We start from the raw sequence: 57,671 nt of genomic DNA, 5'->3' as shown, positions 1-57,671 counted from the left end.
TGCTGTTCGAGCGGTTCCTCGCCCCCGAGCGCGACGGTCCGCCCGACATCGACGTCGACATCGAGTCGGATCGCCGAGAGGAGGTGATCCAGTACGTCTTCCAGCGGTTCGGCCGCATCAACGCCGCGATGGTCGCGAACGTCATCCAGTACCGGCCACGCTCGGCCGTGCGCGATGCCGCCAAGGCGCTGGGATTCGACGTGGGCCAGCAGGACGCGTGGTCCAAGAGCATCGACCGATGGGGATCGCTCCGCGTGCCGCAGGCGCAGATGGAGGAGTGGGCGGCCAAGCAGCGGGACGCGATGTGGCCCGAGCCGCCTCCCACCCACGACCTCGACCACATCCCGGAGCCGGTGCTCGACCTCGCGGACCGGTTCATGCGCCTGCCGCGACACCTCGGCATCCACCCCGGCGGCATGGTGCTGTGCGACCGGCCCGTCATCGACGTGTGCCCCGTGGAGTGGGCGCGCATGCCTGGGCGCACGGTGCTGCAGTGGGACAAGGACGACTGCGCGGACGCGGGGCTGGTGAAGTTCGACCTGCTCGGGCTGGGGATGCTCTCCGCGCTGCGGTATGCCTTCGGGTTCGTGCGCGACACCGAGTCGGAGGACATCGGCCTGCACTCGCTCCCGCAGGAGGACCCAGAGGTCTATGACCTGCTGTGCGCCGCCGACACGGTGGGCGTGTTCCAGGTCGAGTCGCGCGCGCAGATGGCGACCCTGCCCCGTCTGCGCCCGCGCCGCTTCTACGACATCGTGATCGAGGTCGCGCTCATCCGCCCCGGACCCATCCAGGGCGGCTCGGTGCACCCGTACATCAACCGTGCCAGGGGCCGCGAGCCGGTGACCTTCCTGCACCCGTTGCTGGAGAAGTCGCTGGGGAAGACCCTCGGCGTGCCGCTGTTCCAGGAGCAGCTGATGCAGATGGCGATGGACGTCGCGGGCTTCGACGGCGCACTCGCGGACCAGCTGCGCCGCGCGATGGGCTCCAAGCGATCGCCGGAGCGCATGGAGGCACTGCGCGCGCGGTTCATGGTGGGAGCCCACGAGCGCGGCGTCACTGCGGACGTCGCCGATCAGATCTTCGACAAGCTCAAGGCCTTCAGCGACTTCGGCTTCCCGGAGTCGCACTCGTACTCCTTCGCCTACCTGGTGTACGCCTCGAGCTGGCTCAAGGTCCACAAGCCCGCCGCCTTCTACGCGGGGCTGCTCGCGGCACAGCCCATGGGCTTCTACAGCCCGCAGTCGCTCACGGCCGATGCCCGCAGGCACGGCCAGGTGGTGCTGCGACCGTGCGTGGCGCGCTCCGCCGCACTCGCCCGGGTCGAGCGGTTGGCGGAGCCGTTCGCGACGCCGGACGAGGCGCGCGCAGACATGACCGTCCTCACGCGGGTGGACCGCACCCTGGCGGTGCGCATGGGGCTCGCGGCGGTGCGCGGGCTCGGCGAGGATGCCGCGCAGGCGATCGTCGACGCGCGCGCCGCTGGACCCTTCGTGTCGGTGACGGACATGGCCCGGCGCGTGCGAGTGCGGCCCTCTGGAGTGACGGGGGAGTCGGGACTGGCTCCTGAGAAGGGGCTCACGACGGCCCAGTGGGAGGCTCTCGCGACGGCGGGAGCGCTCGAGTCGCTGGGCGTGACGCGGCGCGAGGGGCTGTGGGCCTCGGGCGCGCTGGCGAGGGAGGGGCCGGACACGCTCCCCGATCTGTCGACCGACGTCGCCGCGCCGATGCTGCCGGGCATGAGCGCGGTGGAGGAGGCTGTGGCCGATGTGTGGGCCTCCGGGGTCTCGACCGACAGCTATCCCACGGTGTTCGTGCGCGAGGGACTCGACCAGCAGGGAGTGCTCACCGTGGCCGGGGTGCTCGCCCACGAGGCGGAGAGGCGCGTCACCGTGGCGGGCGTGGTGACCCACCGTCAGCGACCCGGCACGGCCAAGGGGGTCACCTTCATCTCGCTCGAGGACGAGACCGGCTTCCTCAACGTCGTCTGCTCGGTGGGGGTGTGGCGGCGCTTCCAGGCGGTGGCGCGCAGGTCGGCTGCGCTGGTCATCCGCGGGCGCATCGAGCGGGCAGACGGGGCCACCAACATGGTCGCCGAGCACATGTCCCCGCTGTCGCTGAAGGTGCCGGCCAAGAGCAGGGACTTCCAGTGAACGCCGCGGTGCTCAGGTCGCGTGTCGCGAGCACCGGTGGTGGCATCGGGCCCTCCGCCTCATGCTACGATTGCCGTCGCGCTGAAGCGCCGATGAGGCACTTCAGACACCCTGTCCGGGTGGCGGAAATGGCAGACGCGCTAGCTTGAGGTGCTAGTGCCCTAACGGGCGTGGGGGTTCAAGTCCCCCCTCGGACACGATCAGGGCCGGAAGCTTATTGCTTCCGGCCCTTCTCCTTTCTCCCGGGCGCTTCTTGCGTGCACCATGGCAGCCCCCGCCATTCATTCCCCACTATGGGAATAGTTGGACTGGCTCGCATTCTCGTCACTCCCCCCACCGCGCCCATCACGAAACGATCACGAACCGGGAATGTGCAGGGCTGATGCCTGGTTGTCGATGGCGTCCGAAGTACGAGAATTACCCCAAAGAAGGAGGCCACGCCATGTGGGATACCATCCTGTGGATCGCGGCAGTGATCATCGGAATCATCGGCATCGTCCGCTTGATTCAGCGTGACTTCGTCATGGGCGCCGTGCTCATCGTCGTCGCCCTGCTCGTCGGACCTGGAGGCGTCAGCCTCTTCACCTGACGATGGAGAGGCAGTGACCTCTCCGTCTGACACGCGCCGCCCGCGTGCGCCCCGCTCGTGACCCCCCTTCGAGCGGAAGGCGCCGCGGGCGGCGGCGTGTCCGGGGCGCATCGAGGACCGGCCGAGTGCACCAAGGCCCTCCCTGCCTGGTCTCGACGGCCGATGCGGGCGATAGCCTGAGTGCATGACCGCACCCATCGACGTCGTCCAGATCTGTCGCGACCTCATTCGCATCGATACCTCGAACTACGGCGACGAGCCGGGCCCCGGCGAGCGCGTCGCCGCCGAGTACGTGGCGGCCTTCCTGTCCGACCTGGGCCTGGACCCCGTCATTCGGGAGTCCGAGCCGGGTCGCGCCAGTGTCACCTGCCTGTGGGAGGGATCCGACCGCGACCGGGATCCCCTCGTGGTTCACGGCCACCTCGACGTGGTCCCCGCCTTCGCGGAGGACTGGTCGGTGGACCCGTTCGCCGCCGAGATCCGCGACGGGATGATCTATGGCCGCGGCGCGGTCGACATGAAGAACATGGACGCGATGATCCTCGCCTCCGTCGCCAGCATGATCCGCGCAGGCGCCAGGCCGCCTCGTGACATCGTGCTCGCGTTCTTCGCCGACGAAGAGCACGGCGGCGCACGCGGAGCGAAGTGGATGGTCGAGCACCACCCGGAGGACTTCCGTGGGGCCACCGAGGCGATCAGCGAGGTCGGCGGATTCAGCGCCTACGTCAACGGGCGCCGCGCCTACCTGATCCAGACGGCGGAGAAGGGCATCCAGTGGCTCAAGCTCATCTCCCACGGCAAGCAGGGTCACGGCTCGCTGGTGCACCGTGACAATGCCGTCGCCCACCTCGCCGGGGCTCTCGCGCGCATCGGCGCTCACGAGTGGCCGGTCGAGCTCACCCCCACCGCCGAGCGACTGCTCCAGGGCGTCGCCGAACTCGAAGGCATCGAGTACGAGCCCACACCCGAGTGCATCAATCGGCTCGTCGAGGGACTCGGGGCCATGGCGCCGATGATCGAGGCCTCCGTGCGCAACACGTCGAACCCGACCATGCTCGAGGCCGGCTACAAGACGAATGTGATCCCCGACACCGCCATCGGATACGTGGACAGCCGCTATCTTCACGGCCAACAGGAGCAGGTGCTGCGGCAGATCGAGGAACTGGCCGGCACCCACGTCAAGGTCGAGCCGTACATCAGCGAGCGGAGCCTCGAGTTTCCCTTTGAGGGGGCGCTCGTGGACAAGATGATCGCCGCACTCGGTGCCGAGGACCCGGACGCACCGGTGCTGCCGTACTCCCTGATGGGCGGCACGGACAACAAGCACCTGGCCGCGCTCGGGATCACCGGCTATGGGTTCGCGCCGCTGCAGCTGCCGCCGGATCTGGACTTCCCGTCGCTCTTCCACGGCATCGACGAACGCATCCCCGTCGACAGCCTCCACTTCGGCACTCGCGTGCTCGAGAGGTTCCTGCGCGACTGCTGAGCGCGCGAGGGGTCAGCCACAGCCGGAGAGGACGCCGGGACAGCCTGTAGCCGACAATGACTGCCGGACAGGGGAGAGGGGCTAGGCCGCGTCCGTACGCTGGACGCGCATGACGCGTCGACGCAGCCAGACCCGTCGGGCGCCTCCGTAGAGGATCTGGGAGCGAGCGAGCTCCCACCGTCCGTACTCGGCCTGTTCCGTCAGCAGCGACCGCGTGTCCGCGCGGGGGACGTCGCGCGGAATCTCGATCACGCGCCACTCGAGGCGGCTCGAACTTGAGGGCCGGCCGCGCGTGGAGGTGACCACGTGGGTGGCGTCGGATGCGATTTCCTTCATGATCTCTCCCATTCAATACGATCCGCGAGTACCGTCATGACCATGAGCGCAGAGGCGACCGAAGCACTGAGGCGACTGATGGCCGCCCTTGAGGAGCACCTCGAGGCGATCGCGATGCGACGCGGGGACGCGGACGCCGCGGTGGACGACGCGTACGAGGCGGTCGCCACGGAGTTCGAGAGATACGAGGACGCCCTCGACTCTGAGTACGGGGAGACGCTCCCGATCGTCCTCGACGACTCCGAGGGCGACGAGTACGAGGGCGACGACGACGCAGACGACGGCGAGGACGAGGACGAGGACACGGATGGGTCGAGCGATGATCCGGACGGCGACGAGACCCTGGACCCCCACGCCGTCGAGGACGACGACGACATGGACGACGACATCGACGAGTTCGATCTGCGATAGCGCCTGGGGCGCAGACGCCTCATCGCGCTACCGGCGCTCGGGGTAGCCGATGGAGGGGGCAGAGATCTCGTCGAGCGCCTCGGCGATCGCGGGCGGAAGATCGAGGTCAGCGGCCGTCAACGACGGCGAGAGCTGCGCCGCCGTGCGCGCCCCCACGATCGCTGCACTGACGCCGGGACGCCCGAGCACCCATGCCAGCGCCACGGCAAGCGGAGCCTCGTCGAGCCCCTCTGCTGCCGTCGTGAGCGCGTCGACGATGCCGGCGGACCTGTCATCGAGGTAGGGAGCCACGAACCCCGCCAGGTGTTCGGATGCCGCCCGCGAGTCCGCGGGGATGGCGTCGCGGTACTTGCCTGTCAGCACCCCGCGACCCAGGGGAGACCACGCGAGCGCTCCCATGCCGAGCGCATCGGCCGCGGGAAGCACCTCCCGCTCGACGCCGCGCTGCAGCAGCGAGTACTCGACCTGCGTCGCAGTGATCGTCGGTCGAGTGGCCAGCGCCGAGATCTGGGCCGTCGCCCAGCCGGGGTAGTTCGACACGCCCACGTAGCGCGCGCGGCCGGAGTTCACGGCGATCTCCAGCGCGTGCAGCGTCTCCTCGACCGGCGCAACCGGATCGTACGCATGCACAAGCCACAGATCCACGTGGTCGGTGCCCATGCGTTCCAGGGAGGCATCGAGAGTGTCGAGCAGGGTGTCCCGGGACGCGTCGATGAGCCCTCCGTCCGCCGTCCGCCGGATGCCCGCCTTGGTGCAGATCTGCACGTCGCGCCGGGAGACGGTTCCGCCCAGCATCGTGCCGATGAGGGACTCCGCGCCCCCGCCGGCATACGAGGCCGCGGTGTCGAGAAGCGTGCCACCCGCGTTCAGGAAGGCGTCGAGCTGGGCGCCAGCCTCATCCGGGCCGGTGTCGCGGCTCCACGTCATGGTGCCGAGCGCGAGCGACGACACCGTCAATCCACTCGTGCCGACCCGTCTGCGCTGCATGCACGCGACGCTACCGGGCGGGACGTCGAGTCCGAAGGCGCGACGCGCTGACGCTAGCCTTGCCGTCATGAACTGGTGGGAAGCCGTCGTGCTCGGAGTGGTGCAGGGACTCACGGAGTTCCTGCCGATCTCGTCGAGTGCGCACGTCCGTGTCGTGGGACCGCTGCTGCCGAGCGGGGGAGATCCCGGCGCGGCGTTCACGGCGATCATCCAGATCGGCACCGAGGCGGCAGTCCTCCTGTACTTCTGGAAGGACATCGTCCGCATCGTGACGTCGTGGGTGAGTGCACTCGCCGGCAAGGACGGTCGGGATCGCGCGGCGCGGCTGGGCGCTCACAATGCCGATGCGCGCATGGGCTGGTGGGTGATCCTCGGCACCATCCCCATCGTGGTCTTGGGCGTGCTCTTCCAGGACGCCATCGAGGGCCACCTGCGCAATCTCTATCTCACTGCGGTCGTGCTGGCGGTGTTCGCGCTCGTCCTGGGATTCGCGGATCGCGTCGGAGCCAAGAACCGTGAGCTCTCGGAACTGCGTGGCAAGGACGCCATCCTGCTCGGACTTGCGCAGGCGATGGCCCTGATCCCTGGTGTGTCGCGGTCCGGTGGCACCATCTCGATCGGGCTTTTCCTCGGGCTCACACGCGAGGCCGCGGCGCGCTACTCGTTCCTGCTGGCGATCCCCGCAGTGCTGGGCTCAGGTCTGTTCCAGGCACTCACGAACCTCGACGAGATCACCTCAGCCGGCGGCCCCGGCATCGCCAACACCGTCATCGCCGCGGTGGCCGCGTTCGCGGTGGGCTACGTGGTGATCGTGTGGTTCCTCAAGCTCATCACGAGGCACACGTTCTGGCCGTTCGTCTGGTACCGGATCGCGCTCGCCATCGCCATCGTGGTGCTGCTGGTCGCCGGCGTGATCCCCGCGATGTCGTAGCGGGGAGACCGCCTGCCGGCCCCGGATCTCCGCCCCAGCGCGGGTGTGCCCGTGGGAGAATGGCGCATGGCGCCGCCACTGGAGCACCTGTCACCGCAGCCGAGCCGACCTCCCGACTTCGACGACGACTTCGCGTCCGGACTGAGCCCGACGAGGTGGGTGCCGCACTACCTTCCGCACTGGACCACGCCGGAGCGGTCCGCGGCCCGCTACGGGGTCGTCCCCGGGGGTCTCGAGCTGCGGATCGACGACGACCAGCCGGACTGGCGGCCGGAGGACGCGCCGCTGCGCGTCTCCAACCTCCAGACGGGGACCTTCTCCGGCCCCGTCGGCTCGACACGAGGCACGCATCGTCACCGCGATGACGGGCTCGTCGTGCGGACCGAGACGCCGTCGCAGCTGCTGTTCGCGCCGTCTCGCGGCCGCATCGACCTCACTCTCGCCGCCTCCCGTGCCGACGGCTGCATGGTCGCGGCATGGCTGGTCGGAACCGAGCACCTGTCCGACGAGCACTCGGGAGAGATCTGCATCGTCGAGATCGATGCCGCAGGAATCGACGAGGTCACGACGGCGAGGTGCGGAGTCAAGGCCCACCACGATCCCCGCATGGTGACCGACATGGAGGAGGTCACGATTCCCCTCGACGCCAGTGAGCGGCACACGTGGACCGTGATCTGGGGCGAAGGCGAGACCGTGATCGGCTGCGAAGGGCGCGTGGTGCGTCGGGTGGCGCAGGCGCCGGACTATCCGCTGTTCCTCATGGTCGACCTGTTCGAGATCGGAGCAGCCGAGGGGCCGTATCCCAAGGCCGCGACCGTCGGCCGCGTCACCGCGTGGGCGGAGTGACGCCTCCTCGTCCGTCGCGCGAGGGAAGGGGTCAGGGGGCCTTCGGGCCGCCGCCGTCGCGACGGCGCAGGAACTTCTCGAACTCCTCGGCAATGGCGTCGCCGGAGGCCTCCGGGAGGCTCGTCTCATCCATGAGGGACTCGAGCTGCTCGACGTGGGCAGCGATCTCCTCGTCATCCTCCGTCAACTCGTCGGCTCCCCGCTGCCAGGCCTCCGCCTCGTCGGGCAGGTCGCCCAGGTCGATCGGCGCCCCGAGCAGTCGCTCGAGCTGACCGAGCAGCGTGACCGTCGCCTTGGGGCTCGGAGGGTGCGCGATGTAGTGCGGCACGCCCACCCACAGGCTCAGCACCGTGATACCTCGCAGCCGGGCCTCGTGGCCGAGCACTCCGACGATTCCGGTGGGGCCCTCATAGTCCGAGGACTCCAGTCCGTACTGGGCGCGAGCCACAGCATCGTCGCTGGTCACGAAGGTCGGAAGGGGGCGGGTGTGCGGCACGTCGAGCAGCAGCGCACCGCAGGTCACGAGCGTGGTGACGCCCAGATCCTCGGCCGCGTCGAGCACCTCGGCGCAGAACCGGCGCCAGCGCATCGAGGGCTCGATCCCTCGGGCGAGTACCACCCGGGCGGCCTGCGACGGGCCGGGCGTGGTCGACACGATGGTCCCTGGCCACGACACCACGCGGTCGCCCGACGGCAGGATCGCGATCGACGGCCGCGCCACCTGGAAGTCGTGGTACTCCTCGGGGTCGAGCGTCGTGTGCTCCGTCGAGCCCCAGGTCTGCGCGATGTGGTCCAGCGCCGCCGACGCGGACGAGCCTGCGTCGTTCCACCCCTCGAACGCGGCGACCATGACGGTCTCGTCCGCGGGGATCGCCGCGTCGTTCTCGTCCATGTCCATCACGCCAGCCTAGACTCCTGACACGTGAATGCACATACGCCCGCCCCGGCCGCGATCCTGTGGGACATGGACGGCACCCTGATCGATTCCGAGCCCTACTGGATCGCTGCTGAGACCGCCCTCGCGGAGCGTTTCGGCGTCACGTGGACGCACGAGGACGGGCTGTCGCTGGTGGGCAGGCCGCTGGTGGACAGCGGTCGGATCCTGCAGGAGCGCGGGGTCGCTCTCGACGTGGAGGAGATCATCGCGTCCATGGTCGCCACCGTGGCGGACCGCGTGCGCGCTCACGTCCCGTGGCAGGCGGACGCTCGACTCCTGCTGGAGCGAGTCGTGGCGGCGGGCATCCCGTGCGCGCTCGTCACGATGTCGTACACGCGGCTCGCCGACGCATTCCTCGCGCAGGTCCCTGATGCCTTCGCGGTGGTGGTGACAGGCGACGAGGTCGAGCGCGGCAAGCCCGATCCCGAGTCGTATCTCACCGCAGCGGCACGGCTGGGCGTCGACCCGACGCGGTGCGTCGCGATCGAGGACTCTCCGGCCGGCATCGGCTCGGCACTCGCCTCCGGCGCGCACACGATCGGGGTGCGCAGGCTCGTGCCCGTGGAGCCCCGCCCTGGGCTGTCCCGGGTGCGCTCGCTGGAGAACGTCACCGTCGAGACTCTCGGGGAGATCGCCGCGGGGCGTCGGCTCGATGATCTTGGACTCGATGACTTGGGTTTCGACGACCTGGGCCCCGACGGACAGGGGTCAGCGGGCGTCTGACGGGGGTGCGGACCCGCTGTCCGTATCCGCACTGTCCGAGGTCGTCGTCTCGCCCGTCGCCGCAGTGGCCGCGGCCTGAGGCGCAGCCGAGCCCGGCGTCACCCCGAAGGCGCGTTCGACGCTCGCGGCCACCAGTGGCGGCGGCTCACCTCCGAACTCGGGGCACAGCGACTGAAAGCTGCACCACGCGCACAACTTGGACGGCGATGGCCGGAAGTGGCCCGACCTCGCTGCGTGCAGGATGTCGTTCCACAGTTCCCTGATCTCGTACTCGACCTGTTCGAGGTCCTGAGCGGTGGGGTGCATCACCACGGTCCCGCCGTCGCGCAGGTACAGCAGCTGCAGCAGCGCGGGTCGCCGTCCGCGCAGCCGCTCGACCAGCAGCGCGTAGAACCTCATCTGGAACTTCGCGGCCTGGCCGTACTGCGGGCGGGGCGCCTTGCCCGACTTGTAGTCCACGATGCGGATGGATCCGTCGGGGGCGATGTCCACACGATCGATCACGCCACGCAGTGACGGTCCGTCCTCGAGCTGCAGCTCGACGTACTCCTCGCGCGCCGCGGGCTCGAGACGCTGCGGATTCTCGAGCCTGAAGTAGCGGTCCACACGATCGCGAGCGTCGTCGAGCCACAGGCGTTCGGCGGTGGCGCCGTCGTGGAGCAACGCGAGACTCTGATCCTTGTCGAGCATCACGCGCCACTCGGGCTCCACCATGGCCGCTGCGGCGCTCGGCGTGCGCTCCGGAGCAGGCAGGTCGTACAGGTGCTCGAGCACGGCGTGCACCAGCGTGCCGAGCGTCGCAGCGGGGGAGGGCGGCTCCGGGATGCGGTCGACCACGCGCAGGCGGAACATCAACGGGCACTGACGGAAGTCCGATGCGCGGGAGGGTGAGATGCCGGGGGCAGAGGCCATGCCCACCAGGGTAGGGGCGGGCCCGGACACCGGCCGCCGCAGGGGGATCGCGTGACCTGTCGACCCGTCGCGCGCATCGGCCCGTCGAACGGTGCGTCCCGGACGCCGCGACCGTCTACCGTGGAGCCATGACTGACGTCCCGCGCCCCACCCGGGGACTGTCCTTGGGTCGCGCGTTCGGTGGGCGCATCGTCGTTCAGCCCTCCACGCTCGTGATGCTCGCGATCCTCGCATTCGTGTTCGCGACGAATGGCGGGGGCGCGCTGGACCGCCGGTCGTTCACCGTGGGACTCGTGCTCGCGGTGCTGCTGTTCGCTTCGGTGCTCGTCCACGAGATCGCGCACGCCGCGGCCGCGCGGGCCTTCAAGCGCCAGGTGCATGAGGTGGTCCTCACGCTGTGGGGCGGGCACACCACCTTCGATGCCCGCGGCATGACGCCCACGGTGAGCGGGGTGACCGCGCTCGCGGGCCCGCTCGCTAACGTGGCCCTGGCCGGCATCGGAGCACTCGCGCTGGCCTCGGGAGCGCTCGACTTCACCTTCGTGGAGATGCTCGAGGGCGATCTGACAGCCGCGGGCATCGTGCGCTACCTCGTCTACGTCAACCTGGTCCTCGCCGCCTTCAACGCCCTGCCGGGCATCCCGATGGACGGCGGACGGGTGCTCGAGGCGATCGTGTGGGGCGTCACCGGCGACAGGTACCGCGGCGTCAGGGTCGCCGCCTGGGCGGGCCGCGTCATCGCCGTGGGCGTCGTCCTGGTCGCGCTGGCGCTGCCGTTGACCCAGGGACGCGTCCCCGGGCTGTTCGACGTCATGTGGGCGGTGCTGGTCTTCGTGATCCTGTGGCCGGCGGCGTCCAGCGCGCTGCGGGCCGCACAGGCGCTGGGCCGTCGCCAGGGGGTGTTCGCTGGCACCGTGATGGTGCCCGCGATCGCGGTGCGCTTCGACGCGACGGTCGAGGACGCCCGCACCCAGGCGCACCAGGCGGGCGCGCAGGAGGTCGTCGTGATCTCCGCTGACGGGGCTCCGGCGGGCCACTTCCCGGTGACGCTGACGGACGCGGTGCCACCGGAGCAGCGCGGCGCGGCGAGCCTGCAGAGCGTCACGATGCCGCTCCCACGGGGAGCGGCGGTCCCGGCCGACCTCACGGGGGAGGGGCTCCAGGTCGCGCTGCGCGAGTGGTGGGGCAGGACGGACGTGTGGACCGTCGCCGAAGCGGGCCGCATCGTGGGCGTCGTCCGGCTCGAGGACGTCATGAAGGCGCTGCAGTAGCGCGCCCTAGACTGGAGGCATGACTGCCCCCACCCCTCCTGCCGGCGCCGACGCGCGCCGCGGCCCCCTGCGCGCAGGCGACAGAATCCAGCTCACCGACGCGAAGGGACGCCACCACACGATCGTGCTGGAGGCGGGCAAGACGTTCCACACCCACCGTGGCCAGTTCTCGCACGACGAGATCATCGGCCGTCCCGAGGGCGTAGTGGTGACCAACACCGCTGGCTACGACTACCTGGTGCTGCGGCCCCTGCTGAGCGACTTCGTGATGTCGATGCCACGGGGCGCGGCGGTCATCTACCCCAAGGACTCGGGTCAGATCATCCAGATGGCGGACATCTACCCGGGCGCGACCGTGGTCGAGGCTGGCGTCGGCTCGGGCGCGCTGACCATGTCGCTGCTGCGCGCGGTGGGCGACCACGGCCGCCTGGTCTCCATCGAGCGGCGCGAGGACTTCGCGGACATCGCGCGCGCCAACGTCGAGAGCCACTTTGGTGGCCCGCACCCCGCGTGGAGCGTCGAGATCGGCGACTTCGCGGACCGCGTGCGCGAGCTGGAGCCCGGAACCGTGGACCGCGTGGTGCTGGACATGCTCGCGCCATGGGAGAACCTCGAGGCGGCGGCCGATGCGCTCGCTCCCGGCGGCGTCTTCCTCGCCTACGTCGCGACGGCGACTCAGCTGTCGCGCGTCGCCGAGGAGCTGCGCTCCCACGGCGGCTACACCGAGCCGCAGGCGTGGGAGTCGATGGTGCGCACGTGGCATCTCGAGGGACTCGCGGTGCGCCCGGACCATCGCATGATCGGCCACACGGGATTCCTCATCACGTCGCGCCGCCTGGCGCCCGGACAGACGGCTCCCGTGCGCACGCGTCGCCCGTCCAAGGGCGCGTATCCCACGGATGCCGACTGGACGCCGGAGGAGCTGGGCGAACGCTCCGTGAGCGACAAGAAGGTGCGCCGCGTGCGCAGGGATGCCGAGCGCACCCGCGACGTGGAGATGGGCCTGATGCCAGGCACCACCGAAGACATCGAGACCGGCGCACCTGTCGACAGCGACACGGGCGCCGAGGACGGAGGCCGCTGATGGTCGTCGACGGACAGGACAAGGTGGCCGCGCTGCAGGCGCGCAACACCGAACTGCAGCGCCTCCTCGAGGCGGCCCGCGAATCGCTGGGCGACATGCGCGACAAGCTCGCCCAGGCGCAGCAGCCGCCCCACACGTTCGCGACGTTCGTGAAGCGCGAGGGGGCGCTCGCCGACGTGGTGAGCAACGGGCGTCGCATGCGCGTCGCGATGCTGCCCGAGGTCGGACCCGAGCTCGCCTCGGGAGACGAGGTGCTCCTCAACGCGATGAGCGTCGTGGTGGGCGTGGCCGAGCCCGAGCGCTCCGGCCAGGGCGCCATCGTGCGCGAGGTCCTCGACGACGAGCGCGTGCTGGTCGTCGCGCGCGGCGAGGACGAGCGCATCGTGGTCCTGGTCGGCGGCGACGCCTACGAGCGCCTCCACGAGGGCGACACGGTCATCATCGATCCCCGCACCGGTTTCGCGACCGAGCGCGTCGAGCGCACTGGAGTCGAGGCGCTGCTGCTCGAGGAGGTGCCGGACGTCGACTACGCGTCGATCGGTGGACTGGCCGCGCAGATCGAGCGCATCCGGGACGCGATCGAGCTGCCGCTGCGGCACCCGGACCTGTACCGCGAGCACGCGCTGACGCCACCGCGCGGGCTGCTGCTGTACGGCCCTCCCGGCTGTGGCAAGACGCTGATCGCGAAGGCCGTGGCACACTCGCTCGCCGATGCGGTCGGCGCCGACCGCTCGTACTTCCTGTCGGTCAAGGGTCCCGAGCTGCTCAACAAGTACGTGGGCGAGACCGAGCGGTACATCCGCACCATCTTCGAGCGCGCCCGCGCCAAGGCTTCCGAGGGCTCGCCTGTGGTCGTGTTCTTCGACGAGATGGAGGCCCTTTTCCGCTCGCGAGGATCCGGCGTCAGCTCCGACATGGAGACCACCATCGTGCCGCAGCTGCTGACGGAGCTGGACGGCATCGAGCAGCTGGGCAACGTGATCGTCATCGGTGCCTCGAACCGCGAGGACATGCTCGACCCCGCGATCCTGCGCCCGGGGCGCCTGGACGTCAAGATCGAGATCAGCCGGCCCGATGCGGCCTCGGCGCGCGACATCTTCTCCAAGTACCTCACCGCCGACCTGCCGCTCGCCGACTCCGCCCTCGAGGCGGCCGGAGGCGACCGGGCGGCGGCCATCACGGATCTCATCGAGCGCGGCGTCGACCGCCTCTACGCCGACCCGTCGAACGGCAAGTACATGTCGGGTGCGCTGGTGCGCAACGCAGTCGACCGTGCCAAGACGCGGGCCATCAAGTCGGTGATCGCGGGCGGGGAGCGCGGGATCTCCGCGCAGCACGTCGACGCGGCCTGCGACCAGGAGCTCTCGGAGGCCAAGGCCGTCGCGTCCAGCTCGCTGCGCGAGGGATAGGCATGCGCGTCGCCGGCATCGAGACCGAGTACGGCATCGTGGATCCCGCTCGGGACCAGGCGAACCCGATCCTGCTCTCGTCGCGACTCGTGAACGCGTGCCGGCTGTGGGCGGACGGTCGCAGCGCCCCGTGGGACTACGGCGGCGAGGATCCCCTCCAGGATCAGCGCGGACATCGCCGTGAGCGAGCGACGGCCGGAGCCGACATGCTCACGGACGCCCACGAGTGGAATCCCCAGCACGGCCTGATCTCTCTGCGACGGCGCCGTGGCTCGTGGGAGGATCCCGCCCACCTGAACGCGGTGCTGGGCAACGGCGCGCGCTTCTACGTCGACCACGCCCATCCCGAGTACTCGGGACCCGAAGTGGCGACGGCACGCGAGGCCGTCGTCTGGGACCGCGCCGGAGACGCGATCGCGCTCGCAGCCGCCGCGCGATACGCGGAGGAAGAGGACTCCACCGTCGCGCTGTACAAGAACAATGTGGACGGCAAGGGCGCGAGCTACGGCACGCATGAGAACTTCCTGGTGCGGCGTGACGTCGACTTCGATCGGCTGGCGCGCCTCGTCACCAGCCACCTCGTGACCCGTCCCGTGGTCACCGGCGCGGGGCGGGTGGGGATCGGACAGCGCGGGGAGCAGGCCGGCTTCCAGATCTCGCAGCGGGCGGACTACATCGAGACCGAGATCGGCCTCGAGACCACCCTGCGCCGGCCGATCGTCAACACTCGTGACGAGCCGCATGCGGATCGCCGCCGGTGGCGCCGACTCCACGTGATCGTGGGCGACGCGAACTGCTTCGACGTCCCCGTCTACCTGAAGGTCGGTGCGACGTCGCTGGTGCTCTCGGCCATCGAGGCCGACGACGAGCGCCTCGACGCGCTCGTGCTCGCGGAACCGGTGGCCGCGGTGCGCACCGTGTCCCGCGACCTGACCCTGGCCGCCACGCTGCCGCTCGCGACGGGAGAGAGCGCGACCGCTCTCGAGATCCAGCGCGCGCTGCTCGAGATCAGCCGGGACTATGTGGCCGATGCTGACGACGCGCAGGTGATCGCGCGCTGGGAAGCCGTGCTGGACGCGCTCGGCCGGGACATCTTCGAGGCCGCGCGCGACGTGGAGTGGGTCGCGAAGCTGCAGCTGCTGGGTCGGATTCGCGACAAGCACACCCAGCTGGGCGCCGACGGGCTGGCGATGCCGATGCCGTGGTCGGATCCGCGCCTGGCCGCACTCGACCTGCAGTGGGGGCGGCTCGGGGACGGTTGGGCCGCCCGGCTGACCGACGCCGGAGCGGTGACGCGCGTGACCGACGATGCGGAGGTCGAGCGCGCGATGCGCCAGCCCCCGGCGTCGACTCGGGCCGCCGTCCGCGGGGCGTTCGTCGGCACCTATCCTCACCTCGTGGATGCCGCGGGGTGGGCATCGGTGGTGCTCGATCGCGAGACCGCCCACGGCAAGCTGGAGGTGCTGCACCTCGACGACCCGCTCGCCACCACGCACCCCCTCCTCGACGAGCTGGCACAGGGATAGGATCGACAGATGCCTCAGCACCAGACCTCAGGAAGCTCCTTCGAAGACGACGCGCCCACCCCCGAGCCCGGTCCTCCTGCCGCCAAGGCGGAGAGCACCGATGCCGTGGACAGCCTTCTCGACGAGATCGACGGCTCGCTGCAGACCAACGCGGAGCAGTTCGTGCGCTCGTTCGTCCAGAAGGGCGGGCAGTAGCCGCGGGCGCGTTCCCTGACGGCGTCTCCGCCGAGGTTCCGCCGCCGCTGGAGGTTCCGGCCGAGCGTCGCATCTTCGGCCTCGAGACAGAGTTCGGGCTTCACCTGGACGCGCCGAACGCGCGTGCCGTCACCCCCGAGGAGGTTGCGGGCCACCTGTTCCACTCCGTGGTGAAGTGGGGGCGCTCCTCGAACGTGTTCCTGCCGAACGCGTCTCGTCTGTACATCGACGTGGGCGCCCACCCCGAGTACGCGACCGCCGAATGCGATTCGCTCACTGATCTCATCGCCTCCGACAAGGCGGGCGAGCGGATCGTGCACGATCTCGTCGCCGAAGGCGAGAGCCGGCTGGCCGATGCCGGGGTCGAGGGCACCATTCACCTGTACAAGAACAACACCGATTCGGCCGGCAACTCATACGGCTGCCACGAGAACTACCTCGTGAGGCGTCGGGCGGACTTCCGTGCGTTCGCATCGGCCCTCCTGCCGTTCCTCGTGACCCGGCAGATCGTGACCGGGGCGGGCTCCATCACCCGCACGTCGGGTGGAGCGGCGTACAGCTTCTCTCCGCGCGCCGACCACATGTGGGAGGGGATGAGCTCGGCGACGACCCGCTCCAGGCCCATGATCAACACGCGCGATGAGCCGCACGCCAACGCCGAGCTCTATCGCCGCATGCATGTCATCGTGGGCGACTCGTCGATGTCGGAGACCACGACACTGCTGAAGATGGGGGCCACGGATCTCCTCCTTCGCCTCATGGAGGCGCATGTCGCGCTGCCTGACCTGACCCTCGCCAATGAGATGCAGGCCATCCGGGACGTCGCGCACGACATGACGGGCGCGGCGACGGTGGAGCTCGTGGACGGCCGTCGCCTGACCGCGGTCCAGATCCAGCAGGAGTACCTCGACGCCGTCCGTTCCCATGTGGGGACCGCGATCGTCGAGACCGATGAGGTCGCGCGCATCCTCGACCTGTGGGAGCGCGGCATCCGGGCGGTGCGCGAGCAGAATCCGGGTCTCGTGGACACCGAGATCGATTGGGCCATCAAGCTGCGACTGCTCGAGCGCTACCGCGACCGCCTGGCGTGCGCGTGGGACGACCCGCGGCTCGCCAGGCTCGAGCTCGCGTACCACGACATCTCCCCCTCGACGGGGCTGTTCACCCGTCTGGTCCGCGACGGGCTGGCAGCCACGGTGGTGGACGATGCGCGCATCGAGCACGCCAAGACGGTGGCACCGTCCACGACCCGCGCCCATCTGCGTGGCCAGTTCGTGACCGCGGCCCTCGCCGCAGGCCAGGACTTCACCGTGGACTGGGTGCACCTCAAGATCGCCGGCGGCGCGAGGAGCACAGTGCTGCTGAAGGACCCGTTCAGGAACGCCGACGGCCGCGTCGACGTTCTGCTCGAGGCGCTCCACACTGCTTCCGCGCCGGTAGAATGACGTCCTCCCACCTCGTCCTGAAAGGGGCCACCCATGCGCTCGATCGCCGTGACCGGAGCCGCGTGCGCCCTCGCGCTCGTGCTGTCGGCCTGCTCGGCGACCGAGGACGGGGCTGAGGCGAGCGCATCGGCCTCGGGCGACATCGACCTGGTGACGGTGGTGCAGTCCGACACGCTCGCGCCTGACATCGAGTTCCAGCCCGGCCTGGACTACCTCGAGGAGCAGACCAGCGTGCTGTGGGAGGGCGACGGGGAGGCGCTTCAGGAGGGCCAGCCGCTGCTGCTGGACATCTATGGCGAATCGCTCGTCGACGGCACCGTGATGATGAACACGTTCGACGGGTCGCCCGAGTCGTTCCTGATGGCCCCTGAGATCGTCGGCGAAGGCATCTATGAGGCCCTGCAGACCGTGCGGGTCGGCGGACGCGTGCTGGTGGTGTCTCCTCCCGGGCAGGGCGAGGACGAGCACGAGCCCGTCGCGCTGGTGGTGGACGTGCTGCCGACCCACGCCCAGGGCGAGGACCAGCAGCCGGTGGCAGGCATGCCGGAGGTGACGCTGGGCGTCGAGGGCGAGCCCATCGTCGAGATCGATCCGGATCGCGAGGCGAGCCCCGACCTCGAGGTGGCGACCCTGATCAACGGCGGCGGCACGCAGGTGCGATCCACCTCGCACGTGCTCGTCAACTACACGATGGTGCACCACGACGACAGCACCGCAGACGCGGATGAGGAGTGGAAGGCGGGCGACGTCTTCGACTCGTCGTGGGACTCCGAGCGCGAGCCGCTGCTGGTCGAGATGGACGAGGTGTCCGCCGTTCCCGGGTTCCAGCAGGGACTGCTCGACCAGCGTGCGGGGTCGCGCGTCCTCATGGTGGTGCCCCCCACCCTCGGCTATCCCGAGCGCGGCAGCATGATCATCGTCGTGGACATCCTCGACGTGTGGAACCCGGAGGAATAGTGGGCACAGCGGTGCGTGTGATTCCGTGTCTCGACGTCGACGCGGGACGAGTGGTGAAGGGCGTCAACTTCGTGGACCTGCGGGATGCGGGCGACCCCGTCGAGTTGGCGCGCGCCTACGGAGCCGCGGGCGCGGACGAGGTCACCTTCCTCGACGTCACCGCGTCGTCCGCGAACCGCGACACGACCTTCGACGTCGTCGGCCGCACCGCCGATGAGGTGTTCGTCCCGCTCACCGTCGGCGGGGGAGTCCGCTCGACCGATGACGTCGACCGACTGCTGCGCGCAGGAGCCGACAAGGTGGGCGTCAACACCGCGGCCATCGCGCGGCCCGAGCTGGTGTCGGAGATCGCGGCACGGTTCGGGAGCCAGGTGCTGGTCCTCTCCGTCGATGCCCGCCGCTGTCAGGGCGAGACCACCACACCGTCGGGCTTCGAGGTCACCACGCACGGTGGCCGCCAGGGAACCGGAATCGACGCCGTGGACTGGGCACGGCGCGGCGCGGCGCTGGGCGCCGGAGAGATCCTGCTGAACTCGATGGATGCCGATGGCACGACCGCGGGCTTCGACCTCGAGATGATCCGTGCGGTCCGTGAGGTCGTCTCCATCCCGCTGATCGCCTCAGGAGGGGCCGGCACGGTCGAGCACTTCGTCGAGGCGGCGCGAGCCGGAGCCGATGCAGTGCTCGCCGCCAGCGTGTTCCACTTCGGCACGCTCGCGATCGCCGACGTCAAGGACGCCATGCGCGCCGCAGGGATCGAGGTCCGGTGACCGCCGCAGGCCAGCACGCGGCCGACTACCGGCTGTCGGGAACGTTCAACCGCAAGGCGATGCAGCTGCTGCGTCACGGCATTCGCACCGAACCGAAGCGCTTCGCCTTCGCGATCTCCGCCGCGGCGGCGTTCTCGCTGCTCACGGTTGCGTTCGGCACCCTGCTGGGCCAGATCACCGACGAGGTGGTGATCCCCGGCGTCGAGGGCGAACCGATCGGCGGCCCGTGGGGCGAGATCACCCAGGACCCGATCGAGGCGATCTGGCTCGCGGGCGCGGTGTTCCTCGTCATTGGCATCCTCAACGCTGTGCTCGTGGGCCTGCGACGTGGCGTGCAGGGCATCGCCGTGGCAGGCGTCGGCGCGCGTCACCGCCGCGTGGTCGCCGATGCGCTGGCGAGCCTGCCGCTCGGCTGGCACCGCGCCAACCCCTCCGGCCGCATGCTGTCGGCCATGTCCTCGGACTCCGAGAGCGCGACGAACACTCTGCATCCGTTCGCCTTCACCGTCGGATCGTTCGTGATGATGTTCGCCGCGGGCTACTCGATGTGGCGCATGGATCCGTGGCTCGCCGTGACGGGCCTCGCGGTGGTGCCGGTGATCTTCGCGATCAACCTCGCGTACGAGAAGGTCATCACTCCTCGCTGGGACCTCGGGCAGACTCTTCGCGCGGACGTCTCGACCATCGCTCACGAGAGCTTCGAGGGCGGCACCGTGGTGAAGGCGCTCGGCGCGGAGGAGCGCGAGACGGAGCGCTTCGCGGCCGCGGCACGCGGGCTTCAGGACGCGGACATCAAGGTGGGCCGGACGAGCGCGTGGTTCGAGCCCCTGATGGACCTCATCGTCCCGCTGGGATCGGTGGCGCTCATGATCGTCGGTGCGATCCGGGCCGATGCGGGCGCGGTGTCCGTGGGCAACGTCGTCTCTGCGATCTACCTCGTGACGCTGATGGCCGTGCCGATCCGCGGGCTCGGATGGGTGCTCGGCCAGATGCCGCAGGCGCTGGTCGCGTTCCGTCGCGTGGGCGAGATCGCACAGGCTGCCACCGAAGTCGACGATCCCGGCCACTCCCCGCTCGCGAAGTCGGGTGCAGGATCGATGCGCTTCGATGGGGCCGACATCGGCGCGGACGACGGAGACGGCAACCTCGCCGTGATCCTGCGGGACGTGTCCCTCGAGCTGGCGCCGGGAACCGTGACGGCCCTGGTCGGTGCCACCGGCTCCGGCAAGTCGACGGTCGCCCTCGCGGCGGCCAGGCTCGCCCGCCCGCTCGATGGCACGGTGACGCTCGACGAGGTGGACCTGAGCACGATCGCCGGCCTGGGGGAGCACGTGGCCCTCGCTCCCCAGACGGCGTTCGTGTTCGCTGGCACGGTGCGCGAGAACGTGACGCTCGGGGAGGCGTTCTCCGACGATCAGGTGTGGGATGCGCTGCGCCGCGCGAACGTCATCGACGTGGTCGAGCTGCTCGGCGCCGGGGAGCACGCCGGCCTCGATGCGCGCCTCGCCGAGCGTGGGATGAACCTCTCCGGAGGCCAGCGGCAGCGCCTCGCGCTCGCGCGTGCACTGGTGCGCCACCCCCGCGTGCTCGTGCTCGACGACGCCACGTCGGCGGTCGACCCGCGCGTCGAGCAGGAGATCCTTCGTGGACTCAGCGCGGACGGCGCGGGACCCACGGTGCTGATCATCGCGTATCGGCTCGCGTCGATCCTGCTCGCCGACCACGTGGTGCACGTCGACGCAGGAAGGGTCGTCGACTCCGGCTCGCACCTCGACCTGATCGCGCGGGACCCTGGCTATCGCGAGCTCGTGATGGCCTACGAGGAGGACTCGAAGCGCCAGGCGGACGAAGAGGCGGGGTACGTCGGATGAACGAAGACTCGAGCGTGATGCAGATGTTCAAGCGCGGTCTGCAGGTCAGCCCCGAGTTCCGCGTCGGCCTCACCGTCACCCTGATCCTCGCGGCGTTCGCGGCGGTGGGTCGGGCGGCGGTGCCGTTCCTGACGCAGCGCGTGACCGACGAAGGCCTGCTGGCTGACGGCGGCGTCGACGTCGACACCGTCGTGTCCTACGCGGTGGCGGGATCCGTCGTGCTGGTGATCGCCGCCATCCTCGCCTGGCAGGTGCGCGTGCGCATGGTCACGGCTGCAGAGAAGGGCCTCGCGACGCTGCGCATCCGCGCGTTCGGGAAGGTGCACGAGCTGTCGGTGCTCACCCAGAATGAGGAGCAGCGCGGTCGGTACGTGTCGCGTGTCACCGGCGACGTCGAGACCATGCGCGACCTGATGCAGTGGACCGGCGCCGCGATGATCATCTCCGCGCTCGAGTCGACTGTGGTGTTCATGGTGATGCTCGCGTACTCCTGGCAGCTGTCGCTGCTGGTGCTGCTCGCCTTCCTGCCGATGGTGGGATCGCTGCTCTGGATCCAGCCACGAGTGAGGCGCGCGTTCCAGGTGGTGCGCTCCAAGATGGCCGACCTCATGGGTCGCACCTCGGAGCAGATCGTGGGAGTGGCGACCATCCGCTCGTACGGGGTGCAGCAGCGGATGCGCGATCAGCTGCACGGCGAGATCGACGACATCCTCGCGGCCGAGCGGAAGGCGTCGATCCTCGCATCCGCCAACTTCTCGTCGACCGTGATCGGACAGTCGCTCGCGACAGGCCTGGCGCTCATCGGCGGCACCATGCTCGCGGTGCGCGGCGAGCTGACCGTGGGCACCGTGGTGGCGTTCGCCTTCCTCGTGTACATGTTCGCGGGACCACTGATGTGGATCATCGAGATGCTCGCCGAGATGCAGCGCGCGGTGGTGGGCTGGAAGCGCGTGCTCGAACTCGTGGATCAGGAGGTCACCGTCGCGGACCCGGGCGACGATGGCACGCCCATCCCGCACGGTCATGGCGAGCTGTCCGTCGAGGGCGTCCGCCTGACGTACTCCGATGGTCCCGAGGTGCTCAAGGGCGTGGACCTCGCAGTTCCCGCGGGGCGACGCATCGCGCTCGTCGGGCAGACCGGCTCCGGAAAGACCTCTCTCGCCCGGCTGATGTCGCGGTTCTTCGACCCGACGGAGGGCGTGGTGCGCGTGGGCGGCGTGGACCTGCGCGAGGTGCCGATGCGCTCGCTGCGCCGATCCGTCGCCGTCGTGCCGCAGGAGGGCTTCCTCTTCGACGGCACGGTGCGCTCCAACCTGGCGTACGCGCTGCCTCAGGCGAGCGACGAGGACCTCGAGCACCGGGCCCTCGCCGCGTTCGAATCGCTGGGTCTCGACGCGTGGATCGCCGCCCTTCCGCACGGGCTCGACACGCCGGTCGGCCCGCGGGGAGAGCTGCTCAGCGCGGGGGAGCGACAGCTCGTCTCCATCGCCCGCGCGTATCTTCGCGACCCCGATCTGCTGATCCTCGACGAGGCGACCAGCGCGGTCGACCCCGCCACCGAGGTGCGCATCTCGCGCGCCCTCGAGGGGCTCATGCAGGGACGCACGGCGGTCGTGATCGCGCACCGGCTGTCGACTGCCGAGCGCGCGGACGTCGTCGCCGTGATGGAGCAGGGCGAGCTCGTCGAGGTGGGTCCGCACCGCGAGCTCGTTGCCGCCGGCGGGATCTATGCCAGCCTCTATGGCGCGTGGGTGTCGCAGACGCGCGACTGACGCCCCCGCATCGGCCGCCTGGCCGTGAACTGCGAACCATGTCGCGCCCGGTGCACCGGCGCGCCGAACGTCTGCGCCGTGGGTCGGCGGCGTGTCGCCGACGAAAGTGGTGCGCAGTGAAGGGCCTCCGGGGTGGCATCTGGAAGGATGGGCGCATGCCTCTCGATGCCGACATCGCCTCGCGTCTCAAGCGCACCGACGACGGGCTCGTGTGCGCCGTCGTTCAGGAGCGCGCCACGCGTGACGTGCTCATGGTCGCCTGGATGAACGACGAGGCGCTCCACGCGACGCTGACCACCGGACGCGCGGTGTACTGGAGCCGCTCTCGGGGCGAGCTGTGGCGCAAGGGCGACACGTCGGGACACATCCAGATCGTCCACGGGGTGGAGATCGATTGCGACGGCGACGCCCTGCTGGTGACGGTCACTCAGGAAGGTCCGGCGTGCCACACCGGCACGACGCGCTGCTTCGACGCCGGCGGCGAACTGCCCGTCTCGGCCGTGGCGGCTCCGTGAACGCGCCGGTGAAGGTCGAGTGGGGGCAGACGTGGCCCGCGCTCGACGAGTTCATCGCCCTGGGGCGCACGCACCGCGTCGTGCCCGTGGTCCGACGCCTGCTCGCGGACGGGCTCACTCCCGTCGCCGTGTACCGGGCCCTCGCCGCGGGGCGCCCTGGCACGTTCATCCTCGAGTCCGCCGAGCCGGACGGCACCCGCGGCCGCTACTCGTTCGTGGGGGTCCACTCCCGGGCGGCGCTCACCGTCGACGGTGACGAGGCCCGGTGGTCGGGAGACGTGCCCGTCGGCCTCGCGGATGGAGCCCCGCTCGACGTCATCCGCGCGGCGCTGCGCGAGCTGCGGTCCGAGGCGATTCCTGGTCTCCCGCCCCTCACCGGCGGCCTGGTGGGGGTGCTCGGCTGGGACATCGTGCGCCAGTGGGAGCCCACCCTGCCCCAGAAGGCGCCCAAGGACATCGATGTGCCGGACGCGCACCTGCTGCTGGCGACCGACGTCGCCGCGATCGACCACCACGACGGATCCGTGTGGCTCATCGCGAACGCCGTGAACGCCGACGCTCAGGCGAGCGGCATCGAGCAGGCTCACGCGGACGCGGTCGCTCGACTCGACAGCATGCAGCGTGCACTCATCGACGCGCCCGTGGGCGAGGTGTCGGCCCTGCGGGACGATGCGCCCGAGCCCGGCGTGCGCCACCGCAGCGGTCCAGGCGAGTACGAGCGCATGGTCGAGTTCGCGAAGGAGGCGATCCGCGACGGCGAGGTGTTCCAGATGGTGCCCGCGCAGCGCTTCGACGTGGACTGTGAGGCGTCCGCACTCGATGTGTACCGGGTGCTGCGCACGCTGAACCCCAGCCCGTACATGTACTGCTTCCAGCTGCAGGACGATGCGGGCCGCGAGTTCGCGGTGGTCGGGGCCAGCCCCGAGTCGCTCGTCAGCGTCCACCGCGGCCGGGTGTCGACGTTCCCGATCGCGGGCTCCCGCCCCCGCGGCGACTCGGCCGACGAGGACCGTCGCCTCGAGGAGGATCTGCTCGCCGACCCGAAGGAGCGCGCCGAGCACGTCATGCTCGTCGACCTCTCCCGCAACGACCTCGTGAAGGTGTGCGAACCGACGTCGGTGGAGGTGGTGGAGTTCATGCGGGTCAACCGCTACTCCCACATCATGCACATCTGCTCGACGGTGGAGGGCGACCTCGAAGCGGCCTACGGGCCCGTCGATGTCTTCACGGCGACGTTCCCCGCAGGGACGCTGTCGGGCGCGCCCAAGCCGCGTGCGATCGCGCTCATCGACGAGATCGAGCCCTCCCGCCGCGCGTTCTATGGCGGCGCCGTCGGCTACTTCGACTTCGCCGGCGACATGGACATGGCCATCGCCATCCGCACCGCGCTCATCGAGTCGGGCATCGCTCACGTGCAGGCGGGGGCCGGCGTCGTCGCCGATTCGGTGCCCGCACGCGAGGATCAAGAGACCAAGGACAAGGCCGCCGCGATGATGCGGGCCATCGCGCTCGCGTCGCGCCTGGGCCCCGTGGGCCGTGGCTAGACTGTCCCCACGACTGGCAAGGAGAAGGTATGTCGAGCATCGAGATCGCCCCGGAGGACCTCCCGGATGAGGCCCACAGCAACCACGGCAAGACCACCGCGGGCTGGGTGACGAATGTGGGACTGGTCGTCGCGGCACTGGTCGCGTCCATCGGGATCGCCTTCCCGGTGTGGCCCGTGGTGTGGGTGGGCGTCGGCCTCGCCGTCGTCGCCCTCGCTGCCGGAGCGTCGTTGCGCGCCCTCGGCCATGGCCAGCCACTGAAGTAGCGGTCGTCTTCCTCGGCCGCGCTGAATCACAAGGAGACAGATATGACGGACGTTCCCCCGCCCCCACCGCCCTCGGCACCGCAGCCGTTCCCCGGTGCGGGAGGCAATGAGTCGAAGAACAGCCTGGGCACCATCTCGCTCGTGCTCGGCATCCTCGGCCTGGTGTGCTGTGGCTTCTTCACGGCGATTCCGGCGATCATCGTCGGCAACAAGTCGAAGCAGGCGCAGGCCCAGGGCCTCGCCACCAACGGCAACCTTGGCCAGATCGGCTTCATCCTGGGCATCATCGGCACCGTGCTGTCGGTGCTCGGCGCCGTGATCTGGGGAATCCTGATCGCGACCGGCTCGTACGAGTTCACCACCACCGAGTTCTAGGTGCAGTCGAGGACGGCCGAGGCACTCGCCGCGCCGGCGACGGACTCTCCAGTCCGCCGCCTCGCGGCACCCGTGAGCGCCTTGGCCGTCCTCGCCCTCGCCACCGCGTACACCGCGTTGGCGGATCCCTACCGTGCGGGCTTCTTCCCGCCCTGCATCTTCCTGTCCGCCTCCGGCCACTGGTGCCCGGGGTGCGGCGGCCTGCGCGCCGTGCACGAGCTCGCGCATGGCGACGTGGGCGCCGCCCTGGCGATGAATCCCGTCGTCGTCCTGCTCATCGTCCCGCTCGGAGTCGTGCTGGCGCTGGCATGGGTGCGCAACGCATGGCGGGGTCAGCCCCCACCCGCGATACCGATGTGGCTGGCGATCTCGCTGCCCGCCGTGCTGCTCGTCTTCTGGGTGGTGCGCAACATCCCGGTGCTCGAGCCGTACCTCGCGCCCTGAGCGCAGGCACGTTCCCACTTCTGGCAGACGGTCCGCAGTTGTCGTGCCCGGCGGTAGCATGGGGGCGACGGAAAGGGGGCAGCGAATGAGCGTGCTGGAGAGCATCGTCGCAGGCGTGAGGGAGGACCTCGCGCAGCGAGAGTCCGGAACTTCCATGGACCAGTTGAAGGAGCGCGCGTCGCGCCTCCCATGTGCGATCGACGCGCGAGCGATGCTCGCCTCTGACGAGGTGTCGGTGATCGCTGAGGTCAAGCGCTCGAGCCCGTCCAAGGGGGATCTCGCCACGATCGCGGACCCCGCGTCGCTTGCCACCGAGTACGAGGCCGGGGGAGCGACCGTCATCTCGGTGCTGACGGAGCAGCGGCGCTTCGGCGGCTCTCTCGCCGATCTCGACGCAGTGCGCGCGAAGGTGGACATCCCGATCCTCCGCAAAGACTTCATCGTCACGCCCTACCAGGTGTGGGAGGCGCGCGCCCACGGCGCAGACGTCGTCCTGCTGATCGTCGCCGCGCTCGACCAGATGGCTCTCGAGAGCCTCGTGGAGCGCGTGCATTCGCTGGGCATGTGCGCGCTGGTGGAAGTGCACGACGAGGAGGAGCTGTCGAGGGCCGTCGACGCCGGCGCCCGCGTGATCGGCGTGAACGCCCGCAACCTCAAGACGCTCGAGGTCGACCGCCACACGTTCGCGCGGCTCGCACCCGCGATTCCCGAGGGGATCGTGCGCGTCGCCGAGTCGGGGATCCGCGACGGCCACGACGTCGTGGAGTACGCCCGCATGGGCGCCGATGCGGTGCTCGTGGGCGAGGCACTCGTCAAGGACAAGGATCCGCGTACCGCCGTGGCCGAGATGGTCGCCGCCGGCGCACACCCCGCGCTGCGAGCGGTGCGTCCGTGAGCTCATCCCTGCAGTCGGCTCCCGGGCCGTTCTTCGGAGACTTCGGCGGCAGGTATGTCCCCGAAGCGCTCACGGCGGCTCTCGACGAGCTCACCGACGCCTACGAGAAGGCGCGCATCGACCCGCAGTTCACGGAGGAGCTCGCACGGCTCGCGCGTGACTACACGGGCCGTCCGTCGATCATCACCGAGGTGCCGCGATTCGCGCGCCACGCGGGCGGCGCGACTGTCATCCTCAAGCGCGAGGACCTCAACCACACCGGCTCGCACAAGATCAACAATGTGCTGGGCCAGGCCCTGCTGACCAAGCGCATCGGCAAGTCGCGGATCATCGCTGAGACCGGAGCGGGCCAGCACGGCGTCGCCACCGCCACCGCAGCAGCCCTCATGGATCTCGAGTGCGTGATCTACATGGGCGAGGAGGACACCGAGCGCCAGGCGCTCAATGTCGCTCGCATGAGGCTGCTCGGCGCGGAGGTGATTCCGGTCACGACCGGGACTCGCACGCTGCGGGACGCGATCAATGAGGCGTTCCGCGACTGGGTCACGAACGTCGAGACCACCAACTATGTGTTCGGCACGGCTGCCGGGCCGCACCCGTTCCCGGCCATGGTGCGCGACTTCCAGCGCGTGATCGGCGTCGAGGCCCGGGCGCAGATGCTCGAGCGCGGCGGTCTGCCCGATGCGGTCCTGGCGTGCGTGGGCGGCGGGTCCAACGCGATCGGTGCGTTCGACGCGTTCCTGGACGACGAGGCAGTGCGGCTCATCGGCTGCGAGGCCGCAGGCGATGGCGTCGAGACGACCAGGCACGCGTCGACTATCACGGGCGGTCGTCCCGGAGTCCTCCACGGTTCGAAGTCGTACATCCTTCAGGATGACGACGGTCAGACCAATCCGTCGCACTCGATCTCGGCAGGTCTCGACTACCCCGGTGTGGGCCCGCAGCATGCGTGGCTGGCGGACCTGGGGCGCGCCGAGTACTGGCCCGTCACCGATGCTCAGGCGATGGAGGCCTTCCGCCTGCTCAGCCGGACCGAGGGGATCATGCCCGCGATCGAATCGGCCCATGCCCTGTACGGCGCCATGAAGCTCGGCCAGGAGCTGGGGCCGGACGCGACGCTGCTCGTCAACCTCTCCGGCCGCGGCGACAAGGACGTGGAGCAGGCGGCACGGTGGTTCGAGATGCTGCCAGGAGAGGACGCGTGAGCGCGCTCACCGACCGCCTCGATGAGATCAGGGGCGAGGGTCGAGCCGCGCTGATCGGCTACCTTCCCGTGGGCTATCCGGACGTCGAGACGTCGATCCGTGCCATGGTGGCGATGGTGGAATCGGGCGTCGACATCGTCGAGGTCGGCCCGCCGTACTCGGACCCCGTGCTCGACGGTCCCGTGATTCAGCTCGCCGCTGCGCATGCGCTCGAGGGCGGGGTGCGTCTGTCAGACGCGTTCCGCGCAGTGCGTGCCATCGCCGATGCGGGCGCGACGCCCGTCGTGATGTCCTACTTCAACCCCATGCTGCAGTACGGACTGGAGCGCTTCGCCGCAGATCTGGTGGAGGCGGGCGGCGCCGGAGTCATCACGCCGGACCTCACCCCCGACGTGGGCGAGGAGTGGATCACCGCGGCGCGCGCGAAGGACCTCGACACCATCTTCCTCGTCGCGCCGTCGACCACGCGCGAGCGGATGCACCTCACGGCTGCGGCGTCGCGAGGCTTCGTCTACGCGACCCCCTTGATGGGAGTCACCGGCGAACGCGCGGCGGTGGGCGACGCTGCCGAGCGGGTCGTGGCAGAGGCGCGCGAAGCCGGAGCCGAGCGCGTCTGCGTGGGAGTCGGCGTGTCGACCGGCGCGCAAGCCGCAGAGATCGCGCGCTTCGCTGACGGAGTGATCGTGGGCACCGCGTTCGTCCGCTGCCTCACCGAGGCCGCGACTCCCGACGAAGGAATCGAGGCGCTGCGCCGCAAGGTGTCAGAGCTTGCCGAAGGCGTCAGGAGCCCACGTTGACCCCCATGTTCATTCCGGCCCCGCCCGTCGAGTGGCAGACGTTCTCGCTGGGCCCGCTCACCCTCCACCTCTACGCGCTCTGCCTGCTTGCCGGCATCTTCTTCGCGCTGTGGTTCACCACCCGCCGGTGGGTGGAGCGCGGCGGCGACCCGGAGATCGCGGGGGAGATCGGCCTGTGGGCCATCCCGTTCGGGATCGTCGGCGGTCGCATCTACCACGTCATCTCGACTCCAGGACCGTACTTCGGCGAAGGCGGCGATCCGTGGGCGGCCTTCGAGATCTGGAACGGCGGCCTGGGCATCTGGGGCGCGGTCGCGCTCGGCGCGCTCGGCGCGTACATCGGTGCCCGACGGCACGGGGTGTCGTTCGCCGCCTTCGCGGACGCCGCGGCTCCCGCCGTGCTGCTGGCGCAGGCAATCGGACGGACCGGCAACTACTTCAACCAGGAGCTGTTCGGCGGTCCTTCGACGCTGCCATGGGCGCTCGAGGTCGATGCGGCGTTCCGGCCCGAGGGCTACGAGCAGTTCGCGACGTTCCACCCCACCTTCCTGTACGAGATGCTGTGGAACGTCGCCGGCGCCGTGCTGATCGTCTGGCTCGACCGTCGCTTCGACCTGCGGGGCGGACGCGTGTTCTGGCTGTACGTGATGGTGTACGTGAGCGGTCGGCTGTGGATCGAGATGGTGCGGATCGACACCGCGGTCACCGTGGGAGGCCTGCGCATCAACGTGTGGGTCTCGATCGTGGTGCTCGCGCTGGCCGTCGCCATGTTCGTCATCCTCGGCCGGCGCACGCCTCCCGTGGAGGCGCGCACCCCGCGTCACCTTCTCGCCGCGTCTCCGCAGGCTGTCGCCGCAGCAGGGGAGTCCGGCGCATCGGGCGCATCTGTGGATGACGCCGACTCCAGCATGACCTTCGATGATGTCGACTCTCCGGCCCACCAGGCTGATCAGTCGGACCACGACGACCCGGCCACAAGCCAGGGGAAGTCATAGACGATTCTTTACCTTGACCATGTTCGCGGTAGGCTGTTCACCCGTGTGTTCCCGGGCCGACGGCGTCCCGCAATCAATCAAGTCTTCGGCCTGTGCCGACGACGGCTAAGGACGGTGTGATGGCCGCGAAGTCCCGCGTCAACCAGCCCGCTACCGGGCTCTACGACCCCGCATACGAGCACGATGCGTGCGGTGTCGCCTTCGTGGCGACGCTTCGTGGCACACCCGGGCGGGACATCGTCGACGCGGGCCTGACGGCCCTCAAGAACCTCGAGCACCGCGGTGCCGTGGGCGCCGAGACCGAGACGGGCGATGGCGCGGGCCTGCTGACGCAGATCCCGCATGCCTTCCTGCGATCGGTCGTCGACTTCACGCTGCCGGACGACGGGGCCTACGCCGTCGGCATCGCCTTCCTCACGCCGGGGGAGGAGAACGCCGAGGTGCGCGCCTTCGAGGACGCGGCCCGTGCCGAGCACATGCATGTGCTCGGATGGCGCGACGTGCCCGTGAACCCCGAGCCGCTCGGCCCGTCCGCGCGTGCCGCCATGCCCGTGTTCCGTCAGGTGTTCGTCGCCGCGGATGGGCTCGAGGGAGTGGCCCTCGACCGCCGCGCCTACCGGGTGCGGAAGAGGGCCGAGAAGTCGGGTGGGCCGTTCTTCGCCTCCCTGTCGAGCCGCACGCTGACGTACAAGGGCATGCTGACGACCTATCAGCTGGAGCAGGTGTTCCCGGACGTCACCCACGAGCTGTTCGCGTCCGAGCTGGCGCTGGTGCACTCGCGCTTCTCGACCAACACGTTCCCCTCGTGGTCGCTCGCTCAGCCGCTGCGCGGGATCGCCCACAACGGTGAGATCAACACGGTGCAGGGAAACCGCAACTGGATCACTGCGCGCGAGGGGACGATGAGCTCGCAGCTCCTGGGCGACATGTCGGACCTGAAGCCGATCTGCACGCCCTCCGCCTCCGACACCGCGTCCTTCGACGAGGTGCTCGAACTGCTGCACCTCGCAGGCCGCTCCATGCCGCACGCCGTGCTGATGATGATGCCGGAGGCATGGCAGAACAACGACGAGATGGACCCCGACCGCCGGGCCTTCTACGAGTACCACTCCGCGCTGATGGAGGCATGGGACGGCCCCGCCGCCCTCCACTTCACCGACGGCAGCCTCATCGGGGCCACGCTGGACCGCAATGGTCTGCGGCCCGGTCGCTTCTGGGTGACCGACGACGGTTTGGTGGTCGCCGGCTCGGAGGCCGGCCTGCTCGACATCGATCCCGCGAAGGTGGTGCGCAAGGGGCGACTGCAGCCCGGCCGCATGCTGCTGGTGGACACCGCCGCCGGCCGCATCATCGAGGACGAAGAGATCAAGTCTCAGCTCGCGGCCGAGCACCCGTACCAGGAGTGGGTGCGCGAGAACGCGGTGCGCCTCGCCGATGTTCCCGACCGTGAGCACGTCGTCCACTCCCGTGCGTCCGTGAAGCGTCGCCAACGCGCCTTCGGCTACACCGAGGAGGAGCTCAAGCGCCTGCTCACGCCGATGGCGCAGCAGGGCCTCGAGCCGATCGGTGCGATGGGATCCGACACGCCGATCGCCGTGCTGTCGAGCCGCCCGCGACTGCTGTTCGACTACTTCACCCAGATGTTCGCGCAGGTGACCAACCCGCCGCTGGACTCGATCCGCGAAGAGATCGTCACGGCCATCGGCGGTGCGATCGGACCCGAGCCGAACCTGCTCGAGGCGACTCCTGAGCATGCGCGGAAGGTGCTCCTCGAGTTCCCCGTGATCGACAACGATGAGCTCGCGAAGATCCTGCACATCGACGCCGACCCTCGTCTCGAGGGCGTGTTCTCGTCGCGCCGCGTCCGGGGTCTCTACCGAGTCGCAGACGGGCACGAGGGCCTGGAGCGCCGGCTCGCGGACATCTTCGACGAGGTCGACACCGCGGTCGCGGACGGCGTGTCGTTCATCGTGCTGTCCGATCGCGACTCGAACCAGGACTTCGCCCCGATCCCGTCGCTGCTGCTGACATCCGCCGTGCACCACCACCTGGTCCGCAACCACACGCGCACCCGCTGCTCGCTCGTGGTGGAGGCAGGCGACGTCCGCGAGGTGCACCACGTCGCACTCCTCATCGGCTACGGCTGCGCCGCTGTGAACCCCTACCTCGCGATGGAGACGGTCGAGGACCTCGCTCGCCGCGGCTACCTGGGTGACACCTCGGCGGACGTTGCGGTGGCGAATCTGATCAAGGCGCTTGGCAAGGGCGTGCTCAAGATCATGTCCAAGATGGGCATCTCGACCATCGCCTCGTACCGCGGAGCGCAGGTCTTCGAGGCCGTGGGCCTGTCGCGTGAGTTCGTCAACCGCCACTTCGTGGGCACTCCCAGCCAGATCGACGGCGTCGGCATCGACGTCGTCGCGCAGGAGGTCGCGCTCCGCCACGCCGATGCGTACCCCGCCTCGGGCGAGATTCAGCCGCACCGCCGCCTCAACAGCGGCGGCGAGTACCAGTGGCGTCGTGACGGCGAAGAGCACCTGTTCGACCCGCATACGGTGTTCGCGCTCCAGCACTCGACTCGGACGCGCAAGTACGACGTCTTCCGGCAGTACACGGACCGCGTCGACGATCAGTCCAAGCGCCTGATGACGCTGCGCGGGCTGTTCGAGTTCTCCTCCGACCGGCCCGCGATCTCGATCGACGAGGTCGAGCCCGTGAGCGACATCGTCAAGCGCTTCAACACCGGCGCCATGTCGTACGGCTCGATCTCGGCAGAGGCGCACGAGACCCTCGCGATCGCGATGAACCGTCTCGGTGGACGATCCAACACCGGCGAGGGCGGCGAGGCAGTCGAACGGCTGTACGACCCCGAGCGCCGCAGCGCCATCAAGCAGGTCGCGTCAGGGCGCTTCGGCGTGACCAGCGAGTACCTGGTGAACGCGGACGACATTCAGATCAAGCTCGCGCAGGGAGCCAAGCCAGGTGAGGGCGGCCAGCTGCCCGGCACCAAGGTCTACCCGTGGGTTGCCGACACCCGGCATTCGACTCCCGGCGTCGGGCTCATCTCGCCGCCGCCTCACCACGACATCTATTCGATCGAGGACCTCAAGCAGCTCATCCACGATCTCAAGAACGCGAACCCGCAGGCGCGCATCCACACCAAGCTGGTGTCGGAGGTCGGTGTGGGCACCATCGCGGCCGGAGTCGCCAAGTGCAAGTCCGACGTCGTGCTGATCTCTGGCCAGGACGGCGGGACGGGCGCGAGCCCGTTGAACTCTCTCAAGCACGCCGGTGCGCCTTGGGAGATCGGGCTGGCCGACACCCAGCAGACCCTGGTGCTCAACGACCTGCGCGACCGCATCGTGGTCCAGGTCGATGGACAGATGAAGACCGGTCGCGACGTCGTGGTCGCCGCGCTGCTGGGCGCGGAGGAGTTCGGCTTCGCCACCGCCCCGCTCGTGGTCGAGGGCTGCATCATGATGCGCGTGTGCCACCTCGACACGTGCCCGGTCGGCGTCGCCACGCAGAACCCCGAGCTCCGGTCGCGGTTCTCGGGCAAGGCGGAGTATGTGGTGACCTTCTTCGAGTTCATCGCTCAGCAGGTCCGTGAACACCTCGCGGCGCTGGGCTTCCGCACGATCGCCGAGGCCGTCGGCCACGTCGAGGCGCTCGATACGCGCAAGGCCATCGACCACTGGAAGGCCAAGGGGCTCGACCTGTCGCCCGTGCTTGCGCGCCCCGAGCCAGGCCGTGCGATCACGAGCTCGACCACTCAGGACCACGGCCTCGACGAGGCGCTGGACCGCCGGCTCATCGAGCTGGCCGCTCCGGCCCTCGAGCGCGGCGAGCAGGTCTCCATCGAGCTTCCCATTCGCAACGTCAACCGCACCGTCGGCACGATGCTCGGCCACGAGGTCACCAAGCGGTACCGCGGCGCCGGCCTGCCGGACGACACGATCGACATCACGTTCTCCGGGTCGGCGGGCCAGTCATTCGGCGCCTTCCTCCCGAAGGGCATCACGCTGCGGCTCCTCGGGGACGCGAACGACTACGTCGGCAAGGGCCTGTCCGGCGGCCGCGTCGTCGTGCGCCCGCACCGCGAGTCGATGATGGATGATTCGAAGGACGTCATCGCCGGCAACGTGATCGGATACGGCGCCACCAGCGGAGAGATCTTCCTGCGCGGTCAGGTGGGCGAGCGGTTCCTGGTCCGCAACTCCGGCGCCTCGGCCGTCGTGGCCGGAGTCGGAGACCACGCTCTCGAGTACATGACCGGTGGCACGGCCGTGATCCTGGGCCGCACCGGTCGCAACCTCGGTGCAGGAATGTCCGGGGGAACGGCATACGCGCTGGACCTGCGGCGTGAGCGCGTGAACCGTCAGGCCCTCGCCTCCGGCGAACTGACGCTGAGTGCGCTGGACCCCGAGGACGAGACGATCGTCCGCGCGCTGATCCAGCGTCACCTCGACCTGACGGAGTCGCCGCGTGCGCGCGACATCCTGACCCACTGGGACGAGTACCGCGGGCGGTTCACGCGCGTGCTCCCCGCACAGTACGCGCGAGTGCGCGACGCTCTGGCCGAGCTCGAGTCGGTCGGCGGTGACCTGCGTGCCCCGGGCGCGTGGGCAGAGTTCTTGGAGGTGACCAGTGGCTGATCCTCGCGGATTCCTCAAGCATCGGGAGCGGGAGCTGCCAGCATCGCGGCCAGTGCCCGTGCGCCTGCTCGACTGGAGCGAGGTGCGCGACGAGCTCACGCGCGACGAGCCGACGCTGCGGCGCCAGGCGACGCGGTGCATGGACTGCGGCATCCCGTTCTGTCACCAGGGATGTCCGTTGGGCAACCTCATCCCTGAGTGGAACGACCTCGTTCGCGAGGGTCACTGGAGCGATGCGATCGAGAGACTGCACGCCACCAACAACTTCCCCGAGTTCACCGGTCGCATCTGTCCGGCGCCGTGCGAGACGTCGTGCGTGCTCGGCATCAACCAGCCGGCCGTGACCATCAAGAACATCGAGGTCGAGATCATCGACCACGCGTTCGAAGACGGCAACGTGACCCCGCACGTGCCTCAGCGCCAGACCGGCAAGACCATCGCGGTCGTCGGCTCCGGCCCCGGCGGTCTCGCCGCCGCGCAGCAGCTGACCCGGGCGGGCCACACCGTCCGCGTCTACGAGAAGGACGACCGCTTGGGCGGTCTGCTTCGCTACGGCGTCCCGGACTTCAAGCTGGACAAGATGCACATCGACCGTCGCATCGCCCAGATGGAGGCAGAGGGGACGCGGTTCCGCACGGGCACCGCGATCGGCACCGACATCGCCTGGGACGAGCTGCGCGCCCGCTACGACGCGGTGCTGGTGGCGACCGGCGCGCCGAAGCCTCGGGATCTGCCGATCCCCGGCCGCGACCTCGATGGCATTCACTACGCGATGCCGTACCTGTACCAGGGCAACAAGGCGGCCGCTGGCGACGACGTGCCGGATCAGATCCACGCTGAAGGCAAGCATGTGATCGTGATCGGTGGCGGCGACACCGGTTCCGACTGCATCGGCACCGCGCTTCGTCAGAAGGCGGCGTCGGTGACCACTCTTGCGATCGGAAAGAAGCCGCCGGAGGCGCGCTCCGAGACGGAGCCGTGGCCCACCGACCCCCGCATCTTCGAGATCTCGTCGAGTCACGAAGAAGGCGGCACCAGAGAGTACTTGGCGTCCACCGTCGAGTTCGTGGGCGAGGACGGCCACGTCACCGCCCTGCGCGTAGCCGAGACCCAGTACAACCCGGACGGCTCGCGCACCCCCACCGCAGGCACCGAGCGGGACCTTCCCGCTGACCTGGTGCTCATCGCGATGGGCTTCACGGGCCCGGAGACCGCAGAGCTGTCCTCTCAGGGCGGCCTCGCGATCACCGAGCGGGGAGCGATTCAGCGTGGCGAGGACTACGCCACGAATGTCGACGGCGTCTTTGTCGCCGGGGATGCGGGCCGCGGCGCCTCACTTGTCGTGTGGGCGATCGCCGAGGGCCGCGCGGCAGCCGCCGAGATTGATCAGTACCTGTTGGGGAGCACCGAGCTCCCTGCTCCGGTGACGGCGCACACCGCCGCCATCCGGGCTTAACACCGTAAGGTTGGAGAACATGCGAAACGCGAAGATTGTCTGCACCATCGGCCCCGCGACGGCCGCCATCGAGGACATGCGCCTGTTGGTGGATGCCGGAATGGATGTCGCCCGGATCAACCGCTCCCACGGCAGCGCCGAAGAGCACGAGCAGGTGTACCGGAACGTGCGGCAGGCCGCTGAGGAGGCCGGACGCAACGTCGCCGTCCTGGTCGATCTCCAGGGACCCAAGATCCGTCTCGGCCGCTTTGCCGACGGACCTCACGATCTCGCCGTCGGCGACGTGTTCACCATCACGACGCGCGACGTCGAGGGCACCAAGGACATCTGCGGCACCACCTTCGAGGGTCTGCCCGCCGACTGCTCGCCCGGTGACTCGCTGCTGATCGATGACGGCAAGGTCCGCCTCGAGGTGACCGAGGTGACGGACACGGACGTCGTCACAACCGTCGTCGTGCCCGGCCCGGTCTCGAACAACAAGGGCATCAACCTTCCCGGCGTCGCGGTCTCCGTTCCCGCACTGTCGGAGAAGGATGAGGACGACCTGCGCTGGGGCCTCAAGATGGGCGCCGACTTCATCGCGCTGTCGTTCGTCCGCTCCGCAGCCGACTATGCCGACGTCGCCCGCATCATGACCGAAGAGGGCATCACGGTGCCCGTCATCGCCAAGGTCGAGAAGCCTCAGGCCGTCGACAACCTCGAGGAGATCGTCGACGCGTTCGACGGGATTATGGTCGCCCGAGGCGACCTCGGCGTCGAGCTCCCGCTCGAGGACGTCCCGCTGGTGCAGAAGCGCGCCATCGAGCTGTGCCGCGCGAATGCCAAGCCGGTCATCGTCGCGACCCAGGTGCTGGAGTCCATGACTCACTCGCCCGTCCCCACGCGCGCCGAGACCTCCGACTGCGCGAACGCCATTCTGGACGGCACGGACGCGGTGATGCTGTCGGGCGAGACGTCCGTAGGCGAGTTCCCGATCGTCACGGTCGAGACCATGGCCCGCATCGTCAAGAACACCGAGGAGAAGGGCTTCACGCGGATCGCGCCGTATCTCACGACGCCCAAGACCCGCGGCGGCGCCGTGACCCATGCGGCCGCCGAGATCGCCGATGTGCTCGACATCAAGTACATCGTCACCTTCACCCAGTCCGGTGACTCGGCTCTGCGCATGGCGCGCCTGCGCCCGAGCGTTCCGATGCTTGCCTTCACCCCGGAGCCCAAGACCCAGAAGCGTCTCGCGCTCACGTGGGGCGTGCGCTCCGCACTGGTGAAGCGGGTGGAGTCGACCGACGAGATGGTCAACCTCGTCGACGCCTACCTCACGGAGAACAAGATGGCGAGCGAGGGCGAGTACGTCGTCGTCGTCTCCGGCACGCCGGTGGGCGTCCCGGGCACCACCAACTCGATCTTCGTGCACAAGGTCGGTCAGGTGCGCAAGTAGCACTGTGCGCAAGTAGCACTCAGCGTTCACACGCCGCGACGGCCCGCTCTCGACAGAGAGCGGGCCGTCGTCGTGTCGGGCTGCGTCAGGGGGTGCCGGAGAACTCCGTGTAGTCTCGCGGGCCGAACGGCGGCACCACGCGCTCGTACTCCTCGTGGAACAGGGGAGAGGAGATCAGGAAGTCCGCGGTCGCCACGTTGCTCGCCATGGGGATGTTCCACACGGTGCACAGCCGCAGCAGCGCCCTGACGTCAGGGTCGTGGGGCTGCGACTCCAGAGGATCCCAGAAGAAGATCAGCATGTCGATGCCGCCCTCCGCGATGCGGGCGCCGATCTGCTGGTCGCCTCCCACCGGGCCCGAGAGGAATCGGTGCACCTGCATGCCGAGCTCGTGCTCGAGCATGTTGCCGGTGGTGCCGGTGGCGTAGAGATAGTGCTTCTTCAGCGACCCGGCATTGAAGCTCGCCCACTCGAGCAGCTCGGGCTTCTTGTTGTCGTGCGCGACGAGAGCGATGTGTCGGGCCGCGGGAGGCTCTGGCGTGGTGTTCATCTCTGCAGTATGGCGCGTCAACGACGTTTCGATCACGCTGAGCTGCCACGCCGTGCTGCGACCTTGGTCCCCCTTGCGGCCGCGCGCGTCGCCATACGCTTCAAGTGTGGCTGTATCAATCGGGATTGAGACGGGACTGGCCCGCTCCACTGAGCGTGTGGCCCTGCTCGAGGCCGTCTCCGACGCGGTGCGGTGGACCGTCCTCGACGTCCTGTCGCACGGCCCGCAGTGCGTCTGCGACCTGCAGGCCCGTGTGCCCGTCCCCGGCAACCTGCTGAGCTACCACCTGAAGGTCCTGCGCGAGGCTGGCCTCGTGACGGCGTCCCGCCGCGGGCGTTGGGTCGACTACGCCATCGCCAGCGACGCCCTGACGCGGCTCGCCGATGCTCTGCCCGGCGTGCACCGGACGGGGGAGCCATGAGCGCGCCGATGCGCGTGAGCAGCGGTCCGCGCGGCGCGACGGTGCGAATGGTGACGGTGCTCGCCGGTCTGGCGCTGCTGTGGGCAGGCCTCTTCGCCCTCAACGAGGTGGCCTGGGACGTGCTTCTCGGCGACTGGCTGGGCCTGGACCTGAGCGAACGCATCGTCGATGCCGTGCACTTCTTCTTCTACGACACGGTGAAGATCCTCCTGCTGCTGGTCGGAATGATCTTCGTGATCGGCCTGCTGCGGACCACGCTGCGCCCCGAACGGGTGCGGACGTTCCTGGAGGGGAAGCCGCTGTTCCTGTCGCTCGCCATGGCGGCCGTGCTCGGGGCGTTGACGCCCTTCTGCTCCTGCTCGTCGATCCCGATCTTCATCGGCTTCGTCGCCGCCGGCGTGCCGCTCGGGGTGACGTTCGCGTTCCTCATCGCGTCGCCCCTGGTGAACGAGGTCGCCGTAGTGATGCTCGCCGACATGTTCGGCTGGGAGGTCACCGGCACGTATGTGGCCGCGGGCCTGGGGCTGGCGATCGGAGCCGGGTGGGTGTTCTCGCGGATGAGCCTCGAGCGATGGGTGGAGGACTTCGTGTTCGCGGCGCCCGTCGCCGCACTGGGAGCGGACGGCCACCGGCCCACCCTGGGTGAGCGCGTCGAGGCGGCGCGGGAGGAGACCCGCGAGATCCTCGGACGGGTGTGGGCGTGGGTCATCCTCGGCGTGGCCGTCGGCGCGGGCGTGCACGGCTGGGTCCCGACTGAGTTCTTCGCCACGTATGCCGGCCCCGACAACCCGCTGGCGGTGGTGGTGGCGACCCTGGTGGGCATCCCTCTGTACTCGAACGCGGCCGGCGTCATCCCCATCGCGGAGGCGCTGTGGGCCAAGGGCATGGCCACCGGCACAGTGATGGCGTTCATGATGGGCACCGTCGCCCTGTCCATCCCGGAGTTCATCCTGCTCAAGCGGGTGCTCAAGGGGCCGCTCCTCGGACTCTTCTTCGGCACCGTCGCCATAGGAATCATGATCATCGGGTTCTTCGTCAATGCCGTCTTCTAGCGGCGCACCACTCACACCATGGAGGTCACTATGAACATCAAGATCCTCGGCCCTGGATGCCGCAACTGCATCACCCTGGAGAAGGTCACAAGGGAGGCGGTCGCCGAGCTGGGCCTCGCCGCTGACATCGAGAAGGTCACGGACTACGCGGCCATCGCCGGCTATGGCGTGATGACCACGCCTGGGCTGGTCATCGACGATGAAGTGGTCATCGCCGGTCGTGTTCCGACGGCCGCACACGTGCGCGAGCTCATCAGCGCCAGACTCGCGTGACCGTACGCGCGGGAGTGCACGTCGCTTCGCGGCGCGTGCCTGACGCGTGGGTGCCCCGAGTGGGATTCGAACCCACACTGGTACGGGTTTGAGCCGTATGCCTCTGCCGGTTGGGCTATCGGGGCCAGCGCGTCACATGCTAGCGCGTGCACGGTCGGACTCCGCGCGACGGAGCGTCGCCGCGAGCCCATTCACGCCCATCGGCCGCGCCGGTTGGGCCAATGGGCACCAGGGATATTAGGCTGGGCACCGTGACTGAGACCCATGACACCGCAGACCAGCCCGAGGCGCAGTCCAAGAAGCGTCGCGCCGTCGTCGCCGAGGACGAGGCGCTGATCCGGATGGACATCGTCGAGACGCTGACCGAGGGCGGCTATGACGTCGTCGGTGAGGCGGCCAACGGCGAGGAGGCGGTCGCCCTCGCGATCGAGCACAAGCCCGATGTCGTGGTCATGGACATCAAGATGCCCGTGATGGACGGCATCACGGCGGCCGAGAAGATCGCCGCCGAGCGTGTCGCGCCGGTCGTGCTGCTCACGGCCTTCAGCCAGACCGAGCTCGTCGAGCGCGCCCGGGATGCGGGTGCGATGGCATACGTCGTCAAGCCCTTCACCCCTGCGGACCTGCTTCCCGCCGTCGAGATCGCCGCGTCGCGATTCGTCGAGATCCGCGCGCTCGAGTCTGAGATCGCGGACATCACCGAGCGCATGGACACTCGCAAGAAGGTGGAGCGCGCCAAGGGCCTGCTGATGGAGAAGATGCGCCTGAACGAGCCCGAGGCCTTCCGCTGGATTCAGAAGACGTCCATGGACCGGCGCCTCACCATGCGCGAGGTGGCCGAGGCCGTCATCGACCAGATGGGCGACGCGAAGGCCTAGGCCGGCAGTGCCCCCACACCGCGCCAGCGATGGCGCGCCCTGACGCAGGAATGGCGCGTGACAGTCGCGAGCCGTGCAGAATACCTGGCAATTCGATTGTCGCAGGTCACGAAATCGTGATGCACATGACCCCCATCTGAAACGTCCGGACGCTACCGTGAGGTTAATGCCGCCAGGGACCGTCCCTGGTGGGATGGTCTGGCGGTCTTCCGCCAGTGTGGAGGGAACACAACATGGCTCGATGGAACACCATCGCGCGGGGCGCGGCGTTTGCCGCTGCGGCCTCGCTGGCCCTTGCGGCCTGCTCGAGCGAATCCGACCCCGAGACCTCGTCGACCGACGGCGGCGGCTCTGAGGCCTCCGGCGACGCCCTGACGATCGGCTCGCTGCTGCCGCTGACCGGCAGCCTCGCCTTCCTCGGCCCGCCCGAGGTCGCAGGAGTCGACTTGGCACAGAAGGAGATCAACGACGCCGGCGGCGTGTGGGGATCGGACGTGGAGATCATCCACACCGACTCGTCCGACACGGACAACCCGCAGATCGCGTCGCAGTCGGTGACCGAGCTCATCTCGCAGGACGTCGCAGCCATCGTGGGTGCGGCATCGTCTGCGGTGACGCTCAACGTGGTCGACGACGTGACGGCAGCCGGGATCGTGCAGATCTCGCCCGCGAACACCTCGACGGCGCTCACCGGCTACTCGCCGCTGTTCTTCCGCACCGCTCCGCCGGACACCGTCCAGGGCGACGCGCTCGGAAACCTGATCCTGAACGACGGGATCGAGAACCTCGGCATCCTGCTGTTCGCCGACGACTACGCCACCTCGCTGCGCGATGTGGTGCAGGGCGTCATCGAAGAGGCCGGTGGCACCGTGACCTACGGCGTCTCCGGCGACGAGTTCCAGACCGACGCCTCGAACTTCGAGTCGATCGTTCAGGACGTGCTCGCGACCAACCCCGACGGCATCCTCGTGATCGCCTTCGACCAGACGAAGGCCATCATTCCGGCCCTCGTGGGTGCGGGCTTCCCGGCGGACAAGCTGTACCTCACGGACGGCAACACCGCGGACTACTCGGCCGACTTCGAAGAAGGCACGATGACCGGCGCCCAGGGAACCATTCCTGGCGCCAACGCCGCCGATGACTTCAAGGCACTGCTCGACGAGGTCAACGGCAGCCCGCTCGACTCCTACGCCTACGGCGCAGAGTCCTACGACGCCACCATGCTGGTCGCCCTCGCGGCGCTCAAGGGTGGCGCCGGTGACGGCCAGACCGTCGCGGACAACCTGCCCGCGGTCTCCGGAGCAGACGGTGGCACCGAGTGCACCGGCTGGGTGGAGTGCTCGGAGCTGATCGAGGCTGGCGAGGACATCATCTACCAGGCGGTCTCCGGTGTGGGCCCGTTCAACGCAGACAACGACCCCTCGAGCGCCTACGTGGGCGTCTACGAGTACGACGAGACCAACGTCCAGACCTGGGTCGAGGCGGTGTTCGGCGAGGTCTGATCCTCACTGAACGTCACGCACAGCGAGAGGGCTCCCGGCTTCGGCCGGGGGCCCTCTTCGCGTGCCGAGGGCCGATGCGCGGGCAGGCTGCTCGGCCGTCGTCACGGACGCGGCGCGGCGGCATGAGTCGTGACGGGCGAGGACGCGGGCGCCCGGGAGGCTCCGCCACGCGGTGGCTGACTGATCGACGATGGCTGACTGAGCTGGCGCTGAGCGCTGCCTCCGCGCATCGGCCGCTCGGGGATGCGAAAAGGCCCCGCCGGCATCGCTGCCGACGGGGCCCTGAAGCGGGGGAGCGGTCGCCCTAAGCGCCCAGGGTCCCCAGGTACAGCTCGATGACCTTGGGGTCCTTGAGGAGCTCCTGGCCCGTCGCGGTGTACGCAGACGTGCCCTGGTCGAGGACGTAGCCCCGGTCGCAGATCTGCAGGCAGCGCCGCGCGTTCTGCTCGACCATGATGATGGTCACGCCCGACTTGTTGATCTCGCGCGTGCGCACGAACGTCTCGTCCTGACGCACGGGGGACAGGCCCGCGGAGGGCTCGTCGAGCAGCAGCACCTTCGGGTCCATCATGAGCGCGCGAGCCATCGCGACCATCTGACGCTCGCCGCCCGAGAGCGAACCGGCACGCTGGTGATCACGCGAGGCCAGGTCGGGGAACAGGTCCATGACGCGCGCGTACTGGGCCTTGAAGCCCTTGGCGTTCTGGTACGCGCCCATCTCGAGGTTCTCGCGGATGGTGAGGGACGGGAACACGTTGTTGGACTGGGGGACGAACCCGACGCCCATCTGCACGAGCTCGTCCGCGCGCTTGTTGGAGATGTCCTCGCCGGCCAGGGTCGCGGTGCCGGACGTGATGGTCACGAGGCCGAACAGCGCCTTGAGGAACGTCGACTTGCCGGCGCCGTTGGGGCCGATGATGCCGATCAGCTCGCCTTCGTCGACGCGCATCGAGCAGCCGTTGAGGATGTCGACTCCTGGCACGTAGCCAGCCACGATGTCGTCGGCGATCAGCAGAGGTGCGGTGTCGGTCACTCTGATACCTCCTTCTTGATCTCTTCGGCGACTGCCGGCTCTGACAGGTCCTCGTCCATGTGCGCACCCAGGTAGGCCTCTTGGACCTGCGGGTTCAGCATCACGCTCTCGGGCGGGCCCTCGGCGATGATCTGACCCTGGGCCATCACCACCACCCAGTCGGAGATGCGGCGCACCATGTGCATGTCGTGCTCGACGAACAGCACCGTGACGCCCTCGTTCTTGAGCTTCACGATGTGGTCGAGCAGGGACTCGGTGAGGGCAGGGTTCACGCCCGCCATCGGCTCGTCGAGCATGACCATCTCGGGATCGGACATGAGGGCACGCGCCATCTCGAGAAGCTTGCGCTGGCCGCCGGAGAGCGACCCTGCGAACTCGTCCTTCTTCTCGTAGAGCTTGAAGCGCTTGAGGAGCACGTGCGCCTTCGCCGTGATCTCCTCCTCGCGCGCCTTCCACAGCGCCGGCACGAACGCGACGAAGAAGTTCTCGCCGCTCTGGTCCGCAGCGCCGAGACGCATGTTCTCGATCACCGTCATGCGGCTCAGTGCCTTGGTGAGCTGGAACGTGCGGACCTTGCCCGCGCGCGCCACCTTGGCCGGAGAGACGCCCTTGAGCGAGTTGCCGTTGAAGAGCCAGTCGCCCCGCTGCGGCTTGTCGAATCCGGTGAGCAGATTGAAGAACGTGGACTTGCCGGCGCCGTTGGGGCCGATGAGCGCCGTGATGGCGCCACGCTGGACCTCGAAGTGATCGACGTCGACGGCGGTGAGGCCGCCGAAGTGACGGTGGACCTTGTCCGCGATCACGATCGGGTCCGGCTTGGGCGCGCCGGGCTCGCGGGGAACCTGCGCGAAGACGTCGTCAGTCATGGAAAGCCAGCTCCTTCTTGTCGCCCAGGATTCCTTGTGGTCGGAAGATCACCAGACACATCAGCGTCACTCCCACCAGGGTGAGCGAGAACGGCTCGAGCTGCTGGGTGTTCAGGATGGTGTCCGGGATCACTGCGGACGCCACGCCCTTCACGAAGACGAGCGCGCACCAGAACAGGATCGAGCCGAGCACGGGACCGAAGACGGTCGCCGCGCCGCCGAGAAGCAGCAGCGTCCAGATCCAGAACGTGGTGGGCCGGCCCATGGAGTCGGGCTGCACCGAGGCGCCCAGCGCCCACACGATTCCGGCGATCGCACCGATGGCGCCACCGATCACGAGCGCCTGCATCTTGTACGAGTAGACGTTCTTGCCGAGCGACCGCACGGCGTCCTCGTCCTCGCGCACGCCCTTGAGCACGCGGCCCCACGGCGAGCGGGACAGGCGCCAGAAGAGCAGCACCATGAGCCCCACGAGGCTCCACCCCACGAGCGCCAGCCACCAGCTGGTGGACTGGGAGCCGTGCAGTGCGATGGGGCCGAACTCGACCATGCGGTCCGGGAACGGCGAGAGCATCTCGAAGGAGCCCTTGAACTCGTTGCCGCGGATGCCTGTGGAGGCGCCCGTGAGCGAGTTCAGGTTCTGCGAGCGTCCGACGTATCTGATCATCTCCGCTGCGGCGATGGTCACGATGGCGAGATAGTCGCCTCTCAGTTTCAACGTGGGCCACCCGAGCACGACGGCGAACACCACGGCCAGCGCGATCGCCACCAGCACGCCGAGCCAGATGGGACCGCCCTCGCGTGCGGTGATCGCGTACCCGTACATGCCGAGCAGCATGAAGCCGGCCTGGCCCATGTTGAGGAGGCCGGTCATGCCGAAGTGGAAGTTGAGGCCGATCGCGGCGAGCGCGAATGCGGCGGTCGTCGGCGCGATCGCCTCGCGCAGGATGCTGACCAAGATGTCCATGCGCTAGCCCACCCTTTCCGCTCGTCCGAGGATTCCTTGCGGTCTCACCAGCAGCACCAGGATGAGGATGGCGAGAGCCGTCGCGTACTTGAGGTCGGGTCCGAGCCACAGCGTCGAGGTCTCGACCACCACACCGATGACGAGCGATCCCACGAGCGCGCCGAACGGCTGGCCCAGGCCACCGAGCGTGACGGCGGCGAACATCAGCAGCAGCAGCTTGGCGCCGGTGTCGAACTTGGTGCCGGAGTCGTACAGCGCCAGCAGGATGCCGCCCAGGGCGGCGAGGCTGGTCGCCATCACCCACACGAGGCGGATGATGCCGTCCACCTTGATTCCGGAGGCCGCGGCCAATGCCGGGTTGTCAGAGACGGCGCGCGTGGCGCGACCGAGCCGGGTGCGCAGCAGGAAGTACCCCACCGCGAGCAGTGCCACCACGGCGATGCCGATCGACATCGAGGTGGTGTCGCCCAGCTGGATCGGGCCGATCTGTCGGCGAGTCTCGATGGAGGTGCTGACGCGGAGACGGTCCGGGCCGATCCACCACTGGAGGAAGTTCAGCAGGGCGAGTGAGAAGCCGATCGAGACGATCATCTGCTGCACCGTCTTGACGCCGCGCTTGCGCAGCTTGGACCACATGAAGCGGTCCTGCAGCCAGCCGGTGAAGCCGGCGACGGCGATTGCGGCGATCGACGCCAGCCAGAGCGGCCAGCCGATGGTGAACTCCACGGGAAGGAGCGGGATCGAGACCGGCTGCTGCGTGGCGAAGAAGTACGCCAGCATCGCGCCCAGTGACACCTGCTCGCCGTGCGCGAAGTTGCTCAGCCCGGTCGTGCCGTAGATGAGGGAGAGCCCGACGGAGGCGAGCGCGAGCAGCAGCCCGAACACCACACCGTTGAAGACGTTCTGGGCGATCCGGTTCGTGGCGAGACCGGTGGACCCGCCGCCGGCGTCGTCCTCCTCGTCCACCACCGCGTCCGCCGTGACCGCATCCACGTCCACCGCATCGGCCGTGACCACCGTGGTGGCCACGTCCGTGGCGTCGGCGGCAGCGGCTGCGGAGCCGAGCGCGGACAGCGCGGAGAATGCGGCGACAGCAAGGACGAACACGATCACAGCGCGCAACACCGCGCGTCGGTCGATTCTCTTCGTCAAGGACCCCTCCTCGTCAGGATTCCATCAACATACGCCATGCATGTTTCGGCTATGTGGCGGAATGTTGACGAATGGAGCAGGTCAGCCGCGCCGTTGCGACAGGTCTGCCCGATTCGTCCGTGATTGCGATCTCGTAGGTGGCGATGGTACGTCCACGGTGCAGCGCGGTGGCGACGCCGCGCACGACGCCGTCCCTGGCTGACCGGTGGTGAGTGATGTTCAGGTCGATGCCGACAGCGATGCCCGCGGGTGACGCGTGCGACATGGCGGCGAAGGAGCCCAGGGTCTCGGCGAGCACCGCCGAGGCCCCGCCGTGAAGAAGACCGTACGGCTGGGTGTTGCCCGCCACAGGCATCGACCCCTCTGCCCGATCCGCCGTCACGGAGTCGACGGTGATGCCCATGCGCTCCATGAGAGTGCCGGCCACCACAGCCTCGAATGACACGTCGTCGTTGTCAGTCATAGGGGATAGGTTGGCACAGTGAACGACTCCAGCCGACCGACACTGCTGCTGATCGACGGATTCTCGATGGCGTTTCGCGCCTTCTTCGCCCTTCCCGTCGAGAATTTCGCGACGTCGACGGGGGTGCCGACCAACGCCGTCTATGGGTTCGCGTCGATGCTCGCGACGCTCATGAAGGAGCACGCGCCCACCCACGCGGCCGTCGCGTTCGACCTCCCGGGCGGCACGTTCCGCACCGAGCGTCTTCCCTCCTACAAGGGCACACGGGATGCGACGCCGCCCGAGTTCGAGCCGCAGGTGCCGCTGATCCGCGAGGTCCTCGACGCACTCGGGGTGGCGGCGGTCGACAAGGAGCGCTACGAGGCGGATGACCTGCTCGCGACGTATGCACGGCTGGGCCGGGAAGCCGGGATGCGCGTGCTGGTGGTCTCGGGAGATCGCGACACGATTCAGCTCGTCACGGAGGACGTCACCCTGCTGTATCCGCGCAAGGGAGTGTCCGATCTGGTGCGCTTCACTCCCGACGCGGTGGTGGAGAAGTACGGAGTGCGATCCGATCAGTACCCCGATCTCGCGGCGCTCGTCGGGGAGACCAGCGACAACCTGCCTGGCGTCCCGGGGGTGGGACCCAAGACCGCGGCCAAATGGATCGGCGTCTACGGCGGGCTGGAGGGCATCCTCGACAATGCCGAGGACGTCCCGGGCAAGGCTGGCCAGAGCCTGCGCGATCACGTCGACCAGGTGAGGCTCAACCGGGAGCTCAATCACCTGGTGACGGACCTCGAGGTGCCGCTGACCGTCGAGGATCTCGAGTATCGCGGCGCCGATGCGGTCGCAGTGCACCAGGTGTGCGACGCCCTGCAGTTCCGGACGCTGAGGGAACGCCTGCTGCCGCTCGTCACGTCGGACTCGGCCGAGCACGTGCCTGAGGAGCCGGACGAGGTCGAGGTCGTCACCGACGGCGCGCTGGCGGCCGTCACCGCCCTCAGCGGCCCGGTGTCGCTCCATGTGGAGGGCCGCACGGGGGCCGATGCTGATGCCTGGGCCATCGGCGTCAGCACCGGTGACCAGGCGTGGGGCATCGACCTCACCGCCCTGAGCGCAGCGGAGGAGACCTCGCTGCGCGCATGGCTCGAGGACGACGCGGTGGCCAAGACCCTCCACGGCGCCAAGGACGGGTGGCACGCGCTCATGGCGCGTGGCATCGACCTCGCCGGCATCACCGGCGACACCCAGGTGGGCGCGTTCCTCGTGAACGCCGACCAGCGCGGGTTCGACCTCGCCTCGGTGCTGCAGCGGTATCTGGGCGTGACGGCGACCGGCGGCACCGCGGGCGACGAGCTCGATCTGGGCCTCGACGCCTCGGCAGCGCATGCCGCCGGCTCCACGGCCGCCCATGTCGGGCGTCTCGCCGCCGAGCTCGACGCGGAGATCGAGCGGCGCGGCATGACGAGTCTGTATCGCGAGGTGGAGATCCCGCTGATCGGGGTCCTGGCGCGCATGGAGCATGCGGGGATCGCGGTCGACCGCGAGCGGCTGGGAGAGCGCGCCGACGGTGCACGTGCACGCGCGGACCTCGCGGCGGCGCAGGCCTACGAGGCCATCGGCGGCGAGGTCAATCTGGGCTCGCCCAAGCAGCTCCAAGAGGTGCTGTTCGAGCGGCTCGGAATGCCCAAGACCAAGAAGATCAAGACGGGCTACTCGACGGATGCGTCGTCTCTCGCCGACCTGCAGGCGAAGAGCCCCCACCCGTTCCTCGAGGCGCTGTTGGCGCACCGCGACGCCGCCAAGCTGGGCCAGATCATCGAGACTCTCGCGCAGGCCGTGCGCGAGGACGGACGCATCCACACGACGTTCTCCCAGGTCGTGGCGTCCACCGGACGGCTCAGCTCGAAGGACCCCAACCTGCAGAACATCCCGATCCGGACCGAGGAGGGGCACCGGATCCGCGAGGCGTTCGTGGTGGGCAAGGGCTACGAGACGCTGGTCACCGCCGACTACAGCCAGATCGAGATGCGCATCATGGCTCACCTCAGCGGCGACGAGGGTCTGATTGAGGCGTTCCGCGCGGGGGAGGACCTGCACCGGTTCGTGGGCGCACGGGTGTTCGGCGTGGATCCCGACGATGTGACTCCCGAGATGCGCTCCAAGGTCAAGGCGATGAGCTACGGGCTCGCCTATGGGCTGTCGTCGTTCGGCCTCGCGCGCCAGCTGTCCGTGCCGGTGGGCGAGGCGCAGGCGATGATGGACGACTACTTCGCGCGATTCGGCGGCGTGCGCGACTACCTGCGCACCGTCGTGGACCAGGCCCGCGAGGTCGGGTACACGGAGACCATCCTGGGCCGTCGCCGCTACATCCCCGATCTCACCTCGACCAACCGGCAGCGACGGGACATCGCGGAGAGGGTCGCGCTCAACGCGCCCATCCAGGGCAGCGCGGCGGATCTCATCAAGAAGGCGATGCTCGGCGTCGACGTGGCGCTCAGGGACCAAGGTCTTGCGTCCCGGCAGCTCCTGCAGGTGCACGATGAACTGGTGGTCGAGGTCGCAGCCGGAGAGCAGGACGCGGTCGAGACGATACTGACCGAACAGATGCACGCCGCCGGCGACCTGTCTGTGCCCCTCGACGTCAACGTCGGCAAGGGGTCGGATTGGCGCGCGGCCGGACACTAGGCTGGCTGACTAATGATGCTTGCCGACGAATCACGCTTGCTGACGAATCACGCTTGCCGAAGCAAACAGGGCTGGAGAACATGCGCGTAGGAATTCTGACCGGAGGCGGGGACTGCCCCGGCCTCAATGCCGCCATTCGAGCCGTCGTCAAGCGCGGCACGGCCGAGCACGGGATGTCCGTCGTGGGCTTCCGTAACGGCTGGGAAGGCGTGATCAACGGCGACGCCGTGCCCCTGACCAGGGACGACGTCAGCGGAATCCTCGTGCACGGAGGCACCATGCTGGGCACCGCGCGGTGCCACCCCCACAAGGTCAAGGGCGGGATCGAAGCGGTCCACCAGACCGTGGAGGACGAGAAGCTCGACGCGCTGATCTGCATCGGCGGCGACGGCACGCTCAAGGCGGCCTCGAAGGTCCACGACTCTGGCGTTCCCGTGGTCGGCATCCCCAAGACCATCGACAACGACGTGGTGGGCACCGACGCGTCGATCGGCTTCGACACCGCGGTGTCGATCGCCACCGAGGCCATCGACCGCCTGCACTCGACGGCCGAGTCGCACAACCGGGTGATGGTCGTGGAGCTGATGGGCCGCCACTGCGGCTGGATCGCGGTCACGGCGGGAATCGCGGGTGGTGCGGACATCATCCTCGCCCCGGAGTCGCCTTTCGACATCGAGACCATCGGCAAGAAGATCCGTCATCGTCACCGCTACAAGGACTTCTCGATCGTCGCGGTCGCCGAAGGCGCCGTCCCTGCTGAGGGCAGCGAGTGGAACGCCTCGGACACGCTCGACGAGAAGGGCAACCCCATCGCCGGTCAGGTCGGAGCGCAGGTCACTCGGGCGATCGAACGCGTGACGGGATTCCCGTCCCGCCTCACGGTGCTCGGCTATGTGCAGCGTGGCGGCGTGCCCACAGCGGCTGACCGCCTGCTCGCCACCCGGTTCGGCGTGGCCGCCATCGACGCGGTCGCGACCCGCAACTTCGGAACTTTCACGGCGCTGCGCGGAGAGAGCATCGAGATGACGGAGTTCTCCGCGATGTCGGGCAAGACCAAGTACGTGCCCGAGGAGCTGCTCCGCACGGCGTGGAGCCTCTAGCGGTCGCGACCCCCATGGCTGTTCGGCGTCACCGGGAGCGCCTCTGAGACAGGCTCGACCGACGGCGCGGACGGCACGTCATCCTCGTCCACCTGCTGCTCCCGAGGCAGCGCCGACGTGGACGCGCGGGGCGTGCCCAGGGGAGCAAGCCGCTGCTCGATCGCGGGGTTCTCGGGATGGGACACGCGCGGGTGCGATGTCCAGCCGCCGGGGTGGGCATCGGCGTAGCCGGTGCCGGTGTAGGGAGTGGCGTCCTCTCCGAGCAGCACGACTCTCACCACGGTCTCGGACGCATTGCCACGCTCGAACGTGGCGAACCGCTCTCGGAACGACGCGCGGCGTTCGACATGCTCGGGCGCGGCGTACGAACCCGAGCTGATGATGTCCACCAGCTCGTCGGCGGTGAGCGCCACCGGCCCCGGCGCATCGGCCGTGATGTCGAAGTACGCGCCCCTGGACCAGCGGTAGTCGTCCCAGTCCTCGCACAGCAGCACGATGGGCTTGTCGAGCAGTGCGTAGTCGAACATCGCCGACGAGTAGTCGGTGAGCAGCACGTCGGCCGCGAGGTACAGATCCTCCACCTCGCCCCCCGTCGACACGTCGATGACCTGGTCGGGGATATGGCGACGCCCGTGGCGGTCGTGGTAGTAGTGGTCGCGCACCAGCAGGCGGGTTCCCGCCGGCAGCGATCGCGCGAACACGTCGAGATCGAAGTCCTGCTCCCGAGGGCGCCGTCGCGTTCGCCACGTCGGCATGTACAGCACCGCGGTCTCGTCCGCGTCCAGACCCAGACGTGCACGGGCGGCGACCCGGTCCTGCTCCGTCGCAGCGAGGAGGACGTCGTTGCGTGGGAACCCGACCTCGAGCTGGGCGCAGCCGTTGTGATAGGCCCTCTCCCATACCTCGGTGAGGTACGGGCTGGTGGTGAGGCTGTGAGTCCAGCGCTGGCATCGACGGTGCATGGTGACGATGGTGGCGTCGGAGGGTCGCTTGCCCGAGTAGTGCCGATCGGCGCCCATGTACTTCAGGGCGGTGCCGTGGTGCGTCTGCACGTACTTCTGTCCCTCTCGGGCGGGCAGGCTCCAATGCGGGTTGGCGTCATCGACGAAGTAGGTCGCGGTGGCGATCAGGCGCAGGTAGGCCAACGTGCGAGGCGTCACGTACTCGACCCCCTCCGGGACGAGAGCCAGGTCCTGCTTGCGCACGATCCAGACCCCCCGCAGGTGCGGGGCCAACTCGCGCTGCTTGCGGTAGATCGCCAAGGGGTTGCCCCGCGGCGCACGGTGCCAGAGCGTCGTGTACACCACCAGCTGGGGGTCGAGCGGCAGACGCATGTAGTACCACCGGCCGAGGGTGCGGTCCTGCACGGCCCTCACAGCGCGCGCCGCGAACCGCCGCGCGCGCCTGACTGTGCGCCTCACTCGTCTGCCGATCACGCCGGAAGTATAGAGGTGAACAAACAATGAACTCGAACCGATACATTGAATCCATGACGCGCGTGCTGACCTTCGGAACATTCGACCTGTTCCACATCGGTCACGTGAACATGCTGCTCCGGGCCGCCGAGCTCGGCGACCACGTCACGGTCGGCGTCTCGTCGGACGCGCTGAATTTCTCCAAGAAGGGGCGCTACCCGGTCTACCGCGAAGAGCACCGGATGGCGATCGTGGCGTCGCTCGCGTGCGTGCACGAGGTGTTCGTGGAGGAGTCGCTCGAACTCAAGGGCGACTACATTCGCGAGCACCGCGCGGACGTGCTCGTGATGGGGGATGACTGGGCCGGCAAGTTCGATCACTACCGCGAGCTGTGCGACGTGGTCTACCTGCCGCGCACGGCCGAGGTGTCGACCACGGACATCATTCAGAGCATTCGCGACGACCTTTAGTCACGCGGGTCGGCCAGAAGCGTCGCGACGCGCGGATGGCCTTTGTGCTGGTGGGGTCGCGCAGGGTAGGATGATCGTTGGTCTCGTGCGCCCTGTGCGCGCGGCGATCGATTGATGCATATTCCACTCATCCACCGTCCAACGGAGCTATCCCCTACATGTCCGTATCCACCCCCGAGTCCACCGCCATCGCGTTCAACGACATCGGCTCGAGCGAAGACTTCCTCGCCGCCATCGACGCGACCATCAAGAATTTCGACGACGGAGATCTCGTCGAAGGAACCATCGTCAAGGTCGACCGTGACGAGGTCCTCCTCGACATCGGTTACAAGACCGAAGGCGTCATCCCTGTCCGCGAGCTGTCGATCCGTCACGACGCGAACCCCGACGACGTCGTCGCCGTGGGTGACACCGTCGAGGCCCTCGTTCTCCAGAAGGAGGACAAGGAAGGCCGTCTGATCCTGTCCAAGAAGCGTGCTCAGTACGAGCGTGCCTGGGGCTCGATCGAGAAGCTCAAGGAAGAGGACGGCGTCGTCACCGGCTCGGTCATCGAGGTGGTCAAGGGCGGTCTCATCGTGGACATCGGCCTGCGCGGCTTCCTGCCTGCGTCGCTGGTGGAGATGCGCCGGGTCCGTGACCTCGCGCCGTACATCGGTCAGCAGATCGAGGCGAAGATCATCGAGCTCGACAAGAACCGCAACAACGTGGTCCTGTCGCGCCGTGCCTTCCTCGAGCAGACGCAGTCCGAGGTGCGCTCGAGCTTCCTCACCGCGCTGCAGCCGGGTCAGGTGCGCAAGGGCACCGTCTCGTCGATCGTCAACTTCGGTGCGTTCGTCGACCTGGGCGGCGTGGACGGTCTCGTGCACGTCTCCGAGCTTTCGTGGAAGCACATCGACCACCCCAACGAGGTCGTGTCCGTGGGCCAGGAGGTCGAGGTCGAGGTTCTCGACATCGACATGGACCGCGAGCGTGTCTCCCTGTCGCTGAAGGCGACGCAGGAGGACCCGTGGGAGGTCTACGCCCGCACTCACGCCATCGGTCAGATCGTGCCGGGCAAGGTCACCAAGCTCGTCCCCTTCGGCGCGTTCGTGCGCGTCTTCGAGGGCATCGAGGGCCTCGTGCACATCTCCGAGCTCGCGGTGCGTCACGTCGACCTGCCCGAGCAGGTCGTGCAGGCGGATGAAGAGGTCTTCGTCAAGATCATCGACATCGACCTCGAGCGTCGACGCATCTCGCTGTCCATCAAGCAGGCGAACGAGGGCGTCGACCCGAACGGCGAGGACTTCGACCCCGCGCTGTACGGCATGACGGCCGAGTACGACGACAAGGGCAACTACAAGTACCCCGAGGGCTTCGACCCCGAGACCCAGGAATGGCGCGAGGGCTTCGACGAGCAGCGCGAGGCCTGGGAGGCGGAGTACGCGAAGGCGCACGAGCGCTGGGAGGCGCACAAGCAGTTCGTCACCAAGCAGGAGGAGCAGGCAGCAGAGGCGGAGACCTCCGACGCGCCTGCGGCTCCTCGCAAGCGCGGACCGAAGGGCGAGGCTGGTCCTTCGTACACCTCGCACGACGAGCCGGCCGATGCGGGCACCCTCGCCTCGGACGAGCGTCTCGCCGCACTGCGCGAGAAGCTCACGGGCAACTAGCACCAGTTCCGTCGACAGGGCCGCGATCCGCTGAGGGTCGCGGCCCTGTCGCATGTCCGGGCCACGGCCGGGTTGGCGCGATCCGGGAGGGAGTGCGACACTCTCGCCATGCTTCGCATCGGCCTCACGGGCGGCATCGCCGCCGGCAAGTCCACCGCCTCTGCGCGCTTCGGGGAACTCGGCGCCACCGTCATCGACCATGACGCCCTCGCGCGGAGAGCCGTGGCTCCGGGATCCGCCGCGCTCGTCGAGATCGTGCGGGCGTTCGGCGATCGGGCGGTCCGCGACGGCGAACTCGACCGCGCGGCCGTGGCGGCCATCGTCTTCCACGACCCTTCCGCGCGTGCGCAGCTCGACGAGATCGTTCACCCGTACGTCTTCGCGATGTCCAAGGCGGCGGACCGTCAGGCACGCGCGCAGAAGGCGCAGGTCGTGGTCCATGACATCCCCCTGCTGGTCGAGAGCGGCCAGGGATCGGCGGACTTCGACATGGTGGTGACCGTCGCCGCGGATGTCGAGAGGCGAGTCGCCCGGCTCATGGAGTCGCGGGGCATGACGGAGGCCGATGCGCGGGCCAGGATCGCGTCGCAGGCGAGCGACGAGCAGCGGGCCGCGGTCGCCGATGCGGTGCTCGACGGGAACGGCACGGCGGAGCAGCTGCGCGCTCAGGTCGACGAGTTCTGGGCGATGAGCGTCCCGGTCACCGCCTGACGCGTCCCTGTCACACCCGGCGCGTACCGTAGTGACCATGACCGCAGACCTGCGCCGCTCCCAAGCGCCCTTCCTCGTCGAGTCCGACTACCGACCGTCGGGCGATCAGCCCAAGGCCATCGATGAGCTGGCCCGGCGCATCACCGAGGGGGAGCAGGACGTCGTGCTGCTCGGCGCCACGGGCACGGGCAAGTCGGCCACCACCGCCTGGCTCATCGAGCGGCTGCAGCGTCCCACCCTGGTGATGGCGCACAACAAGACCCTGGCCGCTCAGCTCGCGACCGAGTTCCGCGAGCTGCTCCCGCGCAACGCCGTCGAGTACTTCGTGAGCTACTACGACTACTACCAGCCTGAGGCGTACGTGCCGCAGACGGACACGTTCATCGAGAAGGACTCCTCGATCAACGAGGAGGTCGAGCGGCTGCGCTACTCCGCGACCAACTCGCTGCTCACCCGGCGGGACGTCGTCGTGGTGTCCTCGGTGTCCTGCATCTACGGACTCGGCACGCCGGAGGAGTACATCCAGGGCATGGTGATGCTCGCGGTCGGCGACACGGTCGATCGGGACACCCTGCTGCGCGAGTTCGTGCACATGCAGTACTCGCGCAACGACCTCGCGTTCACCCGCGGCACCTTCCGTGTGCGCGGCGACACGGTGGAGATCATCCCCGTGTACGAAGAGCTCGCCATCCGGATCGAGCTGTTCGGCGACGAGATCGAGGCGGTGTACACGCTCCATCCGCTGACGGGCGAGGTCGTCGAGCGCCAGACCGAGGTCCACATCTTCCCGGCGTCCCACTACGTCGCGAGTGAGGACCGCATGAACAAGGCGATCTCCACCATCGAGATCGAACTCGGCGAGCGCTTGGAGGAGCTGGAGCGTCAGAACAAGCTCCTCGAGGCCCAGCGGCTCAAGATGCGCACCACCTTCGACCTCGAGATGATGCGCTCGGTCGGCACGTGCTCGGGCATCGAGAACTACTCGCGGCACATCGAGCAGCGCGCAACGGGAACGCCGCCCCACACCCTGCTCGACTACTTCCCGGATGACTTCCTGCTGGTCATCGACGAGTCCCACGTCACCGTGCCCCAGATCGGCGCGATGTACGAGGGCGACGCCTCACGCAAGCGCACCCTCGTGGAGCACGGGTTCCGCCTGCCGTCGGCGCTCGACAACCGCCCTCTCAAGTGGGGTGAGTTCCAGGAGCGCGTGGGGCAGACCGTGTACCTGTCGGCCACGCCGGGCCAGTACGAGCTGACCCGTGCCGACGGGGCTGTGGAGCAGATCATCCGCCCCACAGGCCTGGTCGACCCCAAGGTCGTCGTGAAGCCCACGGAGGGCCAGATCGACGACCTCCTCGAGCAGATCCGCGCCCGGGTGGAGCGTGACGAGCGCGTGCTGGTCACCACGCTCACCAAGAAGATGGCCGAGGACCTCACGGAGTTCCTCGCGGACCGCGACGTGCGGGTCGAGTACCTCCACTCGGACGTCGACACGCTGCGCCGGGTCGAGCTGCTGCGCGAGCTGCGCATGGGTCGCTTCGACGTTCTCGTCGGGATCAATCTCCTGCGAGAGGGGCTCGACCTGCCGGAGGTGTCGCTGGTGTCGATCCTCGACGCAGACAAGGAGGGGTTCCTCCGCTCGGGCACCTCCCTCATCCAGACCATCGGCCGCGCGGCGCGGAACGTCTCGGGCGAGGTCCACATGTACGCGGACAGGATCACGGACTCCATGGCACTCGCGATCGACGAGACCGATCGACGCCGCGAGAAGCAAGTGGCCTACAACACCGAGAACGGCATCGACCCCACCCCGCTGCGCAAGCGCATCGGCGACATCACGGAGATGCTGGCGCGTGAGGACGCCGACACGGCCGAGACCCTCGAGCGCGCCCAGCGCGCGTCCGGCGGTGGCACAGGCGGAGGCACGTCGCCCATGGCAGGCCGGCCGTCAGACGAGCTGACTCAACTGATCGAGGACCTCTCGAGCCAGATGCGCACCGCGGCGGCCGAGCTCAAGTTCGAGATCGCCGCGCGGCTGCGCGACGAGATCGCTGAGCTCAAGAAGGAGCTCCGGCAGATGCTCGACGCCGGCTGACCGGCGTCGAGCGACCTCGGCGCGGCTTAGGATTGCACGGTGACAGATCCGTTCGTGTGGACCGCGACCATCGCGCTCATCATCGCCCTCTTCGTGTTCGACTTCGCGGTGGTCATCCGCAAGCCGCACGAGCCGAGCTTCCGCGAGGCCGCCACGTGGTCGGTGTTCTACATCGCGATCGCCGTGATGTTCGGCTTTGCATTGCACCTGTGGCACCCCGAGTTCCCCACGGTCGAGTACTTCGCGGGCTATGTCACGGAGAAGTCGCTGTCGGTCGACAACCTGTTCGTCTTCCTCGTGATCATGTCCAGGTTCGCAGTGCCGCCCAAGTACCGCTCCCGCGTGCTGCTCGTGGGCATCGCGATCGCGCTCATCCTTCGCGCCGTGTTCATCGCGGCGGGGGCAGCGGCCCTCGACGCATTCTCGGCTCTGTTCTATGTCTTCGGCGCCTTCCTGATCTACACGGCGTGGGGTCTCGCCCGCGAAAGCGAAGACGACGCCGGGCACCCGGACTACGAGGAGGGCCGCATGGTGCGGCTCGTCCGCCGGTTCTTCCCCGTGACCGACGGCTATCGCGAGGGCAAGATCGTGGTGCGCGAGGCCGGCACGCGCATGGTGACGCCCATGCTGCTCGTCATGGTCGCCATCGGCTCCACCGACGTGCTGTTCGCTCTCGACTCGATCCCGGCCATCTTCGGGCTCACCCAGGACCCGTTCATCGTGTTCACCGCGAATGCATTCGCGCTGCTCGGCCTGCGCCAGCTGTACTTCCTGGTGGAGGGTCTCCTGCAGCGCCTCGTGTACCTGCACTACGGCCTGTCGGCGATCCTGGCGTTCATCGGCGTCAAGCTCGTGCTGCATGCGCTGCACGAGAACAACCTGCCGTTCGTCAACGGTGGTGAGGGCCTCGCGGTGCCCGAGATCTCCACGGGGCTGTCCCTGACGGTGATCGTGGTGATTCTCACCATCTCGACGGTGGCGAGCGTCGTGGCGACCCGCAATGCAGGGCGGCTCGAGGACGAGATCGAGGCCGAGGAGCACGCGGAGAGTCTCAAGCCCGACGAGCGTCCGTAAGCCGGAGGAGCGTCCCTAGCGTTCTCGGGAGCGCGACGGCCGATGCCATCGGCACGGTGGCGATCCCAGGTCCGCCAGACGTGGGGGGGGCCGGGCGCCCCCCCCCGCCGTCACGTCGACTGGTGTGAACG

General features: G+C 68.9%; 52 protein-coding genes and 2 tRNA genes (1 of these 54 running past the window's edge). 42 read left to right on the top strand and 12 right to left on the bottom strand.

Features of this window, described 5'->3' with window-relative positions:
• From QQX02_RS00270 to QQX02_RS00255, 4 genes are all read left to right on the top strand, one after another.
• Positions 1–2,153 carry the 3' portion of an error-prone DNA polymerase gene (locus QQX02_RS00270; protein ID WP_301140480.1) on the top strand. 1,234 nt of this gene lie to the left of the window's left edge, so only the last 2,153 of its 3,387 coding nucleotides appear in the window; its start codon lies beyond the left edge, outside the window; its stop codon occupies positions 2,151–2,153.
• 113 nt (positions 2,154–2,266) lie between these two features.
• Positions 2,267–2,350: transfer RNA gene (locus QQX02_RS00265), tRNA-Leu, on the top strand.
• 245 nt (positions 2,351–2,595) lie between these two features.
• Entirely contained in the window at positions 2,596–2,742 is a 147-nt protein-coding gene (locus tag QQX02_RS00260) for a GPGG-motif small membrane protein (RefSeq protein WP_193746376.1), read from the top strand.
• Between the two features lie 184 nt (positions 2,743–2,926).
• Positions 2,927–4,228: a M20/M25/M40 family metallo-hydrolase gene (locus tag QQX02_RS00255; RefSeq protein ID WP_301140479.1), complete on the top strand. Its 1,302-nt coding sequence runs from the start codon at positions 2,927–2,929 to the stop codon at positions 4,226–4,228.
• 81 nt (positions 4,229–4,309) lie between these two features.
• Here QQX02_RS00255 and QQX02_RS00250 read toward each other — a convergent pair whose 3' ends face one another.
• The gene (locus QQX02_RS00250) at positions 4,310–4,564 is read right to left on the bottom strand and encodes a DUF5703 family protein (protein ID WP_152650277.1); all 255 of its coding nucleotides are present in this window, start codon (positions 4,562–4,564) and stop codon (positions 4,310–4,312) included.
• 42 nt (positions 4,565–4,606) lie between these two features.
• Between QQX02_RS00250 and QQX02_RS00245 the strand changes: the two genes are divergently transcribed.
• Entirely contained in the window at positions 4,607–4,975 is a 369-nt protein-coding gene (locus QQX02_RS00245) for a primosomal protein (RefSeq protein ID WP_301140477.1), read from the top strand.
• 27 nt (positions 4,976–5,002) lie between these two features.
• Here the strand turns inward: QQX02_RS00245 and QQX02_RS00240 are convergent, their stop codons facing one another.
• Positions 5,003–5,962 carry an aldo/keto reductase gene (locus QQX02_RS00240; protein WP_301140476.1) on the bottom strand — a complete coding sequence of 320 codons (960 nt, stop codon included), beginning with the start codon at positions 5,960–5,962 and terminating at the stop codon, positions 5,003–5,005.
• Positions 5,963–6,029: 67 nt separating this feature from the next.
• Here QQX02_RS00240 and QQX02_RS00235 point away from each other — a divergent pair, with 67 nt between their 5' ends.
• Together QQX02_RS00235 and QQX02_RS00230 are read left to right on the top strand one after the other, a co-directional pair.
• Positions 6,030–6,893 carry an undecaprenyl-diphosphate phosphatase gene (locus QQX02_RS00235; protein ID WP_301140475.1) on the top strand — a complete coding sequence of 288 codons (864 nt, stop codon included), beginning with the start codon at positions 6,030–6,032 and terminating at the stop codon, positions 6,891–6,893.
• Positions 6,894–6,959: 66 nt separating this feature from the next.
• Positions 6,960–7,739 carry a hypothetical protein gene (locus QQX02_RS00230; protein WP_301140474.1) on the top strand — a complete coding sequence of 260 codons (780 nt, stop codon included), beginning with the start codon at positions 6,960–6,962 and terminating at the stop codon, positions 7,737–7,739.
• A gap of 31 nt (positions 7,740–7,770) precedes the next feature.
• Here the strand turns inward: QQX02_RS00230 and QQX02_RS00225 are convergent, their stop codons facing one another.
• A complete protein-coding gene (locus QQX02_RS00225; RefSeq protein ID WP_367304220.1) occupies positions 7,771–8,637 on the bottom strand; it encodes a PAC2 family protein in 867 nt (288 codons plus the stop codon).
• Positions 8,638–8,661: 24 nt separating this feature from the next.
• Between QQX02_RS00225 and QQX02_RS00220 the strand changes: the two genes are divergently transcribed.
• Positions 8,662–9,399: an HAD family hydrolase gene (locus tag QQX02_RS00220; protein ID WP_301140473.1), complete on the top strand. Its 738-nt coding sequence runs from the start codon at positions 8,662–8,664 to the stop codon at positions 9,397–9,399.
• Here QQX02_RS00220 and QQX02_RS00215 read toward each other — a convergent pair.
• Entirely contained in the window at positions 9,385–10,311 is a 927-nt protein-coding gene (locus QQX02_RS00215) for a RecB family exonuclease (RefSeq protein ID WP_301140472.1), read from the bottom strand. The genes QQX02_RS00220 and QQX02_RS00215 overlap by 15 nt on opposite strands.
• Positions 10,312–10,439: 128 nt before the next feature.
• On the opposite strand from QQX02_RS00215, the gene QQX02_RS00210 reads away from it, so the two are divergent.
• The 22 genes from QQX02_RS00210 (at position 10,440) to pyk (ending at position 37,196) form a co-directional block, all read left to right on the top strand.
• On the top strand, positions 10,440–11,582 hold the full coding sequence (locus QQX02_RS00210) for a site-2 protease family protein (protein ID WP_301140471.1): 1,143 nt from the start codon (positions 10,440–10,442) through the stop codon (positions 11,580–11,582).
• 19 nt (positions 11,583–11,601) lie between these two features.
• Entirely contained in the window at positions 11,602–12,666 is a 1,065-nt protein-coding gene (locus tag QQX02_RS00205) for a tRNA (adenine-N1)-methyltransferase (protein WP_301140470.1), read from the top strand.
• Positions 12,666–14,075 carry a proteasome ATPase gene (arc, locus tag QQX02_RS00200; RefSeq protein WP_301140469.1) on the top strand — a complete coding sequence of 470 codons (1,410 nt, stop codon included), beginning with the start codon at positions 12,666–12,668 and terminating at the stop codon, positions 14,073–14,075. The genes QQX02_RS00205 and arc overlap by 1 nt, the downstream gene beginning before the upstream one ends.
• 2 nt (positions 14,076–14,077) lie before the next feature.
• Entirely contained in the window at positions 14,078–15,601 is a 1,524-nt protein-coding gene (dop, locus tag QQX02_RS00195) for a depupylase/deamidase Dop (protein WP_301140468.1), read from the top strand.
• A gap of 9 nt (positions 15,602–15,610) precedes the next feature.
• Positions 15,611–15,796, top strand: a complete 186-nt coding sequence (locus tag QQX02_RS00190; RefSeq protein WP_301143607.1) for a ubiquitin-like protein Pup — start codon at positions 15,611–15,613, stop codon at positions 15,794–15,796.
• 47 nt (positions 15,797–15,843) lie between these two features.
• Entirely contained in the window at positions 15,844–17,241 is a 1,398-nt protein-coding gene (gene pafA, locus QQX02_RS00185) for a Pup--protein ligase (RefSeq protein ID WP_301143606.1), read from the top strand.
• A gap of 33 nt (positions 17,242–17,274) precedes the next feature.
• The gene (locus tag QQX02_RS00180; protein WP_301140467.1) at positions 17,275–18,198 is read left to right on the top strand and encodes an FKBP-type peptidyl-prolyl cis-trans isomerase; all 924 of its coding nucleotides are present in this window, start codon (positions 17,275–17,277) and stop codon (positions 18,196–18,198) included.
• Positions 18,198–18,968 (top strand): imidazole glycerol phosphate synthase subunit HisF, encoded by a 771-nt coding sequence (hisF, locus tag QQX02_RS00175; RefSeq protein ID WP_301140466.1) that lies wholly within the window; start codon positions 18,198–18,200, stop codon positions 18,966–18,968. Before QQX02_RS00180 ends, hisF begins: the two co-directional genes overlap by 1 nt.
• Positions 18,965–20,839, top strand: coding sequence for an ABC transporter ATP-binding protein (locus QQX02_RS00170; RefSeq protein WP_301140465.1), 1,875 nt, complete (start codon positions 18,965–18,967; stop codon positions 20,837–20,839). The genes hisF and QQX02_RS00170 overlap by 4 nt, the downstream gene beginning before the upstream one ends.
• Positions 20,836–22,611, top strand: coding sequence for an ABC transporter ATP-binding protein (locus QQX02_RS00165; RefSeq protein WP_301140464.1), 1,776 nt, complete (start codon positions 20,836–20,838; stop codon positions 22,609–22,611). The genes QQX02_RS00170 and QQX02_RS00165 overlap by 4 nt, the downstream gene beginning before the upstream one ends.
• Before the next feature lie 155 nt (positions 22,612–22,766).
• Positions 22,767–23,126, top strand: a complete 360-nt coding sequence (gene hisI / locus QQX02_RS00160) for a phosphoribosyl-AMP cyclohydrolase (RefSeq protein WP_301140463.1) — start codon at positions 22,767–22,769, stop codon at positions 23,124–23,126.
• Positions 23,123–24,670 (top strand): anthranilate synthase component I, encoded by a 1,548-nt coding sequence (locus tag QQX02_RS00155; protein WP_301140462.1) that lies wholly within the window; start codon positions 23,123–23,125, stop codon positions 24,668–24,670. The genes hisI and QQX02_RS00155 overlap by 4 nt, the downstream gene beginning before the upstream one ends.
• Before the next feature lie 29 nt (positions 24,671–24,699).
• Positions 24,700–24,936 carry an HGxxPAAW family protein gene (locus QQX02_RS00150; protein WP_301140461.1) on the top strand — a complete coding sequence of 79 codons (237 nt, stop codon included), beginning with the start codon at positions 24,700–24,702 and terminating at the stop codon, positions 24,934–24,936.
• Positions 24,937–24,978: 42 nt separating this feature from the next.
• A complete protein-coding gene (locus QQX02_RS00145) occupies positions 24,979–25,311 on the top strand; it encodes a DUF4190 domain-containing protein (protein WP_301140460.1) in 333 nt (110 codons plus the stop codon).
• The gene (locus QQX02_RS00140) at positions 25,312–25,755 is read left to right on the top strand and encodes a DUF2752 domain-containing protein (RefSeq protein WP_301140458.1); all 444 of its coding nucleotides are present in this window, start codon (positions 25,312–25,314) and stop codon (positions 25,753–25,755) included.
• An 85-nt stretch (positions 25,756–25,840) separates the two neighbouring features.
• Positions 25,841–26,650 carry an indole-3-glycerol phosphate synthase TrpC gene (trpC, locus tag QQX02_RS00135; RefSeq protein ID WP_062134155.1) on the top strand — a complete coding sequence of 270 codons (810 nt, stop codon included), beginning with the start codon at positions 25,841–25,843 and terminating at the stop codon, positions 26,648–26,650.
• Positions 26,647–27,855: a tryptophan synthase subunit beta gene (gene trpB, locus QQX02_RS00130; protein ID WP_301140456.1), complete on the top strand. Its 1,209-nt coding sequence runs from the start codon at positions 26,647–26,649 to the stop codon at positions 27,853–27,855. The genes trpC and trpB overlap by 4 nt, the downstream gene beginning before the upstream one ends.
• Positions 27,852–28,652, top strand: coding sequence for a tryptophan synthase subunit alpha (gene trpA, locus QQX02_RS00125; protein ID WP_301140455.1), 801 nt, complete (start codon positions 27,852–27,854; stop codon positions 28,650–28,652). The genes trpB and trpA overlap by 4 nt, the downstream gene beginning before the upstream one ends.
• A 5-nt stretch (positions 28,653–28,657) precedes the next feature.
• Positions 28,658–29,647 carry a prolipoprotein diacylglyceryl transferase gene (gene lgt / locus QQX02_RS00120; RefSeq protein ID WP_301143605.1) on the top strand — a complete coding sequence of 330 codons (990 nt, stop codon included), beginning with the start codon at positions 28,658–28,660 and terminating at the stop codon, positions 29,645–29,647.
• A gap of 119 nt (positions 29,648–29,766) precedes the next feature.
• The gene (gene gltB, locus QQX02_RS00115) at positions 29,767–34,302 is read left to right on the top strand and encodes a glutamate synthase large subunit (RefSeq protein WP_301140454.1); all 4,536 of its coding nucleotides are present in this window, start codon (positions 29,767–29,769) and stop codon (positions 34,300–34,302) included.
• Positions 34,295–35,758, top strand: a complete 1,464-nt coding sequence (locus tag QQX02_RS00110) for a glutamate synthase subunit beta (RefSeq protein WP_301140453.1) — start codon at positions 34,295–34,297, stop codon at positions 35,756–35,758. Before gltB ends, QQX02_RS00110 begins: the two co-directional genes overlap by 8 nt.
• A gap of 19 nt (positions 35,759–35,777) precedes the next feature.
• On the top strand, positions 35,778–37,196 hold the full coding sequence (pyk, locus tag QQX02_RS00105) for a pyruvate kinase (protein ID WP_301140452.1): 1,419 nt from the start codon (positions 35,778–35,780) through the stop codon (positions 37,194–37,196).
• Between the two features lie 85 nt (positions 37,197–37,281).
• Here the strand turns inward: pyk and QQX02_RS00100 are convergent, their stop codons facing one another.
• A complete protein-coding gene (locus tag QQX02_RS00100) occupies positions 37,282–37,746 on the bottom strand; it encodes a methylglyoxal synthase (RefSeq protein WP_301140451.1) in 465 nt (154 codons plus the stop codon).
• A 106-nt stretch (positions 37,747–37,852) separates the two neighbouring features.
• Here QQX02_RS00100 and QQX02_RS00095 point away from each other — a divergent pair, with 106 nt between their 5' ends.
• Genes QQX02_RS00095 through QQX02_RS00085 form a run of 3 tightly spaced genes read left to right on the top strand, consistent with a single transcriptional unit; the run spans position 37,853 to position 39,492 of the window.
• Positions 37,853–38,167, top strand: a complete 315-nt coding sequence (locus QQX02_RS00095; protein ID WP_301140450.1) for an ArsR/SmtB family transcription factor — start codon at positions 37,853–37,855, stop codon at positions 38,165–38,167.
• Entirely contained in the window at positions 38,164–39,219 is a 1,056-nt protein-coding gene (locus QQX02_RS00090; RefSeq protein WP_301140449.1) for a permease, read from the top strand. The genes QQX02_RS00095 and QQX02_RS00090 overlap by 4 nt, the downstream gene beginning before the upstream one ends.
• Before the next feature lie 30 nt (positions 39,220–39,249).
• A complete protein-coding gene (locus QQX02_RS00085) occupies positions 39,250–39,492 on the top strand; it encodes a thioredoxin family protein (RefSeq protein ID WP_301140448.1) in 243 nt (80 codons plus the stop codon).
• 51 nt (positions 39,493–39,543) lie between these two features.
• On the opposite strand, the gene QQX02_RS00080 is transcribed toward QQX02_RS00085, so the two are convergent.
• Positions 39,544–39,617, bottom strand: a tRNA-Leu gene (locus QQX02_RS00080).
• A 126-nt stretch (positions 39,618–39,743) separates the two neighbouring features.
• Between QQX02_RS00080 and QQX02_RS00075 the strand changes: the two genes are divergently transcribed.
• Positions 39,744–40,370 (top strand): ANTAR domain-containing response regulator, encoded by a 627-nt coding sequence (locus QQX02_RS00075; RefSeq protein ID WP_301140447.1) that lies wholly within the window; start codon positions 39,744–39,746, stop codon positions 40,368–40,370.
• A 233-nt stretch (positions 40,371–40,603) separates the two neighbouring features.
• Positions 40,604–41,872, top strand: a complete 1,269-nt coding sequence (locus QQX02_RS00070) for an ABC transporter substrate-binding protein (RefSeq protein ID WP_301140446.1) — start codon at positions 40,604–40,606, stop codon at positions 41,870–41,872.
• A 304-nt stretch (positions 41,873–42,176) separates the two neighbouring features.
• Here QQX02_RS00070 and QQX02_RS00065 read toward each other — a convergent pair whose 3' ends face one another.
• The 5 genes from QQX02_RS00065 to QQX02_RS00045 are packed head-to-tail and all read right to left on the bottom strand — an operon-like array spanning position 42,177 to position 46,353.
• Positions 42,177–42,905 (bottom strand): ABC transporter ATP-binding protein, encoded by a 729-nt coding sequence (locus tag QQX02_RS00065; protein WP_301140445.1) that lies wholly within the window; start codon positions 42,903–42,905, stop codon positions 42,177–42,179.
• Complete coding sequence (locus QQX02_RS00060; protein WP_301140444.1) at positions 42,902–43,771, bottom strand: ABC transporter ATP-binding protein; 870 nt, start codon at positions 43,769–43,771, stop codon at positions 42,902–42,904. The genes QQX02_RS00065 and QQX02_RS00060 overlap by 4 nt, the downstream gene beginning before the upstream one ends.
• Complete coding sequence (locus QQX02_RS00055) at positions 43,764–44,738, bottom strand: branched-chain amino acid ABC transporter permease (RefSeq protein WP_301140443.1); 975 nt, start codon at positions 44,736–44,738, stop codon at positions 43,764–43,766. Before QQX02_RS00055 ends, QQX02_RS00060 begins: the two co-directional genes overlap by 8 nt.
• A 3-nt stretch (positions 44,739–44,741) precedes the next feature.
• Positions 44,742–45,890: a branched-chain amino acid ABC transporter permease gene (locus tag QQX02_RS00050; protein WP_301140442.1), complete on the bottom strand. Its 1,149-nt coding sequence runs from the start codon at positions 45,888–45,890 to the stop codon at positions 44,742–44,744.
• A 49-nt stretch (positions 45,891–45,939) separates the two neighbouring features.
• A complete protein-coding gene (locus QQX02_RS00045; protein WP_301140441.1) occupies positions 45,940–46,353 on the bottom strand; it encodes a PaaI family thioesterase in 414 nt (137 codons plus the stop codon).
• Between the two features lie 18 nt (positions 46,354–46,371).
• On the opposite strand from QQX02_RS00045, the gene polA reads away from it, so the two are divergent.
• Positions 46,372–49,026, top strand: coding sequence for a DNA polymerase I (gene polA, locus QQX02_RS00040; RefSeq protein ID WP_301140440.1), 2,655 nt, complete (start codon positions 46,372–46,374; stop codon positions 49,024–49,026).
• Between the two features lie 53 nt (positions 49,027–49,079).
• A complete protein-coding gene (locus tag QQX02_RS00035; protein ID WP_367304219.1) occupies positions 49,080–50,126 on the top strand; it encodes a 6-phosphofructokinase in 1,047 nt (348 codons plus the stop codon).
• Here the strand turns inward: QQX02_RS00035 and QQX02_RS00030 are convergent.
• Positions 50,123–51,562 carry a CDP-glycerol glycerophosphotransferase family protein gene (locus QQX02_RS00030; protein ID WP_301140439.1) on the bottom strand — a complete coding sequence of 480 codons (1,440 nt, stop codon included), beginning with the start codon at positions 51,560–51,562 and terminating at the stop codon, positions 50,123–50,125. The genes QQX02_RS00035 and QQX02_RS00030 overlap by 4 nt on opposite strands.
• A gap of 53 nt (positions 51,563–51,615) precedes the next feature.
• On the opposite strand from QQX02_RS00030, the gene QQX02_RS00025 reads away from it, so the two are divergent.
• The 5 genes from QQX02_RS00025 to QQX02_RS00005 all read left to right on the top strand — a co-directional run bounded on the left by QQX02_RS00025 (position 51,616) and on the right by QQX02_RS00005 (position 57,540).
• Positions 51,616–52,011, top strand: coding sequence for an FAD synthase family protein (locus QQX02_RS00025; protein WP_301140438.1), 396 nt, complete (start codon positions 51,616–51,618; stop codon positions 52,009–52,011).
• A gap of 158 nt (positions 52,012–52,169) precedes the next feature.
• Positions 52,170–53,657: a 30S ribosomal protein S1 gene (gene rpsA, locus QQX02_RS00020; RefSeq protein WP_301140437.1), complete on the top strand. Its 1,488-nt coding sequence runs from the start codon at positions 52,170–52,172 to the stop codon at positions 53,655–53,657.
• A gap of 108 nt (positions 53,658–53,765) precedes the next feature.
• Entirely contained in the window at positions 53,766–54,368 is a 603-nt protein-coding gene (gene coaE, locus QQX02_RS00015; RefSeq protein WP_301140436.1) for a dephospho-CoA kinase, read from the top strand.
• Positions 54,369–54,405: 37 nt separating this feature from the next.
• Complete coding sequence (gene uvrB, locus QQX02_RS00010; protein ID WP_301140435.1) at positions 54,406–56,466, top strand: excinuclease ABC subunit UvrB; 2,061 nt, start codon at positions 54,406–54,408, stop codon at positions 56,464–56,466.
• A 39-nt stretch (positions 56,467–56,505) separates the two neighbouring features.
• Positions 56,506–57,540, top strand: coding sequence for a TerC family protein (locus QQX02_RS00005; RefSeq protein WP_301140434.1), 1,035 nt, complete (start codon positions 56,506–56,508; stop codon positions 57,538–57,540).
• Positions 57,541–57,671 lie beyond the last annotated feature (131 nt).

The sequence above is a fragment of the Demequina muriae genome, assembly GCF_030418295.1.
GTDB lineage: Bacteria > Actinomycetota > Actinomycetes > Actinomycetales > Demequinaceae > Demequina > Demequina muriae.
The sequence above is the reverse complement of the archived record's forward strand: the minus strand, read 5'-3'. Positions and strand labels throughout refer to the sequence as shown.

Coding starts and splice junctions, on each gene's coding strand:
- QQX02_RS00255 (WP_301140479.1), top strand. CDS start 2,927: ATGACCGCACCCATCGACGTCGTCCAGATCTGTCGCGACCTCATTCGC.
- QQX02_RS00090 (WP_301140449.1), top strand. CDS start 38,164: ATGAGCGCGCCGATGCGCGTGAGCAGCGGTCCGCGCGGCGCGACGGTG.
- QQX02_RS00100 (WP_301140451.1), bottom strand. CDS start 37,746: ATGAACACCACGCCAGAGCCTCCCGCGGCCCGACACATCGCTCTCGTC.
- arc (WP_301140469.1), top strand. CDS start 12,666: ATGGTCGTCGACGGACAGGACAAGGTGGCCGCGCTGCAGGCGCGCAAC.
- QQX02_RS00225 (WP_367304220.1), bottom strand. CDS start 8,637: ATGGACATGGACGAGAACGACGCGGCGATCCCCGCGGACGAGACCGTC.
- trpC (WP_062134155.1), top strand. CDS start 25,841: ATGAGCGTGCTGGAGAGCATCGTCGCAGGCGTGAGGGAGGACCTCGCG.
- QQX02_RS00240 (WP_301140476.1), bottom strand. CDS start 5,962: ATGCAGCGCAGACGGGTCGGCACGAGTGGATTGACGGTGTCGTCGCTC.
- QQX02_RS00180 (WP_301140467.1), top strand. CDS start 17,275: ATGCGCTCGATCGCCGTGACCGGAGCCGCGTGCGCCCTCGCGCTCGTG.
- lgt (WP_301143605.1), top strand. CDS start 28,658: ATGTTCATTCCGGCCCCGCCCGTCGAGTGGCAGACGTTCTCGCTGGGC.
- hisI (WP_301140463.1), top strand. CDS start 22,767: ATGCCTCTCGATGCCGACATCGCCTCGCGTCTCAAGCGCACCGACGAC.
- QQX02_RS00060 (WP_301140444.1), bottom strand. CDS start 43,771: ATGACTGACGACGTCTTCGCGCAGGTTCCCCGCGAGCCCGGCGCGCCC.
- QQX02_RS00245 (WP_301140477.1), top strand. CDS start 4,607: ATGAGCGCAGAGGCGACCGAAGCACTGAGGCGACTGATGGCCGCCCTT.
- QQX02_RS00260 (WP_193746376.1), top strand. CDS start 2,596: ATGTGGGATACCATCCTGTGGATCGCGGCAGTGATCATCGGAATCATC.
- QQX02_RS00045 (WP_301140441.1), bottom strand. CDS start 46,353: ATGACTGACAACGACGACGTGTCATTCGAGGCTGTGGTGGCCGGCACT.
- pyk (WP_301140452.1), top strand. CDS start 35,778: ATGCGAAACGCGAAGATTGTCTGCACCATCGGCCCCGCGACGGCCGCC.
- QQX02_RS00250 (WP_152650277.1), bottom strand. CDS start 4,564: ATGAAGGAAATCGCATCCGACGCCACCCACGTGGTCACCTCCACGCGC.
- uvrB (WP_301140435.1), top strand. CDS start 54,406: ATGACCGCAGACCTGCGCCGCTCCCAAGCGCCCTTCCTCGTCGAGTCC.
- QQX02_RS00025 (WP_301140438.1), top strand. CDS start 51,616: ATGACGCGCGTGCTGACCTTCGGAACATTCGACCTGTTCCACATCGGT.
- QQX02_RS00150 (WP_301140461.1), top strand. CDS start 24,700: ATGTCGAGCATCGAGATCGCCCCGGAGGACCTCCCGGATGAGGCCCAC.
- QQX02_RS00165 (WP_301140464.1), top strand. CDS start 20,836: ATGAACGAAGACTCGAGCGTGATGCAGATGTTCAAGCGCGGTCTGCAG.
- rpsA (WP_301140437.1), top strand. CDS start 52,170: ATGTCCGTATCCACCCCCGAGTCCACCGCCATCGCGTTCAACGACATC.
- dop (WP_301140468.1), top strand. CDS start 14,078: ATGCGCGTCGCCGGCATCGAGACCGAGTACGGCATCGTGGATCCCGCT.
- QQX02_RS00210 (WP_301140471.1), top strand. CDS start 10,440: ATGACTGACGTCCCGCGCCCCACCCGGGGACTGTCCTTGGGTCGCGCG.
- QQX02_RS00070 (WP_301140446.1), top strand. CDS start 40,604: ATGGCTCGATGGAACACCATCGCGCGGGGCGCGGCGTTTGCCGCTGCG.
- QQX02_RS00230 (WP_301140474.1), top strand. CDS start 6,960: ATGGCGCCGCCACTGGAGCACCTGTCACCGCAGCCGAGCCGACCTCCC.
- QQX02_RS00235 (WP_301140475.1), top strand. CDS start 6,030: ATGAACTGGTGGGAAGCCGTCGTGCTCGGAGTGGTGCAGGGACTCACG.
- gltB (WP_301140454.1), top strand. CDS start 29,767: ATGGCCGCGAAGTCCCGCGTCAACCAGCCCGCTACCGGGCTCTACGAC.
- coaE (WP_301140436.1), top strand. CDS start 53,766: ATGCTTCGCATCGGCCTCACGGGCGGCATCGCCGCCGGCAAGTCCACC.
- QQX02_RS00190 (WP_301143607.1), top strand. CDS start 15,611: ATGCCTCAGCACCAGACCTCAGGAAGCTCCTTCGAAGACGACGCGCCC.
- QQX02_RS00215 (WP_301140472.1), bottom strand. CDS start 10,311: ATGGCCTCTGCCCCCGGCATCTCACCCTCCCGCGCATCGGACTTCCGT.
- QQX02_RS00205 (WP_301140470.1), top strand. CDS start 11,602: ATGACTGCCCCCACCCCTCCTGCCGGCGCCGACGCGCGCCGCGGCCCC.
- QQX02_RS00145 (WP_301140460.1), top strand. CDS start 24,979: ATGACGGACGTTCCCCCGCCCCCACCGCCCTCGGCACCGCAGCCGTTC.
- QQX02_RS00055 (WP_301140443.1), bottom strand. CDS start 44,738: ATGGACATCTTGGTCAGCATCCTGCGCGAGGCGATCGCGCCGACGACC.
- QQX02_RS00085 (WP_301140448.1), top strand. CDS start 39,250: ATGAACATCAAGATCCTCGGCCCTGGATGCCGCAACTGCATCACCCTG.